Source organism: Phocaeicola massiliensis B84634 = Timone 84634 = DSM 17679 = JCM 13223 (assembly GCF_000382445.1).
GTDB lineage: Bacteria > Bacteroidota > Bacteroidia > Bacteroidales > Bacteroidaceae > Phocaeicola > Phocaeicola massiliensis.
The window spans coordinates 57,672-115,342 of sequence record NZ_KB905475.1; the positions used below are offsets into that span (position 1 = coordinate 57,672).

39 protein-coding genes and 1 pseudogene (2 of these 40 cut by a window edge) are annotated in these 57,671 nt (G+C 43.4%); 25 read left to right on the plus strand and 15 right to left on the minus strand.

Annotated features, from left to right (window positions below):
• From HMPREF1534_RS01410 to HMPREF1534_RS01395, 4 genes are all read right to left on the minus strand, one after another.
• Positions 1 to 727 carry the 5' portion of a GIN domain-containing protein gene (locus HMPREF1534_RS01410; protein WP_005944883.1) on the minus strand. It extends 215 nt beyond the left edge of the window, so 727 of the gene's 942 nt are visible here — the first part of the coding sequence; it begins with the start codon at positions 725 to 727; its stop codon lies off the left edge, out of view.
• A gap of 299 nt (positions 728 to 1,026) precedes the next feature.
• Positions 1,027 to 2,004: a phosphatase PAP2 family protein gene (locus HMPREF1534_RS01405; RefSeq protein ID WP_005944887.1), complete on the minus strand. Its 978-nt coding sequence runs from the start codon at positions 2,002 to 2,004 to the stop codon at positions 1,027 to 1,029.
• Positions 1,995 to 3,005, minus strand: a complete 1,011-nt coding sequence (locus HMPREF1534_RS01400) for an NAD-dependent epimerase/dehydratase family protein (RefSeq protein WP_005944890.1) — start codon at positions 3,003 to 3,005, stop codon at positions 1,995 to 1,997. Before HMPREF1534_RS01400 ends, HMPREF1534_RS01405 begins: the two co-directional genes overlap by 10 nt.
• A gap of 16 nt (positions 3,006 to 3,021) precedes the next feature.
• Positions 3,022 to 3,924, minus strand: a complete 903-nt coding sequence (locus tag HMPREF1534_RS01395; protein ID WP_018451826.1) for a cation diffusion facilitator family transporter — start codon at positions 3,922 to 3,924, stop codon at positions 3,022 to 3,024.
• A 130-nt stretch (positions 3,925 to 4,054) separates the two neighbouring features.
• Here HMPREF1534_RS01395 and rnr point away from each other — a divergent pair, with 130 nt between their 5' ends.
• Positions 4,055 to 6,202, plus strand: a complete 2,148-nt coding sequence (gene rnr / locus HMPREF1534_RS01390; RefSeq protein ID WP_005944895.1) for a ribonuclease R — start codon at positions 4,055 to 4,057, stop codon at positions 6,200 to 6,202.
• A gap of 209 nt (positions 6,203 to 6,411) precedes the next feature.
• Here rnr and HMPREF1534_RS21125 read toward each other — a convergent pair whose 3' ends face one another.
• Entirely contained in the window at positions 6,412 to 6,540 is a 129-nt protein-coding gene (locus HMPREF1534_RS21125) for a hypothetical protein (protein ID WP_005944900.1), read from the minus strand.
• A gap of 110 nt (positions 6,541 to 6,650) precedes the next feature.
• Here HMPREF1534_RS21125 and HMPREF1534_RS01385 point away from each other — a divergent pair, with 110 nt between their 5' ends.
• Positions 6,651 to 7,571 (plus strand): serine O-acetyltransferase, encoded by a 921-nt coding sequence (locus HMPREF1534_RS01385; protein WP_005944902.1) that lies wholly within the window; start codon positions 6,651 to 6,653, stop codon positions 7,569 to 7,571.
• Here HMPREF1534_RS01385 and HMPREF1534_RS01380 read toward each other — a convergent pair.
• Entirely contained in the window at positions 7,568 to 9,469 is a 1,902-nt protein-coding gene (locus HMPREF1534_RS01380; RefSeq protein WP_229031796.1) for an ATP-binding protein, read from the minus strand. The two genes, HMPREF1534_RS01385 and HMPREF1534_RS01380, sit on opposite strands and share 4 nt — an antisense overlap.
• A 565-nt stretch (positions 9,470 to 10,034) precedes the next feature.
• On the opposite strand from HMPREF1534_RS01380, the gene HMPREF1534_RS01375 reads away from it, so the two are divergent.
• From HMPREF1534_RS01375 to HMPREF1534_RS01295, 18 genes are all read left to right on the plus strand, one after another.
• A complete protein-coding gene (locus HMPREF1534_RS01375; RefSeq protein WP_005944911.1) occupies positions 10,035 to 13,955 on the plus strand; it encodes a hybrid sensor histidine kinase/response regulator transcription factor in 3,921 nt (1,306 codons plus the stop codon).
• A gap of 137 nt (positions 13,956 to 14,092) precedes the next feature.
• Complete coding sequence (locus HMPREF1534_RS01370; RefSeq protein WP_005944913.1) at positions 14,093 to 16,552, plus strand: glycoside hydrolase 5 family protein; 2,460 nt, start codon at positions 14,093 to 14,095, stop codon at positions 16,550 to 16,552.
• 32 nt (positions 16,553 to 16,584) lie between these two features.
• Positions 16,585 to 19,560: a SusC/RagA family TonB-linked outer membrane protein gene (locus HMPREF1534_RS01365; protein ID WP_005944915.1), complete on the plus strand. Its 2,976-nt coding sequence runs from the start codon at positions 16,585 to 16,587 to the stop codon at positions 19,558 to 19,560.
• A gap of 22 nt (positions 19,561 to 19,582) precedes the next feature.
• On the plus strand, positions 19,583 to 21,157 hold the full coding sequence (locus HMPREF1534_RS01360) for a RagB/SusD family nutrient uptake outer membrane protein (RefSeq protein ID WP_025066832.1): 1,575 nt from the start codon (positions 19,583 to 19,585) through the stop codon (positions 21,155 to 21,157).
• Between the two features lie 15 nt (positions 21,158 to 21,172).
• Positions 21,173 to 22,882, plus strand: a complete 1,710-nt coding sequence (locus HMPREF1534_RS01355) for a DUF5114 domain-containing protein (RefSeq protein ID WP_005944920.1) — start codon at positions 21,173 to 21,175, stop codon at positions 22,880 to 22,882.
• 7 nt (positions 22,883 to 22,889) lie between these two features.
• The gene (locus HMPREF1534_RS01350; RefSeq protein WP_005944923.1) at positions 22,890 to 23,933 is read left to right on the plus strand and encodes a glycoside hydrolase family 53 protein; all 1,044 of its coding nucleotides are present in this window, start codon (positions 22,890 to 22,892) and stop codon (positions 23,931 to 23,933) included.
• A 759-nt stretch (positions 23,934 to 24,692) separates the two neighbouring features.
• Positions 24,693 to 25,190 (plus strand): helix-turn-helix domain-containing protein, encoded by a 498-nt coding sequence (locus HMPREF1534_RS01345; protein ID WP_005944927.1) that lies wholly within the window; start codon positions 24,693 to 24,695, stop codon positions 25,188 to 25,190.
• A 44-nt stretch (positions 25,191 to 25,234) separates the two neighbouring features.
• Positions 25,235 to 27,859: a hypothetical protein gene (locus tag HMPREF1534_RS01340; RefSeq protein WP_005944929.1), complete on the plus strand. Its 2,625-nt coding sequence runs from the start codon at positions 25,235 to 25,237 to the stop codon at positions 27,857 to 27,859.
• 313 nt (positions 27,860 to 28,172) lie between these two features.
• Positions 28,173 to 28,328, plus strand: a complete 156-nt coding sequence (locus HMPREF1534_RS20775; protein ID WP_005944932.1) for a hypothetical protein — start codon at positions 28,173 to 28,175, stop codon at positions 28,326 to 28,328.
• A 105-nt stretch (positions 28,329 to 28,433) separates the two neighbouring features.
• Positions 28,434 to 28,817, plus strand: a complete 384-nt coding sequence (locus HMPREF1534_RS01335; protein ID WP_005944935.1) for a DUF6169 family protein — start codon at positions 28,434 to 28,436, stop codon at positions 28,815 to 28,817.
• 352 nt (positions 28,818 to 29,169) lie between these two features.
• A complete protein-coding gene (locus HMPREF1534_RS01330) occupies positions 29,170 to 30,528 on the plus strand; it encodes a THUMP domain-containing class I SAM-dependent RNA methyltransferase (RefSeq protein WP_018451832.1) in 1,359 nt (452 codons plus the stop codon).
• Positions 30,529 to 30,626: 98 nt separating this feature from the next.
• Complete coding sequence (locus tag HMPREF1534_RS01325) at positions 30,627 to 32,810, plus strand: S9 family peptidase (protein WP_005944941.1); 2,184 nt, start codon at positions 30,627 to 30,629, stop codon at positions 32,808 to 32,810.
• 18 nt (positions 32,811 to 32,828) lie between these two features.
• A complete protein-coding gene (purD, locus tag HMPREF1534_RS01320) occupies positions 32,829 to 34,097 on the plus strand; it encodes a phosphoribosylamine--glycine ligase (protein WP_005944944.1) in 1,269 nt (422 codons plus the stop codon).
• Positions 34,098 to 34,123: 26 nt separating this feature from the next.
• A complete protein-coding gene (locus HMPREF1534_RS01315) occupies positions 34,124 to 35,059 on the plus strand; it encodes a hypothetical protein (RefSeq protein ID WP_005944947.1) in 936 nt (311 codons plus the stop codon).
• Positions 35,035 to 35,502: a YqaA family protein gene (locus tag HMPREF1534_RS01310; RefSeq protein WP_005944950.1), complete on the plus strand. Its 468-nt coding sequence runs from the start codon at positions 35,035 to 35,037 to the stop codon at positions 35,500 to 35,502. The genes HMPREF1534_RS01315 and HMPREF1534_RS01310 overlap by 25 nt, the downstream gene beginning before the upstream one ends.
• 4 nt (positions 35,503 to 35,506) lie before the next feature.
• Positions 35,507 to 36,184 (plus strand): tRNA (5-methylaminomethyl-2-thiouridine)(34)-methyltransferase MnmD, encoded by a 678-nt coding sequence (gene mnmD, locus HMPREF1534_RS01305; RefSeq protein WP_005944952.1) that lies wholly within the window; start codon positions 35,507 to 35,509, stop codon positions 36,182 to 36,184.
• Positions 36,185 to 36,203: 19 nt separating this feature from the next.
• Complete coding sequence (locus tag HMPREF1534_RS01300; protein ID WP_005944955.1) at positions 36,204 to 37,061, plus strand: metal ABC transporter solute-binding protein, Zn/Mn family; 858 nt, start codon at positions 36,204 to 36,206, stop codon at positions 37,059 to 37,061.
• 8 nt (positions 37,062 to 37,069) lie between these two features.
• Positions 37,070 to 37,864 (plus strand): metal ABC transporter ATP-binding protein, encoded by a 795-nt coding sequence (locus HMPREF1534_RS01295; RefSeq protein WP_005944958.1) that lies wholly within the window; start codon positions 37,070 to 37,072, stop codon positions 37,862 to 37,864.
• Positions 37,865 to 37,968: 104 nt separating this feature from the next.
• Here HMPREF1534_RS01295 and HMPREF1534_RS01290 read toward each other — a convergent pair whose 3' ends face one another.
• Entirely contained in the window at positions 37,969 to 40,626 is a 2,658-nt protein-coding gene (locus HMPREF1534_RS01290) for a beta-glucosidase (RefSeq protein ID WP_005944961.1), read from the minus strand.
• 149 nt (positions 40,627 to 40,775) lie between these two features.
• On the opposite strand from HMPREF1534_RS01290, the gene HMPREF1534_RS01285 reads away from it, so the two are divergent.
• The 3 genes from HMPREF1534_RS01285 to HMPREF1534_RS01275 are packed head-to-tail and all read left to right on the plus strand — an operon-like array spanning position 40,776 to position 46,416.
• Positions 40,776 to 44,180, plus strand: coding sequence for a protein O-mannosyl-transferase family (locus HMPREF1534_RS01285; RefSeq protein ID WP_005944965.1), 3,405 nt, complete (start codon positions 40,776 to 40,778; stop codon positions 44,178 to 44,180).
• A 15-nt stretch (positions 44,181 to 44,195) separates the two neighbouring features.
• Positions 44,196 to 44,807, plus strand: coding sequence for a polysaccharide deacetylase family protein (locus tag HMPREF1534_RS01280; protein WP_005944968.1), 612 nt, complete (start codon positions 44,196 to 44,198; stop codon positions 44,805 to 44,807).
• A gap of 40 nt (positions 44,808 to 44,847) precedes the next feature.
• The gene (locus HMPREF1534_RS01275) at positions 44,848 to 46,416 is read left to right on the plus strand and encodes a sulfatase family protein (RefSeq protein WP_005944971.1); all 1,569 of its coding nucleotides are present in this window, start codon (positions 44,848 to 44,850) and stop codon (positions 46,414 to 46,416) included.
• A gap of 119 nt (positions 46,417 to 46,535) precedes the next feature.
• Here HMPREF1534_RS01275 and HMPREF1534_RS01270 read toward each other — a convergent pair whose 3' ends face one another.
• From HMPREF1534_RS01270 to HMPREF1534_RS0119395, 8 genes are all read right to left on the minus strand, one after another.
• Positions 46,536 to 47,714 carry a purple acid phosphatase family protein gene (locus HMPREF1534_RS01270; protein ID WP_005944974.1) on the minus strand — a complete coding sequence of 393 codons (1,179 nt, stop codon included), beginning with the start codon at positions 47,712 to 47,714 and terminating at the stop codon, positions 46,536 to 46,538.
• A gap of 87 nt (positions 47,715 to 47,801) precedes the next feature.
• Positions 47,802 to 48,974, minus strand: coding sequence for a DUF4861 domain-containing protein (locus HMPREF1534_RS01265; RefSeq protein WP_005944977.1), 1,173 nt, complete (start codon positions 48,972 to 48,974; stop codon positions 47,802 to 47,804).
• A 108-nt stretch (positions 48,975 to 49,082) separates the two neighbouring features.
• Entirely contained in the window at positions 49,083 to 49,877 is a 795-nt protein-coding gene (locus HMPREF1534_RS01260; RefSeq protein WP_025066860.1) for a gluconate 5-dehydrogenase, read from the minus strand.
• Between the two features lie 138 nt (positions 49,878 to 50,015).
• Complete coding sequence (gene kduI, locus HMPREF1534_RS01255; RefSeq protein WP_005944983.1) at positions 50,016 to 50,858, minus strand: 5-dehydro-4-deoxy-D-glucuronate isomerase; 843 nt, start codon at positions 50,856 to 50,858, stop codon at positions 50,016 to 50,018.
• Between the two features lie 177 nt (positions 50,859 to 51,035).
• Entirely contained in the window at positions 51,036 to 52,442 is a 1,407-nt protein-coding gene (gene dacB / locus HMPREF1534_RS01250) for a D-alanyl-D-alanine carboxypeptidase/D-alanyl-D-alanine endopeptidase (protein ID WP_005944987.1), read from the minus strand.
• 360 nt (positions 52,443 to 52,802) lie between these two features.
• Positions 52,803 to 53,258, minus strand: coding sequence for a T9SS type A sorting domain-containing protein (locus HMPREF1534_RS01245; protein WP_233513513.1), 456 nt, complete (start codon positions 53,256 to 53,258; stop codon positions 52,803 to 52,805).
• A gap of 59 nt (positions 53,259 to 53,317) precedes the next feature.
• Positions 53,318 to 54,559 (minus strand): M43 family zinc metalloprotease, encoded by a 1,242-nt coding sequence (locus HMPREF1534_RS01240; RefSeq protein ID WP_005944993.1) that lies wholly within the window; start codon positions 54,557 to 54,559, stop codon positions 53,318 to 53,320.
• Positions 54,560 to 54,595: 36 nt separating this feature from the next.
• A complete protein-coding gene (locus HMPREF1534_RS0119395) occupies positions 54,596 to 55,201 on the minus strand; it encodes a hypothetical protein (RefSeq protein WP_018451838.1) in 606 nt (201 codons plus the stop codon).
• Between the two features lie 1,082 nt (positions 55,202 to 56,283).
• Between HMPREF1534_RS0119395 and HMPREF1534_RS20175 the strand changes: the two are divergent.
• Together HMPREF1534_RS20175 and HMPREF1534_RS0119405 are read left to right on the plus strand one after the other, a co-directional pair.
• Positions 56,284 to 57,385 (plus strand): annotated as a pseudogene (locus tag HMPREF1534_RS20175) (VapE domain-containing protein).
• A gap of 198 nt (positions 57,386 to 57,583) precedes the next feature.
• A protein-coding gene (locus HMPREF1534_RS0119405; RefSeq protein ID WP_032937216.1) for a hypothetical protein crosses the window boundary here: on the plus strand, positions 57,584 to 57,671 show its 5' end (the start). The gene runs 101 nt beyond the window's last position; 88 of the gene's 189 nt are visible here — the first part of the coding sequence; it begins with the start codon at positions 57,584 to 57,586; its stop codon lies beyond the right edge, outside the window.

Here is a 57,671-nt window from a genome sequence, read left to right on the forward strand (position 1 = left end):
CGCTTAACGAATAGTTAGCTTTCGCACACTTGCCCGATAACGTAACATCGCCCGAACCATTGACAGTACCATTCACTTCATCAGCCGAAATACCTTTTATATTCACATCACCCGAACCGTTGACAGCACTATTCACTCTATCGGCCGAAATGCTCTTCACAGCAACATCACCCGAACCATTGACAGCCATATTCATTTCCACTCCCGAAACATCACCTAAGGCAATATCGCCCGAACCGTTGACAGCGACATTCATCTTACGGCATTTCACCTTGTCGGCGTCAATGTCACCACTGCCATTCACCGTCCAGTCAATGCCATGGTTCACGTCAACTCCATTTTCAAAGATAATATCACCCGAACCATTGATCACTGCACTTCTCACCATGGGTGCAGCTACACGTAGTTCCAGGCTGGCGCCATTCTCAAAAGAAACGGAATATCCTTTTTTCAACTCAATAATCAAGGTACGATTTTTTACATACACTTGCACAATATCCTGCAAGTTATCCGGTACAGAGAGCTCAAGTTCCTGTTTCCCTGAAGTTTGGGTATAAATAATCTTGCTGCTTCCATTCAGGCAGACCGCATCAAAACCGCCCACATTCACTTCCTTTGTCACATTGTTCTTACTTGCTCTGATTCTCTCACTCAAAGATTCTGCCCATACCGTTGTAGATACTAACGCCAAGGCAAATAACATAAAAATAGATACTGTTTTTTTCATAATATTATCGTTTTTATATATGTTAGACGTATCTGACCGGGCAAACGTTGCATCCTTTATGCACTTTTTTTAAATCAATTTGCTCCGACATCAGTCGGAACAAGCATTCCCGCCCTTCAGATTAAGCCTTTCCATAAGTCGGATTACTACAGACTGCCACAATGGACCGTACAGTCTGCTACGGTAGACCGTACGGTCTGCTACAGTGGACTGTACAGTCCATTGCCGTAGACTGTAATAATCTTCCGTTTAAAAAGCCTTAGCCGACAATAAGAAACCGCCTGCCTCTCTATCCGTTTCTATCTGGCCACCAATTGGAACACCACCGAAGCGAACCAGCGTTTATACATCCACGTAGCCGCAATATAAATACAAACAGCAGAAACCCAACCGGCAATCACATCTATCAGATAATGTGCCTGAATATAAACCGTGGCGCAGCAAAGAAGCACATAAAAGGGTGCCAGGAAACAGCATAACTTCTTATTTACCCGATAGGCCATAATCATGATGATAGTGGAAATACCGACATGCGAACTGGGGAAAGCCGCGGTAGGACGTTCGCCCACCTCCTGAGAAGCCTCTACAAGATTATAAAAGAAACCATGATCGAAACCGGGACCGGGCAACAGAATATCATTGTGATTAAAATAATCTCCAATCGCCGGAAAGTGTTGCGCCATCACGTTATCCATGCCGATGGCGGGAAAGTAAAACTGCGGACCGGCTACAGGGACCAATATATAAATAAGATAATAGATGAAAAATGAGGTAACCAATACAAAAGATACCTTTTCAAACCATTCAAAACGGAAAAGGAAATAATAGATTGTCACTATCGCAATCATCGGATAATAAGCAAAATAGCCTAGATTAAAGGGCTCGCTGAACCACATGGACGGGCAAAGTTCGCTGAACTCCACCGATGGCTGGCAACGGAACAGGAATTGTTCTGCAGAGGCAAAGAAATTATCCAGATTCGGGAACAAGCGGTTGAACTCGAAGGTATCGGGATACCAATAAGCCAAAAACGCCATTTGTACAGCCATACGAATGAATGCGGATAATTTACAAGGATATTTATGATACAAATATATCAATGCAAAAGTGATAACCACAATACCTGCACGTTCCAGCAACATTGTGCCGGGATGATCCATGCGTGGCCACAATATCAAAACCATAATCGTAGTGAGAGCATTATATATCAAGCTGATACTCTCGACGGCAAACAATCCTTTTACACTGTCTACACGTTTGAATAAATTTAAAGCCATCCTTCTTTCTTATACCAGGCAATAATCTCTTTTACTCCCCTTTCCAGCGGATATTCGGGACGATATCCCAATTCATCCGTCAAAGGAGTAATGTCGCATTGCCAGTTGCGTTGTTTCATTATTTTATATTTATCACGATTCAGCGTGCTTACCTTTCCCAAGCAACGCGCTGAAAATTCAGCGAGCAAAGATACAACTTTTAAAATAAATAGCGGACATTTAAAGTGTATAACCCACGGATTACCAAGCTCTTTTTGTATTAAATCGGAGAAAGCACGGCTGGAATATACATTTCCGTCACTTACAAAATAGGCACGATGCTTCACTTTATGCTCTATAGCCAGATAGACTGCCTGCACCAAGTCCTTCACATAGATAAAGGTAAGGTCCTGACGTTTGAAGCCGGCGGCAAAGTCTACGTGCTGTTTGATTGATTTGGCCATCAGGAAATAATCTCTCTCTCGAGGGCCATAGACTCCGGTCGGCCGGAAAATCACAACCGGGAAACCGGACAATGATTGCAGGTAATGTTCCGACTTCAGTTTACTGACTCCATAAGCGGTATTGGGCATCGCCGTATCATGTTCATTAATGGGCGCATAATTCTCTTCACGTATAGGTCCGAAGATACTAAGCGAACTGATATAGATAAATTGTTCGGGAACCATATCCAATGCTTGCAGCGCCTCTACGAAATTACGGGTATAAATATAATTTCCTTGTTCAAACTCTTCTTTATGACGACATTTAGTCACACCCGCACAATGAATGATATAATCCCATCCTCCATGCATTTGTTTGTGAACCGTCAATTGTTCCACCAGCCTTCCGGGATGAGCAAAATCCAGTTCGGCAAACCGGATACGGGAATCCTTCAAATACTTGCGGCTACTGCTTTTACGCACTCCTGCCCATACCTGCATGCCTCTTTCCAAGCCACCTTCCACCAGAAAACTGCCGATAAACCCGCTTGCTCCGGTTACCAATATTCTTTTTTCCATTCTTCCTTATCACATTTTACTTCACCGGTTCCACATGAATACCCACATGGGTATCTTCTCCATATTTTTCTTTCAATTTCCGTTCGATTGCCGTAGCTGTCTCATGAGCTTTATATAACGGTATATCCCCATTCATACGGACATGAATCTCTATGGCATAGTTATTCCCGATACGCCGTGTGCGCAAATGATGAGGCTCTGTTACCCCGTCGAAAGCCAGGACCGTCTGCTCAATCTCGTGTTCCACACTTTCGGGCAATGATTTTTCCAGCAGTTCATCAATACAAGGGACCAAGAGCTTGACAGACACTTTCATTATAAAGAAACTGACTATCACGGCGGCAATAGGGTCGAGCACCACCCAATGAGGACCGAGCAGAATAGCTCCGCCAATACCTGAAGCCGTTCCGATAGAAGACAATGCATCGCTCCGATGATGCCATGCATTGGCAATCACTGCTTGAGAGTTGTACTTTCTGCCCATACGGACAGTGTATTGATACAATATCTCCTTCAATAAGATAGAGACAAGAGCCGCAATCAATGCAAGCACTCCGGGCGCACGCAACTGTTCTCCGCGCATAAAGGCCAAGATTTCGCCGGCACCGTTCCATAAGATTCCGCAGCCTACTCCCAAAAGTGCCACTCCAATCAAGGCAGTAGCCAAAGTCTCATACTTGCCGTGGCCGTAATCATGTCCCTTGTCCTGAGGCTTATTGGAAATACGAACAAACAGTATGACCACCACATCCGTTACGAAATCGGAAAGAGAATGTACGGCATCTGCCATCATAGCAGCACTATGCCCTGCTATCCCGGCCAGAAATTTAAAAATAACCAGCAGGAAATTAGCAAAGCTGCCCCATAAAGTAACTTTATAGATTCCTTTTTCTCTAGCTCTTTTCTCAAGTTCAGCCATAATCGTCATTTTTGAACGGACAAAGATAGCACGTTTCATTCATATTCAACCAAATTTAATGCATCTATTGAACCGCTATTCCAATTATTTTGTTTACTTTGTAGCACATAATACATTAAAATACCCATTTATGGCTAAAAAGAAAGAAAAAAAAGCAGGAAAACGCATGAAGAAGAGTGAACTGGCAGAACGCCTCATCAACTATTTCCGTGCCAAGCCGAATGAAACATTCAGCCTCAAACAGCTCTCAAGCGGGTTAAACTTAACTACTCATCCTCTTAAAATGCTTTGCGCCGACATCATCCTCGAAATGATAGCGGATGATTTCTTACAAGAAGTTGAAAAAGGGCAATATAAGCTGAACGACCACGGACTGATTATGACGGGTATTTTTCAGCGTAAAAGCAATGGTAAGAACTCTTTCATCCCGGAGGACGGAGGAGAGACCATCTTTATAGCCGAAAGAAACTCGGCACACGCCATGAACAACGACAAAGTCAAAATTGCCTTGTTTGCAAAACGCAAGAACCGCAACCCCGAAGGAGAAGTAATTGAAATCATCGAACGGGCAAACGATACATTCGTCGGAACATTGAAAGTCGACAAATTCTATGCTTTCCTTGTTACCGAAAACCGTACGCTGGCAAATGACATTTTCATTCCCAAAGATAAATTGAAAGGAGGGAAAAATGGCGATAAAGCTGTCGTAAAAATAATAGAATGGCCGAAAGAAGCCAAAAACCCAATCGGGCAAGTTATGGACATCTTGGGCAAGGCAGGCGAAAACACCACTGAGATGCATGCCATTCTAGCAGAATACGGACTGCCGTATGTATATCCCAAAAACGTAGAGGCCGCCGCCGAAAAGATTCCGGCCGAGATAACGGAAGCCGACTATGCCGAACGGGAAGATTTCCGGGCCGTAACGACCTTTACCATCGACCCCAAAGATGCAAAAGACTTTGACGATGCTCTATCCATCCGGCTTATCAAACCGGGACTGTGGGAAGTCGGAGTACATATTGCCGATGTTACACACTATGTAAAAGAAGGAAGTACAATAGACAAAGAAGCAGAAAAACGTGCAACTTCCGTTTACTTGGTAGACCGCACCATTCCAATGTTGCCCGAACGCCTGTGTAACTTCATCTGCTCTCTCCGCCCCAATGAGGAAAAGCTGGCATTCTCTGTCATTTTCGATATGAACGAAAAAGGTGAAGTGAAGAATTCACGCATCAAACATACAGTGATTAAGAGTGACCGCCGTTTTACCTATGAGGAAGCACAGCAAGTCATCGAGACCGGTGAAGGTGATTACAAGGAAGAAATTCTGGAATTGAACAAGTTAGCTCAAATCCTGCGCAAACAACGATTGGCGGCAGGCGCCATCGACTTTGACCGCATTGAAGTAAAATTTGAGATTGACGAAACAGGGAAACCGTTAAGTGTTTATTTCAAAGAGTCCAAAGAAGCCAACAAGCTGATTGAAGAGTTTATGCTTCTTGCCAACCGTACCGTGGCTGAAACAATCGGCAAAGTGCCCAAAAATAAAAAAGCAAAAGTATTCCCCTATCGTATCCATGACCTTCCCGACCCCGACAAACTGGAAAACCTGAATTGGTTTATTAACCGCTTCGGTTATAAAATACGCACTTCGGGCTCAAAGTCAGAGGTTTCCAAATCCATCAACCGCCTGCTGGATGACATAAAGGACAAGAAAGAACAAAACCTGATAGAAACTGTTTCTTTGCGTGCCATGCAGAAAGCACGTTATTCAACAGTTAATATAGGCCATTATGGATTAGCTTTTGATTTCTATACCCACTTTACATCTCCCATCCGCCGTTTCCCGGACATGATGGTACATCGCTTGCTCACCCGCTATCTGGCAGGAGGACGAACGGCACAAAAGGATAAATACGAAGATTTGTGTGACCATAGTTCTGAAATGGAGCAAATTGCATCAAACGCAGAACGCGCTTCGGTGAAGTATAAACAAGTAGAGTTCATGAGTGAACGTGTGGGCTTGGAGTTTGAAGGAGTTATTTCGGGAGTAACGGAATGGGGACTCTATGTTGAAATCAATGAGAATAAGTGCGAAGGCATGGTTCCTATGCGCGACTTAGGCGATGATTATTATGACTTTGACGAAAAGAACTATTGCTTAATAGGGCGACGTCATCATAAGAAATTCAGCCTGGGTGACCCTGTCACCATTAAAGTGGCACGTGCCAACCTGGAGAAGAAACAGCTGGACTTTGCATTGGTGGAGAAATAAGGAGAGTCACTCCGTTCGTGAGGGTGCCAAAACAAAACCGGCCTATCCCATCGTCAGCTGTAGAGGCAGGGTTTGCCTGCCCGAAGACACAAAACAAACTGTTTTCGGGCGAGCAAACCTCGCCCCTACGAACTAAACGACAGCATTATCCACGTTTTGACACACCCCCATAAGAAACGAAAACGCTCTTCCACATCATAAATGAACGCTTATTTTACCCGTCTATTCAACTGATTATTCGCTTTATCCGGTTTTGACTTCCCAATCCGTTTGCCACTCGGCTTTTTTTTATTCCCTTGCTTTACCTTGCCTGCGAAAGGATTCTTCTTATTTGCCATAAAACATCTTCTTTTTTCTGCAAAAATAAACTATAAAACCCAATATTCCTTCCATTTATTGGCAATGATATAGAATTTCTTTACTTTTGTCCTCATTAACAATGATATATATGACTTCATTCGACTATACCGGCATATTGACCCAAGCAGTAGATGAACTTTCCGACAGCCAATCTTATAAAGGACTGTTTCATCAACACAAAGACGGAGACCCTCTGCCTTCCGCTAAATCACTATATAAAATTGTAGAGTTAGCCCGTTCCATCCTCTTCCCCGGATATTTTGGTAATTCTACTATCAACAGTCATACCATTACTTATCACATAGGAGTAAATGTAGAAAACCTATTCGACCTGTTGACGGACCAAATACAAGCCGGTTTGTGTTTCGGGCAAGAAAATAATAACAACGAAAACACGAACAACAATGAACCGTGCCGTGAAACAGCAGCATTGCTTGCCGCTCGTTTTATAAGTAAGTTGCCCGAAATGCGCCGCATTCTGGCTACCGATGTAGAAGCAGCCTATTACGGAGACCCTGCCGCTACCTGTTTTGGTGAAATAATCAGCTGCTATCCTGCCATCCGTGCCATCAGTAACTACCGAATAGCCCATGAATTGTTGATATTAGGTGTACCTCTGATTCCCAGATACATTACAGAAATGGCACACTCGGAAACCGGAATAGATATCCACCCGGGAGCAAAAATAGGACATCATTTCACAATAGACCACGGAACAGGCGTGGTGATTGGTGCAACCAGTATCATTGGCAATAACGTAAAACTCTATCAAGGTGTCACGCTGGGAGCCAAAAGCTTCCCGTTGGACAACAATGGCAATCCCATCAAAGGTATTCCCCGACACCCTATTCTGGAAGATGATGTAATCGTTTATTCCAATGCTACCATTTTGGGACGCGTGACCATAGGTAAGGGTGCAACCGTAGGAGGAAATATATGGGTGACCGAAAATGTTCCTGCCGGAGCACGCATCGTGCAACGCAAAACAAAAGAAGGAGAGAAAATTTAAACCTCAATCAGCGGGAGAGTCAGAATAAAACGGCAGCCCACTGTATATTCTTTATCAATAACCAGTGTTCCACCCAGCTTTTCAGCAATCAACCGGCAGATAGGAAGCCCCAACCCTGTTCCCTGAGTAAAGTCATCCAACTTGGTGAAACGTTCAAAAACATATTCCTGCTTATCTGCCGGAATACCTTTTCCTGTATCCGTAATGCGATAAATGATTTCCCGCTCATTTCTGTTTAGTTCATAATCTAACACAATAGAACCTTTATCGGTAAACTTAGCCGCATTTTGCAAAAGATGAATCAATATTTGTGAGACCCTACCCGGATTGGTCTTAATCAAACACCTCTCTACCGAAGGACGAAATTCCAATTCTACCCCCTCATGCACCAACGTCCGAACAGCTTCTATCCCCGACAGGCAACTTACATTGATATCTTCCACCTTATCATAAGACACTTCTTCAGACTGGTCAAGAAAAGAGATATCAAGCACATCATTAATCAGCCTCAACAAATTGGCACTATTGACTTCGATAATTGAAACAAACTCTTTTGTTTCCTGATTATCCTGATATATATCCACCAATAGCTGAGAAAAGCCCACTATGGAATTCAACGGTGTACGAATCTCATGAGACATATTCTGAATAAAGGTTGTTTTCATCATACTTGCATATTCAGCCCGTTCTTTGGCCTTCATCAACTCATCGGCAAAAATCTTTAAGTCCTTATTCTGTTTGTTAACAATGAGCTCCGACGCTTTCAAGCGTTTATTGAGTTTATAAATCCGAAAGAACAGAATTCCACTCATTATCCAAAACAAGACAACGAATATCAAAACCAAATAAACGGTATGCAATTGATCTTTCTGAACACTTAACTGAAGCTCATTCCTTTCATTCTTCAGCTGCTCCAACTCCAAAATAGAAGAAAACTCGGTGGCAGAATTCTGCAACTCTTTTGTACGGACAGAGTCGGTAGCCGCAATATAATCATAGTAAAACTCGGCAGCCTTCAGCTTGTCACCCATCTTCCAATAAATATTCCCCTGTTCCCTTACCAATTTATAATCCATATATTTAGAACGGATGGGAGTTGAGTCATTCATCATTGCATCCACCATTTTCAGCGCCTCACTATATTGTCCGGCAACACTATAATAGGTTTCCTTGAGATAATAAAGCCCCATAATATATGTGACCATATTCTTATTCTGTATAAATAACTTCTCAATATCCTGTATATATTTCCATGCCTCATTCAACTGCCCCTTCTTTATATAATATAATGCATACGCTTTACGGGTCGTAAAAGACTGGTAATCCGTTTGTGCCAAAAGTATTCCTTTTTCCAGAGCTTCTTTTGCTTCATCCCATCTTTTCAACTCCACAGCCGCTTGAGCAAGCGAAGCATAATAAGACGGGATATTGATATCTGCAATATTATTCTCCTCTACTATCTCTATCGTCTTCTTAAAATTATCATAAGCTAACCGGTAATTATCCTGCGTAAGATAAATGTTCGCCATACAACGGTAACACTCCGCAACTCCCCGCATATAATTATCCTTCCGGGCTTCCTGAAGCATTTTCTTTACTTCATACAAAGCGATATTTGCTTTATTTTGCTTAAGATAGTAGATTATCAGCCGACTCCCCCATGCAAAATAATAATATTTCAATTGATTATATTTCCGGCTGATCAGCTTTGCCTCCTTCACACTCTTCAGAATATTCTCCTCATCATTCTTGTAGTAATAATAATCCAGTTTCAAACATTTTGCAATAGCCATCAACCGTCTGTTACCCGCTTTCTCGCTCCGCACGAACAGAGTATCACACATATCCAAAGCAATGGGAGAGTCCAGATTCGCCTTACATTTTTTATAATATGCCATCAATATGCTGTCGTTTTCCACAGCAACCTCATTTTGCCCTTTGCCGCAACAGCAACATAAAACAAATAGAATTGTCAGACAAAGCTTAAGACACATCAAGGTGAGTAATTTTTCACAAAGATAACATAATATTTTAAGACGAAAACGAAATGTGATAAAAAACGAAATGAAATATAAAAAGAAGGAGCACCGGTACTCCTCCATCCCAAACTAAAGCCAACCTGTTTAAAACATAAGCTACCGACATCCAAACCATCTTTTTCTGTCCTTTCAATTAATCACATCAGAATACGTTCTGCCGGTCAGCCCGATACCTTGTTCTTATTCCCTAACCGGGAGAAAGTAATCGATGCTCTTTATGGTTCTGACGGACTGGAACTCACTTTCTGAGAGACAGATATTTCCTCATCATTCTAAAGAAGCCGATCAATACAACTTCGACATACAGGCAGATATAGGTAAACTACAACAGTAACAGAGAAACAAAGAGATTCCCCCATATTTTACACAATATTCAAAGAAATCATTTATCTTTGCCCATGAGAGAGTGATATAAATATCTGATATGAAAAAATATACCATCTATATAATTATATATATGCTTCTTTGCTTTACATCCGTTTTCGGGCAGCAAGCAAACTATCAGATTTTTGAGAATATCAATCTTAGCACAGAGGCATCCGTTACTAATTGCTTTTTACAAGACGAACAAGGCATGATATGGATTGGCTCAAATAAAGGATTATTCAGTTATAACGGGTATTCCGTACAATCGCATCCTGCCCCCGACGAACAAAGCAATGCATGGATTTACTGCGGACAAATCATCAATGATACCTTTTTATATTTGGGAACAGACAATGGAATGTTAGTCTATAACTATAAAACAGACCTATACGAAACACCACCAATCACCTTCCCCGCCGATATACGTTCATTAGCATTACAAGGAGAAACACTTTGGATAGGAACGCTGAATGGGCTTTATAATTACACACTGAGCAGCCGAACTCTTAAACGTTTCGACACTCAAACATATAAAGGACTTCCCCATACTATTGTTTACTCTGTTATCCGTTCACAGGACAATCATATTTATGTAGGAACTTACAACGGACTTTCCCAATATACATCTACAAACGATAGTTTTAAATACATTCCACTGCCCGTTTCCCAACATAAAAATAATCAGTTTATCAATTCCCTGCTGGAAGACACTATCCGAAAATGTATTTGGATTGGAACGGAAGGAAGTCTCTTTAAATATACTCCTGCCAATGGAGACATAGAACAGATAGAAACAGTTCATGCCAACTCTGTCAAGTCGTTGGCACTAGATGGAAAACAACGTCTATTAATAGGCACAGACAATGGCCTTTACATCTACAAAGAAAATGAGCCATTATTGCATACCCGACATGACTCGCGAAATTTGCAATCGCTTGCCGACAATATCATATGGAATATTTTCACAGACCGCGAACGAAATGTATGGTTAGGCACCAATTATGGCATTTCTCTGTCACACAACAATAATGCCTTCCAGTATATACCGATTTCTCAAATGACAGGAACAGGAGAAGGCAACCAATTTTTCTCCATTTTCAAAGATACTCGTAACAACTATTGGTTTGGCGGAAGCAACGGTATCATCCGTTCCAAGCGGTCAATAAAAGATACTTCTGATGCCATCTGGTATAAAATGGGAGATTCCAGGCATAACTTAGCCCACAACCGCATCCGTCATATCACCGAAGACCATAATCATGAATTATGGATTGCTACAGACGGAAGCGTAAACCGTTATAATTATACTACCCAACAATTCATACATTATAATATAGTAGACAGCACAGGAAAAAATAATGCAAACTGGGCTTACCATCTGATGGAAGACTCGGAAGGAAAATTATGGATAGCCACTTGTTTGGGAGGAATCTTTGTAGTGGACAAGCAGAAAATGATGAAAAGTAACTCGGAGTATTACACTGCCGACTATAACTTTTCTATAAAAGACGGACTATCGGGTATGTTTATCAACCAACTCATTCCCGATCACAAAGGTAATGTATGGGTGCTTGTCTATAACAACGGCATCGACAAAATAAATCCCCATACTCACCAAATCACTCATCTACAAACCGACTCCATAACAGGAAACCAAAAGCCAAATTTCATTTTATGCGATGATCAAGGTTATATCTGGGCAGGATTCCGAGGTGGAATACTTCGCATTAACCCTCAAAACAATGAGATCACCACCATTCGTTTCGGTAGTTTCAGCAGCAATGAAGTTTTTTCTATGCTGGAAGTCGAAGATCATATATGGATATCCACTTCAAATGGTTTTTGGGTAATCAATAAAAAAACATCGGACACCCGCAGACTCCCTCTTACCAACAAACGTTTTACAAGTATGTATTACGACAGAACCACACGTGAAATCTATTTGGGAGACGTGGACGGATACGCCATTACTTCACCGGATATATTAAATCTTTCTCCCAATAACCGTCCCCTGATAGTGACTGCCCTATATATTAATGGAAAATTAACAGAGAACAACGGAAAAAGTATCCGTTATACCAATCATATCGAATTAAATCATAACCAAAACAATTTTGCCATCGAATTCTCCGATCTGCCTTATTCATTAGAAGAAAAAAATAAATTTGTATACCGCATGGAAGGAGTAGACCGAGAATGGAATCTACTGAGCCCTAATACCAACCGAATTTCTTATAACAATCTGGACTATGAGAATTATACACTGAGAATCAGCAAACTGAATATAAACGGAAAGCCTTCGGAAGATGCCTATACATTGGAAATCCGTATCAGCCCACCCTGGTATTACACACTTTGGGCTAAAATTATTTATTCCCTTTTATTGGCAGGACTGACCGCATGGATTATCAACTTCTTCCGTATGAAAAATCGCCTGCATATAGAACGTATAGAGAAAAAGCAAATTATGGAACAATCACGTCAAAAAATAGATTTTTTCACCAATCTGTCCCATGATTTTAAGACTCCACTCAGCCTGATTCTTGCTCCGGTCAGTAAACTATTGCCGGAAATCAAAAATCCACAAGAAAAAAAATTGCTTGAAGGGGTACAGCGTAATGCTATTAAACTTAATTCACTGATTCATCAAGTGTTAAACTTCAATCGTTTAGACAGTGACTCCAATACCTTACTTATTCTCTCACATACGGAAATGGTAGAATTTGCCCGTTCGCAGTTTCAATCTTATGAAGAGGTGGCAAAGGAAAAGAATATTCTTACCCAATTCAAAACCAACCAAGAAAAAATTTATCTAGATATCGACCTCGTCAAATGGGAGTCAATCCTCAACAATATACTTTCCAATGCACTGAAATACACTCAAGATGGAGGAAGCATTACTCTTTCCCTATCATACAAAGAGAAAGAATTGTCCGTCAGCGTATCAGATACAGGACAAGGTATTCCGGCCCAAGACCTGCCCTATATTTTTCAACGTTTTTTTCAGTCTTCACGCACTAAAGGAAAGAAAGAGGGTACAGGTATCGGCCTTTATCTGGTAAAGACCTACACTGAGCTGCATGGAGGACAAGTCAACCTTGTTTCGGAAGAGAATAAAGGAACCACCGTAACAATTACTCTCCCAATATTTCAAGAAGCTGAAACATTTCCATCCAAAGTACAGCCTGAAAATCATAAAAAAGAAACATGCGAAAGCACCGATACCCTTCCGTCTGTTTTAATTGTAGACGATAATCCCGAAATTATCAACTTTATCCACGACATTCTTCATTCCCATTACCATTGCCTGACTGCCCCGGAAGGAAAAACAGGGCTGAAACGCTGTATGGAATCACTTCCCGACTTGATTATCACTGACCTGATGATGCCTGTGATGGATGGAATGGAGATGTGCCGGCATATTAAAAAACATGTCCCCACCTCTACCATTCCCATTATCTTATTAACGGGTAAAGACGATAAACATACTGAATTGGAGAGCATCCAATTAAATATTGATGCCTTTATCACCAAACCCTTCGAAGCCGAAATTCTGTTATCACGCGTAGAACAGTTAATCAGTAAAAGACGAACACTGGAAGCTGTGGCACGCATTGAGACCATCAGTACACCCAAAAAGATTGAGGCTGTATCTTATGATGAAAAATTCCTTGCAGATATTACACGTATTATCGAAGATCATATAGCAGACTCTGAACTGAATGTCAATGCACTCTGCGAGTTATCAGGAATCGGCAACAAACAAGTCTATCGAAAAGTAAAACAACTGACCGGACTTTCACCGGTAGAATATATTAAAAATATCCGCATGAAAAAAGCCGCCATGCTATTGGAACAGAAAAAGTTTTCAGTAGCTGAAGTAATGTACATGGTCGGCTTCTCCAGTTCTTCCTACTTCTCCAAATGTTTTCAAAATGAATTTGGGGTGACACCAAAACAATTTATAGAAAAAGAATAAAAAAAATCCTCCATTTCATCGATATTTTTTCCTCTTGTCCGACTTTTGTCCTTTTATGTCCAATCTCTGCTTTTTTCTAAAGCAGCCCTCCACTACTTTTGTTTCCATCAAAACGAAACCATAAATTTAATTATATGATGAAACACTTTCTTATCTTTGTTTTCTGTATATTTACTTTGGCAGGCTACGCAAAAAAAATCCCTACCGTTTATATTGATGGAAAAGGAGTAATGCGTTGGAGTGACACCCGGAAAGAAGCTTCTTTCTATGGAGTGAATTACACATTGCCTTTTGCTCATGCCTATCGTGCCATGAACTATCTAAGCATAGACCATAAAAATGCCATAGACCGTGATGTATACCATATAGCACGCCTGGGTTTAAACGCCTACCGTATTCACATCTGGGATGTCGAAATCAGCGATGCCAAAGGCAACTTGATAGACAACGAGCATCTGGAGTTACTCGATTACCTGCTGATGCGTCTAAGAGAACGGGACATTCGTATTGTTATTACTTCACAAACCAACTTTGGTAATGGATATCCTGAACATAACAAACCAACCGGAGGATATTCCTATAATTATGATAAGTGCGACATACACCGGAATCCTGAAGCCATTGCTGCCCAAGAGAAATATATTAGCGCCTTGATTAACCATATCAATCCCAATACCGGATTGGCTTATAAAGACGATCCATATATTATCGGTTTTGAAATAAACAATGAACCCTGTCATCCAGGGACAAAAGAAGAAACAAAAAATTATATAGACCGGATGCTGACAGCTTTAAAGAAAGCAGGTAATCAGAAACCGGTATTCTATAATGTAAGCCATAACCAACATGTAACAGAAGCCTACTATGACACAGCCATCCAGGGAACAACCTATCAATGGTATCCCATCGGACTTGTAGCAGGTTACACTCGCAAAGGTAATTTCCTGCCTCATGTAGATTCCTACAACATTCCATTCTCACATATAAAAGGATTCGACAAAAAAGCACGTCTTGTCTATGAGTTCGACCCGGCAGATATCATGTATTCTTATATGTATCCCGTCATAGCACGCAGCTTCCGCACTGCCGGTTTTCAATGGATTACCCAATTTTCCTATGACCCCATTGATATAGCATACGCCAATACCGAATATCAGACTCACTTTTTAAATCTGGCATATACTCCACATAAAGCAATCAGCATGAAAATAGCTGCAGAGGTTGCCCGCAACATAAAGAGAGGTGAATCTTTCGGCACTTACCCCAATGATACAGTCTTTACGAATGTACATGTCAGCTATAAGCAAGATTTAAGTGAATTAAATCGACCGGATGCGTTCTTCTATTCTAATACCACCCACAGCCATCCAGTTGCTATCGAACATTTACAGGCTATAGCCGGATGTGGTAGTTCTCCCATTATCAAATATGAAGGAACCGGAGCTTACTTTGTCGACCGATTGGAAAATGGTATATGGAGACTGGAAGTATTACCAGATGCCATACAAGTCAGTGACCCTTTTGCCAAACCCTCTTTGAAGAAGGAAACAGTGACAATAGTAAACAATGCTTGGGACATGACACTCCGCCTTCCCGACTTAGGGGAAGATTTTATTGCTACTGCACTAAATGACGGAAATTCTCTGGATATAGAAGCAATCAACAGTACACTTCCATGTTTAAGACCGGGTGTTTACCTACTGAAACGTAAGGACTATAATCCGGTTAATAAATGGAACAAAGATACCCGATGGCAGAATATCCGATTAGGTGAATATGTACAGCCAAACATCCGACAACGCAAAGACTTCACTGTTATCCATCAACCTACCAAGACCGTTGATGCTGGAAAAGATTTGGTTATAGAGGCACAGATAATCGGGCCTTCACACCCCGACTCCATCATTATCTATACAGACAAGGTTTCTTTCTGGAACGAAACAAATCCCTACATCAAAATGACACATACGCATGGCTATACTTATCGAGCCATCGTGCCAGGCACAGAGGTAAAAAAAGGATTTTTCAGGTATAATGTAATCGTATGCCGGGGCGGTAAACAACAAACTTTTCCCAGTGGAACAGAAGGTAGCCCATTAGATTGGGACTATATTGACAAGCAATACTGGGAAAGCAAAGTCACCGCCCCCGACAATGCGATTGAACTGGTATCCTCTTCAGTTTGTGAAGAATGGAACGGAATGGAACACTATACATTGCCCGAAGGCAGTAACCACCATTTTTTTAAGAAATATATCCGTCAGGAGATAGAAGGAAAAAAATTACGGTTGCCACAGATTAAATACCTCTGTTTGGAACTGGATGGCAAGGTAATGAAAACAAAGGCCGGTTTCATTACTTCAGACGGTTACACCTATAAAGCTCCCTGTTCCTGCGGTCAGGATGGTATAATTCGGATACCGCTCAGGGAATTGAAACAAAGTGCAACCGCACTGCTACCTCATGCCTATCCCACATTTTTAACAGAATACTTTGAGCCGGTAACAGACATTCCGTTTCAGATAGAAAAAATAGAAACTCTGGAAGTTTCCAATGACGGAGAAGAGATAAGAATAAAAAAGGCATGGCTGGAATAAATAAACAATAATACCATAAAAAACAAAACCTCATGAAAAACAAAATCTTAAATCTGCGCGGCACAGTAACACTGTTGTTACTATGCACGTTGTTAGGCATCTCTCCTGTCCTCGCACAACAGACAGGAGAAACAAGAACCCTCACCGGACAAGTGACAGATGAAGCCAACGAAACGCTCATCGGCGCCAGTATTGTGGTAAAAGGAACAACAATCGGCACAGTGACAGACTTTAATGGCAACTATTCCCTCACTGTTCCTTCAGATGCCAGCGAACTCCTTTTCTCTTATGTAGGTTACAACTCTAAGAGTGTCACTATTCCTAAAGGAACCAATATATTGAACGTACAGCTAAACAGTGACACACAAATATTGACCGATGTGGTGGTTATCGGTTACGGAACTACCCGCAAAAGCGACCTCACCGGTTCTGTATCCAATGTCAGCAGCAAAGACTTCAACTCAGGACTGATATCCTCTCCCGAACAATTAATCAATGGTAAAGTTTCGGGTGTGCAAATCATGTCTGCCAGTGGTTCACCCACTTCAGGCAGTACCATCCGTATCCGTGGAGGAGCCTCATTAAACGCTAGTAATGACCCACTCATCGTACTTGACGGTGTTCCCCTCGAAAGCGGTGGTATCAGCGGAAACAATGGTAACTTCCTAAGCCTCATCAACCCAAGCGATATCGAAAGCATGACGATATTAAAAGATGCCTCCTCTACTGCTATTTATGGTTCACGCGCCTCCAATGGTGTAATTATTATCACTACCAAAAAAGGAAACAGTGATAAGATAAAGGTTAGTTTCAATACCACCAACTCCATACAAACACGCACAAAAATGGCAGATATGTTGTCACACAATGAATTTGTAGACGTTATTAAGAGTCACGGTACTGTGGCCCAACAAGCCCTGCTCGGAAATGACAACACAGACTGGAACAACCAAATTTACCATACCGCTTTCGGTACAGACAACAACCTGAGCATCGCCGGACGCCTGGCAAAGAATCTGCCTATCCGCGTATCTTTGGGCTACTACAACCAAAACGGTATCCTAAAAACCGACAACGCAGAACGCTTTACAGGAAGCCTTTCACTGTCACCTTCTTTCTTTAATGACTATCTGAAGCTCAATATCAATGCTAAAGGCTCGGTCAACAATAACCGTTTTGCCGAAACCGGAGCTATTTGGGCAGCTTCTACCTTCAACCCTACTCTGCCTGTCTATTCGGGAAACTCAAACTTCGGCGGCTATAACGAAGCGCTCGACAATACCGGCGCACCGGTCAATGCAGCCGTTCTGAACCCATTGGGAAGAATTGAACAAAACAACTCTACCAGCAAAGTACAACGTTTTATCGGCAACTTCGATATAGACTATAAAATGCATTTCCTTCCCGAACTTAAATTCCATGCCACATTGGGTTATGATTATGCCGAAGGAAAAGGGAATGTATATGTACCGGCCGAAGCCATGCAATATTACACCACTGCCGGCCGGGATTACGAATATGGCCCGCAAAACAACGAAAACCATCTGCTCACTACTTACCTGAACTACAATAAATATATAGATTCATGGAAAAGCAGTATCGATGCTACTGTTGGATATGACTATCAGTACTGGAAAAGCACCAGTCCGGCTTATGCCGAACTGAATACAAAGGGAGAAATACAGACCAGCATTGCTGCCAGCGACCAGCGCCACACACTGATATCTTATTATGCCCGTTTGAACTATACCTTCGACTCACGCTATATGGTCACAGCTACCGTTCGCCGCGATGGTACTTCCCGTTTTGATTCGGATACTCGCTGGGGAACATTCCCATCCGTAGCTTTAGGCTGGAGAGTGACCGAAGAATCATTTCTGAAAGACAATCCGGTGCTAAGTAACCTGAAAATCCGAACCAGCTATGGTGTCACCGGTCAGCAAGACGGTATCGGCAACTATGGCTATATGCCCATTTATACCACCGGTCAGGACGGCGCACAATATCGGTTCGGTGATGAGTACTATTATACTTATCGCCCCGAGTCATACAACAAACTACTGAAATGGGAAACCACTACCTCATGGAACACCGGTTTCGATTTTGGCTTCTTGAAAGACCGCATTACCGGTAGTTTCGATTTCTATACCCGCCAAACCAAAGACTTAATTGCCACCGTCCCCGCACCTGCCGGAACTACTTTCGACAAAACCATTACCACCAATGTGGGAAATGTAGACAGTCACGGTATTGAGTTCACCTTAAACGCCAGCCCTATACAAGCCAAAGACTGGGGATGGGATTTGAGTTTTAACATGACCTGGCAAAATATGAAAGTAAAAAATCTATCTCTCACACCAAGTTCGACAACCACCAACACTGCCGTAGGTCCATCTATTGACGGATATCAGTTCCAAGTATTAAGCGAAGGATATGAGCCCTATATGTTCTATGTCTACCATCAATTATATGATGAACAAACAGGCAAACCCATCGAAGGAGCTTACGCCGACCTGAATGGTGACGATGAAATCAACTCTTCCGACCTTTACCGCTACCATTCACCCGCCCCCGAATTCATATTCGGTTTAAGTACCTCCCTCCGCTATAAAAAATGGAATTTAGGTATGAGTTTCCGTGCCAATGTAGGTAACTATGTATACAATGGCATGTCTATGAATACCGGTGCATGGAGCACAGTGAGTTACAACTCTTATCAGTTGAACAACCTGAACCGCAGTTTCCTGAAGACAGAATTTCAAAACCGCCAATATCTGTCGGATTACTATGTAGAGAATGCCTCTTTTCTGAAAATGGATAACCTGACGTTGGGTTACAATTTTGGCCGCATATGTAAATGGTTCAATCTGAATGCCAGTGCCATGGTTCAAAACGTGTTCTGCATCACCAAATACAGTGGCGTAGATCCGGAAGTACCCAATGGCATGGATGTATCTTTTTATCCGCGCCCACGCACTTTCTCATTGAGCTTGGGACTTGAATTTTAATCACCTTCAAATGAATATCACAATGAAAAAATTAATATATGCCGCACTGCTTGCCGGTGCATTGACTCTTTCTTCTTCGTGTACGGACGATCTGAATCAGACACCACACATCGAAACCACTTCAGGCAACGTTTATAACGAACCGAGCAATTACAAACAGGTATTGGCTAAATTATATGCTTCCTTTGTCATCAACGGACAAGAAAAAGGAGGCGGTAATGCCGACCTGAACAGCAACAATGGGCAAGACTATATGCGTTGTTATTTCAACCTTCAGGAATGTGGAACAGACGAAGTGGCTTCTACATGGCTGGAAGGAGACAAAGTGGGTGACCTGACATATCTGAGTTGGGATGCCAACGACACCTGGGTGTCGGATATGTATTACCATATCTACTATACCATTGCACTTTGCAATGAATTTCTGCGTAATGCCGGTGATGAACAGATTGCCGGATTTTCAGAAGATGACCAGACAAACATTCGTCATTACCGTGCTGAGGCACGTTTTATTCGTGCATTGACCTATTTTCATGCACTCGATTTATTCCGGAATATTCCTTTTGTCACCGAAAATGACCCCATAGGTTCCTTTATCCCGCCCCGCTACACAGGCAAGCAAGTCTTTGAGTATATAGAATCGGAGCTGAAAGAGATTGATAATGACCTCCTCTCACGCACTGAAGCCGAATACGGACGCGCCTCAAAAGCAGCTGCTTATACGCTTTTGGCAAAACTTTATCTGAATGCGAAAATTTACACAGGTACAGAACGATACACCGATTGTATCACTGCCTGCAATCAAGTTATAGCCGAAGGTTACTCATTAGAGCCGGAATATGCCAAATTATTTAATGCCGACAATCATAAGCGTACTAATGAAATCATCTTTCCACTGGCTGTAGATGCCGAACATACTGTATCATGGGGTTCTACTACCTATATTATATGTGGCGAAGTGAGTAATACCTCCGACTATCAGAAACCGGAAAAATACGGAGTGACACAAGGTTGGGGTATGTTTCGTGTCCGTGGCGAAGTGCCTGCACTTTTCGGAGAAGGAGACGGACGCGCTATGTTCTTCACCGAAGGACAAACACAATACCTAGATGCCATTGACAGTCAAAACAACGGTTACTTTGTAGAAAAATGGACAAACCTAACCGATGAAGGTAAAGCTGCATCAAACACGGTAGACGGTGGTGTAAATACGGACTATCCGATGTTCCGCTTGGCAGATGTATACTTGATGTTGGCAGAAGCAGTGGTTCGCGGCGGACAAGGAAGTAATACTGCCACTGCATTGGGATACATCAACCAGCTGCGTGAACGTGCTTTCGGCAGTGACGCCGGAAACATTACAAACGGTGAACTCACACCAGACTTCATTTTGGACGAACGCGCACGCGAGCTATATTGGGAATGCACCCGCCGCACTGATCTCATACGCTATGACAAGTTTACTACCTCAACTTATCTGTGGCAATGGAAAGGTGGTGTCAAAGATGGCATGGCGGTAGACAATAAGTACAATATTTACCCCATTCCACAAACAGACCTGACTGCCAACCCAAACTTATATAACGAAAACTATTAAAACAATATACATAATATGAAAACAATAAAGAATTTCTTTCTGACACTGGCGGCAATTACTTGTTTTACCGCTTGTGAAAAAGACGGAGAAAAAATATATCTGAACAGTCTTGAGCCGGGTGACTTGATAGCCTCTGAAAACACAGTAATGCTGACTCAAAAAAATAGTAAGCAAATTGTGCTATCACTGGCATGGACAAAAGATGCCCTGACTGTGAGCGACCCTGATATGCAAGCCCCTGACCTGACCGACATGACCATGCAAGTTTCTACCTCCGAAGATTTCTCGAACAGTATAACGGAATCAGTTGAAACATCTCTGTCAAAAGCATATACGGGTGCAGAACTAAACACGATAGCCAAAAACCTGGGAGCCACACCAAACGTAGCAAACTCTCTCTATTTTCGTGTGAAATCCTCCACCGGAAACAATATGAAACCGGTGTATACCAATACAACGGTCGTATCCGTAACTCCCTACAGCATCGACATGAGTGTCGGATATATACTCGACTCCAAACAGGAAGAAACAGGTAACAGCCTCTATTCTGCCACTTCCAACGGAGAATATATAGGATTTATGGGTGCAACCTCGTGGTATAACTATTACCTACGCGAAGGTGATGGTACTATTTGGGGCAACGATGGTGTATCCGGCACAGCCTTCCTTCTCTCATCCGAAAATACGAAATGGAACTTCTGGTTCCCTGCCCTCAGCGGTTGCTACTATGTAAATGTCAATACCAACAAAAAAGTATGGTCGGCACTTTATATCTCCAACCTGACCGTAAACGGAGATATCGAAGGCGAAATGACTTTCGACCGTCCGAATATGAGATGGACAATGACTTTCAACGCTGCACAAGCCGGTAACCTCACCATCCGCACTTCAGGAACCGGACAACTCTATGACTATTCTACCGGAACAGACAATTCGGATTCTGATACAAATCCGGGAATTGCTACCTCCATTGCCTTCGCCCAAAATGGAGAAACCCTTACCTTCGGGCAACAACCAGGAGATATCATCATCAATGCACCTGCTGCAGGAGAATGTACACTAATCCTCGATCTGAGTAACCCGAAAGCATGGAAAGTCGAAGTTGAAAGCGGAAATGAAAAACCGACCGAAATCAACCCATATGTCTACCTTCCTGGAGTCGATGACGCCATCAATGAAGGACAAAATTGGACCTTCGATAATAAACTGTCACTCTATGACGAAGATAATCTGAGTTATGCCGGAGCTGTAAACACCGGTTCACAATGGGGTTATCAGATAGCCATAGAAGACGGCAACTGGGAAGATGTCTATACTTTGGCAAGCGGAGATGCCTATCAAGGTACACTGGCATTCCAAAGCGGAACAAACTTGCCCGCACCGGCAGAAGGCCTTTACTTCTTCGACATTTCGCTGAAAGCACAGACTTACCAACTGACCGCCATTGGCAATGAAATCTACTACTCGGGAGCAAATGACGACTGGACACTGCACACACTCACAGCAACAGCAGACAAAGGTGTATTCAGCGGAAATGTTACCATTGAAAAAGCTTCGGAATATGGAATCCAAATTATTCTAGACACTGCCTGGACTTATAAATTTGGCGGTACTGACGGTGTACTTTATTACAAAGGAACAAATATAACTGAGGATGCCGTCCTCGCTCCCGGCACTTATACACTGACAGTAGATTTAATAAACAGAACATATACCCTAAAATAAAGAAGAAATGATGAAATTAAGAAATATACTATTTGCCGGACTGCTCCTTTTAGGAGCAGCTGCTTGCAGTGATAATGACAAACCGATTTTCCCCAAAACACCGACTTATGACATGAGTGGATTTGCCAAAGGAGCCGATGTAAGCTGGCTCACCGAAATGGAAAAAGCCGGAACCAAGTTCTATACCTCTGCCGGACGCGAAACGGAATGTATAACTTTGCTCCGCGAATTGGGAATGAATTCCATCCGACTGCGTGTATGGGTGAATCCCACCAACGGTTGGTGTAATAAAAGCGATGTACTGGTAAAAGCCTGGCGTGCTCATCAATTGGGTATGCGACTGATGATTGATTTTCATTACAGCGACAGTTGGGCAGATCCGGGACAACAAACTAAACCGGCTGCATGGAATACATATTCTTTGGACGAACTCCAAAATGCCGTAGCCGAACATACCAGCGATGTACTTACTGCACTGAAAGAAAAAGGCATCACCCCCGAATGGGTACAAGTAGGAAACGAGACCGGAAACGGTATGTTGTGGAACGAAGGAAAAGCCTCGGAACACATGGCACAATATGCTGCCCTCACCACTGCCGGATACAATGCCGTGAAATCAGTATTCAATGAAACCAAAGTCATTGTACATTTACAGGCAGGCGATGATAATTCACTCTACCGCTGGTTATTTGACGGACTGAAAGCGAATGGTGGCAAATGGGACGTTATCGGAATGTCTCTCTACCCAAAAGCCGACACTTGGCAAAGCATGACAGACAACTGTATAGCTAACATGAGAGACATGATTGACCGTTATGGCTCCGAAGTTATGCTTTGTGAAGTAGGTATGCCATGGGATGAAGCCGAAGAATGTTACCAATTTTTATCCAGTCTCATCACCAAATCAAAAGAGATTACCCAATGTCTGGGTGTCTTTTATTGGGAGCCACAAGCTTATGGTAATTGGAATGCATATACACTTGGTGCTTTTGACAACAATGGGCAACCAACCATCGCTCTTGAAGCTTTCAAATCCTCGTCGTCATTCTAAGAACCAATTTTCAGAATTGCCGGAATCGCAATATCAGAAATAAAATAAAGTATGCATACTTTTAGGAACATTCGAAAGTATGCGTACTTTCAATTTTAATATATCATCTTCAGGCAACTAATCAGTAAAGAGCAATCCATCATCCTGCTAAAATGAATGGCACCCATCATCCATTTGACATATAAAAACACGTTTTCTATATGAATGAATTGCAATACAAATCACATCAGAATAATACATCTGACCAAAAAATCTAAGTATTTTGAGAAAAGACTTTGAGCTTTTAAAAAAGACTTAAATGTTTTCAAAAAACACTTAAGTCTTTTTCAGAAACTCCTTGGTCTTTTTTGAAAACCTCAAAATCTCTCCATTATGATACGTTGACATCCGTTAAGATTTACGGAACAGAAGTAAAACAAACACTTAATGATGCTTAATCTGTTGGGAACGTGGTGAATAAGATTTCAGGAGAGAGAAGAAAAAAAGTGCATCTCTTAGTAAGAGATACACTTTTCGCTGCAAATTTACACAAAGTTTTGATAATTAAAACTTTTTGAGAAGAAAAATCACAAGGCAAGTGCAAAAATATCTTTAGTCTTAAGTTATAGGACACTTTTTTATCGGCTTAAACTATTAATAATAAAGCGGTTATGTGCGTTCGGTGTATCTCTTACTAAGAGATGCACCGAACGCAACCCTTTTTTAAGGGTTTGAAAGATGTGTATTTATTTGAAATAGAGACGATAAAAAGAGAGTACAATGGACTACCTGTTTCTACACCGCGACAAGCGCACTTTTACTTCCGAAAGGCAGAAGAATCTGCTTTTCAGGGCTGCCCGGCTTTATTGGGAGCAGAAGTATGCGGACAGCGAAGTGATTCCGAAAAGGAAAGTCGATTGTGAGCTATATAAATATGTATTGTATTATTTGGAAGTGCGCCAAGTGTTTCTTGACCCGAAGCTCTCACTGAAAAAACTGAGCGAGATGATTGAAACGAACCAGACTTATCTGTCGAACGTGGTCAACCGCTACTTCGGTTGCCATCTGAAAGAGTTGGTGAACACGTATCGGGTGGAATATGCCAAGGAACTGCTCCGTTCGGGCAAGTGTCTGCCGGAGGAGCTGCCCCAACGCTGCGGGTTTCTGTCGCGAAGTGCGTTTTATGCTGCTTTTAAAAAGGTGACGGGTGTTTCTCCCAAACGTTATATGAAATATGAAAAGAGAGAAAAGCTCTCGGAATCAATAGATTATGTATAACCAATTTTAGTTTTTTAAATTTATAAATTTAAAGTTTTTCTATTATGAACAAAAAGTTTTTAAGTGCAATCCTGTTCGGAGCCTTGATGGTTACCTCGACAGGAACATTTGTGTCTTGTAAGGATTACGACGATGATATCGACGAAATCAACAGCAAGATTGACAAGATTGAAACCACACTGTCTGAATTGGAGTCAAAGATTGGCGACAAGGGTGTGACCAGTGTGACTTTCGACGAAAAGACAGGTGTATTGACTGTAGTTGACGGTACGGGTACAAAAACGTATACCATTAAAACAACAGCTCCTGATGTAGACGAACTAACCATTACTATTGAAGGCAAAGACCTTAAAGTAGACGGAAAAGTGATAGGTCAGGTAGGTGACACAGTCGCAGTGAAAAACGGTGAGTTGACAATCAATGGTACAGCTACCGGCATCAAGGTTGGTCAATATGCTATTTTGGACAATCAAAGCGCAGGTACCGTAACCATCACTCTGCCCGATGCAGACGGCAAATTGCAAACTGTTGAGTTGATGAAAGCATCTGCTGCATTGACTTCTGTACAGTTCCAAAAAGAGAATCCTGAATTCGTTGATATTGAAGGAACTGCCACTGCATTTCAATGGGGTACTGCCCGTATCGCATTCCCTAACTGGGGAGGTAAAAAAGGTGCTATCACCAGAAATCAGTTGATGGTAGGTCAGACTAACGTCGTAAAGGTTCAGGTTACTCCTGCCGGCTATGACTTAGGAGCACAGACACTGACTTTGGTCGATTCAAGAGGCAATGTAGCTCCGGCAAATATAACTGCTGTTGCAAACAACAGATTAATGTCTCGTGCTGCATCGGCTAACGGCAGCTGGGATTTGTCTATCGAAATGACAGACGACGTTACTGCAACCAACATTGCAAAGATATTCGATTACGATCCTGTTACCGGTACCGGACATATGGCATACACATTATGTGTAAACGGTATTCCTTATACTACTTATGAATTGGCTGTTAAACCCAGCGATAATAAGTCTTCTGTTTCCGCAGCCATTGCAGGTCTAACCAATACTGATATAAAATATGTAGCTGCAGACGGACGAGTAGCAGATTTATCATCTGGTAAATTCCCCACCGGAAGCACAGAACTGTTTATCGAAGAGAATGATTTGTATGATTCATACATCACTTTTGAAGGTACAAACAAATCTTTGGCAGAACAATACGGAATCACTGTTGACGGTATGACTATCAATGTTCCTGCTTCTGCTACAGGTGTAACTATCAAGGGTATTGTACATACAATGGCTATCAACGGTTACGAATCTGCAATTACCGACAACGAAGTTACATTCAATATCATCGGTAGCACAGTAACCGCTCAGAGTATCGCTGCTACAACCCATCAGATTGCACCCGCCGCAACTGCTGCCGATGTTCTGAAAAAAGTACGCATCGATTTAGGTGATGTATTCAAGAATATTCCTGCCGCAACTCGTGAAGCAGCACGTGAAACAGCTCAGTTCTATGTAGTAGAAGAAAAGAGTCAGACCGGCTTCTTGATAGGAGATAATACTGCATTGAGTAACTCTACTTACAATAAGTTCAATACTGTTTCATATCTGAAAGCTGACGAAACACAATGGACAGATGATACAGACGATATTCTTGACTTGCGTTATATTGATTTGGAAGTAACAGGTAAAGTAGCTGCTGATGCTCAACCGGGTGACTATCAATTGTCATTTGTTGTAATGGATGAGAATTATGTAACAGGTAGCGGAAATATCAAAGGCAATGAAATCATTAAGATTAATATGCCGGTCAATGTGACTGTTCCTTCATTCGCTGATATGTTTGAAAAGACTGCTACCGAATGGAATGCTGCCAAGACTGAATTCAATGCTAGAATTTATGTTGAACCTACAAATGATGCTCAACTGAGATTTGGCGAAGCCTTTAATAAGACTGCCAACTATGCAGATGCAGAGTATTCACAAGTTGTATATGACGTGAAATATATTGATTCTAAATCTCCGATAGCTACCTCAAGTAATGTTGAACTTTCAACAGAGAACGGAATAGCAAGAATCAGCGGCAGAGGAGGATTAGCAATTCTGGATAAGACAGTGGTATACAATGCTACAGGAGATGCTCTGAAAGAAAATACGTTCGCAAACATGACAGCATATTATCCGTTGTTCTATCAGGCTCAAATTTCTGATCTAAACTCAACCTTGACTAGTGATGAGTTCGATGCTTTGCAGGAAGCATTTACAGTAGCATCTGATTCTTATACATCGAAACTTGTTACTCCTCTTGCAGGTGTAGCTATCAGTACCGGTGATATTATCTTAGATGCCTCAGGAAAAGCAACCGGCATCGAATTGGAATTGGATGAATCAACATTAGCTGTAAACAATACTAACATTACTACCGCTCCAACAGCAGGATTAACTAACTCTAATGAAGCAACTTACAAACTAGTAACAGGTACTGCAACAGGTAATGATGTCAAAGCTGAATTTACAATTGAATCCGGTGCAACCGTAACTTTGACAGCTACTGGTATTCAAGTTACCGGTTTAACAGGTATGTCAACATTAAAAGTTACTTTGACTGATGCTACAGGCATTGTCTATACATCTACCGTACAGATTCAGCCCGCCAAATAATGAAGTAGTATAAACCCTACTTATAAATAACTCAAAAGACCGCCTCAATCACTGTGTTGGGACGGTCTTTTTCAATATTCCACACCTTTAACAAACATTGCCAATCTTATTTTCTGTCCTCTTTTACGCCCTGACTTCGTCAATGTGTCCCCCCAAAAAATCCTCATCAAACAACAGAGCGACGCGCTTGTGTCGTTTTATAATCATTGTTCTGCTGATTTGAAGAGAGAAAGTTATAATATTATAAGGTTCTACAAAAGAATCTGATTCTCAACAAAAAGTATTATCTTTGCCAAAGGAAAGGATAGATATTATGGTAAAAACAAAAGCAACAAAAGAAGAAACTTTAGCCAAATTTAAAGCAGCAAGAGAAAAGAAACGTACTTGTCTGGCTAATTTGGAAAAGTCAATGAAGGAAGCCTATAAAAAACGTACAGGTAAGGAGGCTGAAACCTTTTTTGCATTATGAAACAGCTTCTTTCACGAAAATTCTTCATATCCGGTAGAAACGACCGGAGAAGATGGATTTTATCAGTTCTTTACAGACGGGGGAGTACATTATTCTGTAGGGTTTATGGAAGATGATATTTTACTGTCACAGAACTCATATCAATTGATTATAGCCAATATCAATAACCATAAATCTCCCCGTGACCATAAAGTACGTGATACGATTATTGCTATCGTTGATGAATTTTTCAGGAACAACAACTCAACATTGCTCTATATTTGTGAGACCGGTGACAGCAAGCAAAGTATGCGTAGCCGATTGTTTGAGTATTGGTTCTCCACTTATAATCGGAAGGCTCTTTTTACAATGATTTCATCTTCAATTGTTGATGAAGAAGGTGTCGTAAACTTTGCAACGATAATTCTTCGTAATGACAATCCAAATTTATCGGAGATTATAGCTGAATTTACCGAATCAATCCAATTACTTAGTCAAAAACCTGAATGATAGGATAAGTGCCGATTTCAGGAACTTTAAACCCTTTGCTTACCAATAGCCAATATAATCTATTTCACTCCGGAACACGGTTGCTAACAGTATTACTGTTACCGGTTTGACAGGCATGTCTACATTAAAGGTAACATTTACCGATAACTCAAAAGACCGCCTCAATCACTGTGTTGGGACGGTCTTTTTCAATATTCCACACCTTTAACAAACATTGCCAATCTTATTTTCTGCCCTCTTTTATGCCTTATTTAACTACTCAAAAACAGATAATCTTCTAAATAATTGAATAGCAAAGAGAAAATCACTAAATTTGTCGCATCAATTGAAATTACGTAATTATCATTTTAAAATGAAGGAAGAATTCGAGCTAATCGCCAAGACTTTCCAGGGACTGGAAGAGGTTCTGGCAAAAGAACTCACCGAGCTGGGAGCCAGCAATATAGAAATAGGAAGACGCATGGTATCTTTTACCGGCGACAAGGAGATGATGTATAAGGCTAACTTCTATCTGCGTACAGCCATCCGTATCCTGAAACCCATTAAACACTTTGAAGCCAAAAATGCTGATGAAGTGTACGAAGCTATTAAATCCATCGCATGGGAAGAGTATTTAGACACCAACAAGAGCTTTGCAGTAGATGCAGTAGTATTCTCGAATGAATTCCGCCATTCAAAGTTCGTAGCCTATAAGGTGAAAGACGCCATCGTAGACTACTTCCGCGAGAAGAACGGCGAACGCCCTTCCATACGCATCAATAACCCTGATGTAGCACTGAACATACACATTGCCGAAGACAAATGTACTTTGTCACTCGATAGTTCCGGCGAATCATTACATCGCCGCGGTTATCGCCAGGAGGCAGTAGAAGCTCCGTTGAACGAAGTACTGGCAGCCGGTATGATTTTAATGACCGGCTGGAGAGGCGAATGTGACCTGATAGACCCGATGTGCGGTTCGGGAACTATTCCTATCGAAGCAGCCTTGATTGCACGTAATATCGCTCCGGGCGTATTCCGCAAAGAATTTGCTTTCGAAAAATGGAATGACTTCGACCAAGAATTATTCGATACGATTTATAACGATGATTCACAAGAACGTGAATTCACACACAAAGTATACGGATATGACAATAACCCGAAAGCCAATGAAATTGCAACACATAATGTGAAAGCAGCAGGACTGAGCAAAGAGGTAATCTTAAAAATACAACCGTTCCAGCAATTCGAACAACCGAAAGAAAAGAGTATTATCATCACCAACCCTCCTTACGGTGAACGTATTTCGACAAACGATTTATTAGGTTTATACCAAATGATTGGCGAACGACTGAAACATGCATTTGCCGGAAATGATGCATGGATATTGAGTTATCGTGAAGAATGCTTCGATCAGATCGGATTGAAACCATCAGTCAAAGTACCGCTGTTTAATGGTGCTTTGGAATGTGAATTCCGCAAATATCAATTGTTTGACGGCAAATATAAAGAGTTCCGCACTGAAAATAAAGACAGAGATTTCAAACCACGACGCGAAGATACTCGTCCCCGTCGCAACAGTGAAAGAGTGGAATACGGAGAACGGCGCGAACGACGCAACTTTGACGACAAACGCGAAGGACGTGGAGATTTCAAGAACAGAGACAGAAAAGACAGAGGAAACGAAGAAAGAAAAGAATTCAAGCCACGCTTTAAAAGAGAGGAAAAATAGTAAAAAAATAACCAACCTGAGATTCTGATTCAGAAATTCAGGTTGGGAAAAAATAAGAAGCTATGAAGAATATTATACTAAAAAGTCTACTTATATTAATGACATCATGTATCTCTACTATGAATGTTATAGCGCAAGATAAGAAAAGTTTTACTCTCGAAGATTTGATGCCGGGAGGAAACAATTATTTCAATCTGCAACCCAAGAATCTGCATGGACTGAAATGGTGGGGAGACGTATGTGTCAACGCCGACATAGAAGAGGTAAAAGCGGTGAACCCGACCAACGGAAAAGAGACTGTTCTCTTCACCTTACAAGACACAAATGACTTACTGGCAGCCAAGGAACTGGGAAAGATGAATCATTTATACAATGTATCTTTTCCATATGCCGAAAAGTGGATGCTGGTAAACACATCTACCCACAAAGTGCTGATTGACTGTGACAAAAAAGAAATAATATGGAGCCAGCCCATCGCTGCCAAAGCAGCCAACCAAGACTGGAACAAAAACAGCCGTTCGCTGGCTTATACCATTGCCAATAATTTGTTTGTAACCACAGCAGACGGTAAAACCCACCAAGTAACCGATGAACCCAAAGGCATCGTATGCGGTCAAAGTGTACACCGTCAGGAATTCGGTATTTATAAAGGTACATTCTGGAGTCCGAAAGGAAACCTGCTCGCTTTTTACCGCATGGATGAAACAATGGTAACGGATTACCCGCAAGTGAATACCACTACCCGTATCGCCACCCTCGAACCGGACAAGTATCCGATGGCAGGAATGACCAGCCATAAAGTTACCGTGGGAGTTTACAATCCTGCAACCGAAAAAACTGTTTACCTGAAAGTCGGTGACCCGACCGACCGCTATTTCACTAACATCAGCTGGAGCCCGGACGAAAAAAGCGTTTATGTGATAGAATTGAACCGTGACCAAAATCATGCAGAACTAGTGCGGTACAATGCAGAAAACGGAGAAAAAGATGCCGTGCTCTATGTAGAAGAACATCCCAAATATGTAGAGCCGCAACATATACTCACGTTCCTACCCTGGGATGAAACAAAATTTCTCTACCAAAGCCAACGTGACGGATATAACCATCTGTATCTGATGGATACACAATTGAAAGCAGAACCGACCTCATTCCGTACCGAAACAGATGGAACTTGCTATGAATATACTCATGTGAAGCAACTCACCCAAGGCACATGGTTAGTGAAAAACATTTTAGGTTTTAACCCTAAAGCCAAAGAAATCATCATCATAAGCACCGAGGTTTCTCCGTTACAGAGCAACGCATACGCCGTGAATGTAAAAACCGGAAAGCGCCGTCTCATCGGAAATAAGGATGGGATGCACAATGTACAACTGTCGGCAAGCGGTAAATATGTGATAGACAACTATACTTCTTCCACAGTCCCTCGTAATATCGACATTGTTCCTACTTCGGGTAAAGGAAAAAATATCAATTTGCTGACTGCTGCCAATCCGATGGATGCTTACAATATGCCCGAAATCACCCTTGGCACCATTAAAGCGGCCGACGGCAAGACAGATCTTTATTATCGTTTGATAAAACCGGTAAACTATGACCCCAACAAGAAATATCCGGCAGTCATCTATGTTTATGGCGGTCCTCATGCACAGATGATACACAATGTACGCAACTATGGTGCAGGAGGATGGGATATTTACATGGCCCAGCTGGGTTATGTAATGCTGACTGTCGACAGCCGCGGCAGTGACAATCGCGGACTGGAGTTTGAGAACTGCACCTTCCGCCAATTGGGTACAGAAGAAATGAAAGATCAGGTAAAAGGAGTGGAATTTCTGAAATCACTCGGTTATGTAGACGAAAACCGCATCGGTGTACATGGTTGGAGCTTCGGCGGCTTCATGACCACCAATCTCATGCTGACCTATAATGATATCTTTAAGGTAGGTGTAGCCGGTGGTCCGGTTATCGATTGGGGGTATTATGAAGTAATGTATGGCGAACGCTATATGGACAGTCCGCTCAGCAACCCGGAAGGCTATAATAAAGCAAATCTGAAATTGAGAGCCGGCGACCTGAAGGGACGGCTGATGCTGATTCATGGTGGTGAAGACCCCACCTGTGTACCACAACACAGCTACACCTTCTTGCGTGCATGCATTGATGCAGGTACACATCCCGACTTCTTCATCTACCCGGAAGACGGACACAATATGTTCGGCCGTGACCGTGTTCACTTATACGAACACATTACCCGCTATTTTGAAGACCATCTAAAATAATAAATTCAATATCAGAATATGAAACTGTTACTATTAGGCTCAGGCGGACGCGAACACGCCCTGGCATGGAAGATTGCCCAAAGCCCCAAGATTGAGAAACTGTATATAGCTCCGGGAAATGCCGGAACAAGCGAGGTAGGCGAAAATGTAGCTATCAAAGCCGACGACTTTGCAGCCATCAAAGAGTTTGTAGTAAAAAACGATATAAACATGGTAGTGGTAGGTCCCGAAGACCCACTGGTTAAAGGAATATACGATTACTTCAAGAATGACGAAGCACTGAAAAACGTACCTGTTATCGGTCCGTCAAAGGCGGGTGCCGTACTGGAAGGAAGCAAAGAATTTGCAAAAGGATTCATGCAGCGTCATCACATTCCGACTGCCGGTTATAAGAGCATTACTGCCGCTAATCTGGAAGAAGGTTTGGCATTTCTCGAAACACTGGAAGCTCCGTATGTACTGAAAGCCGACGGACTGTGTGCAGGCAAGGGGGTATTGATTCTGCCTACACTGGAAGAAGCCAAGAAAGAATTAAAAGAAATGCTGAGCGGTATGTTCGGTGATGCTTCCGCCACTGTAGTCATTGAAGAGTTTCTGAGTGGCATCGAATGTTCCGTATTCGTTCTGACAGACGGAAAGAACTACAAGATTCTGCCCGAAGCAAAGGACTACAAACGCATAGGTGAAGGCGACAAAGGTTTGAATACCGGTGGCATGGGTAGCATTTCTCCTGTTCCGTTTGCCGATAAGGAATGGATGCAAAAGGTAGAAGACCGCATCATCCGTCCCACTGTGGAAGGACTGGCTGCCGAAGGCATCGAATACAAAGGTTTCATCTTCTTCGGTCTTATCAATGTAAAAGGTGAACCGATGGTGATTGAATATAATGTCCGCATGGGCGACCCTGAAACAGAAAGTGTGATGCTTCGCATCAAGAGTGATTTGGTAGAACTCTTTGAAGGAGTGGCTGCCGGCAACCTGAATGAGAAGACATTGGAAATAGACCCGCGTTCTGCCGTATGTGTCATGCTGGTATCGGGCGGATATCCCGAGCACTACGACAAAGGCTTTGTCATCAACGGGCTGGATGCTGTTGAAGACAGTATCGTATTTCATGCCGGAACCGCATTGAAAGACGGAAAGGTAGTAACTAGCGGCGGACGTGTCATTGCAGTCAGCTCATACGGTGCCGATAAATCAGAGGCATTGGCCCGGTCTTTTGCCAATGCCAAGAAGATTGATTTCGAAAAGAAGTATTTCCGCTCGGATATCGGATTCGACCTTTAATGGTGTCATAGTTGAAAAGATAATGCATGACAGGCTATAATAAACTCCAGACAGAGATAGCGACGGGAAGGTTAACCCTTCCCGTTGTTATCCTTATATGCCTGTTTTTATGGGGAGTCAGCATTCATTCATGGAATGAATTGATTAGTTTTATATCGTGTGCATTGACCGGATACATGATGATTGAAATAAATACAGCCTTCACCCTGATACGAACCCGGACGATGCTGCACGTCAGCCTGTTTGGGTTTATCATATCGGCATGTATGTTTCTTCATCCATTCCATATCTCCAATCTCGTTCCACCGGCATTTATCATTGCTCTGTTCCAATTATTTCGCAGCTACGAATCCGGACAGGCATCGGGGAACATCTTTCATTCCTTTTTCTTTATCGGACTCGGTAGTCTGGCTTTTCCACAACTATTGTATTTCGCTCCTTTGTTCTATATCAGTATGATCAGTTTTCGTTCTTTGTCGGCAAAAACATTCTTTGCCGGACTGGTTGGGCTGATAGTTCCCTATTGGTTTCTCTTCGGCTATGCCTTTTATAACGGTAAAATAGAACTGTTTTACAGCCCATTGCAGTCATTAATACAATTCCAGCCTATCCACTATACCGGTTTTACTCCCGATCAAATTATTTCGTGGGGAGGCATTACATTGATATCACTGACATGCAGCGTGCACTATTTTATAGTTTCCTATTTAGACAAGACGCGTACACGTTTATTCCTCTCATTCCTGATAGCCGTCGAAGCATGGATTTATGCACTAGGTTTGTTACAACCTCAGCACTTCAATGTGTTGTTGCAATTACAAATCATTATGATGTCCATTTTAACAGGACATTTATTTACTTTAACCCGTAATCGCTTTTCCGGCATCTTTTTCATCATTACATTTGTTACCTTAATAACATTAGCTATTTATAATTTATGGATGCAATTCTTCAATTCCTGATAGACTGGGGGTATTGGGGGCTATTTCTCGGCTCTTTTATTGCCGGCAGTGTTCTTCCTTTCAGTTCGGAAGCTGTACTGGCAGCTTGTGTCGGTCCGCTGGGACTGGACCCGGTAATAAGTATTGCCGCAGCCACAGCCGGAAACGTATCCGGAGGCATGACCTGCTACTGGATGGGACATTTGGGTAACATGGAATGGATAGAGAAATATTTCCATGTCAAAAAAGAAAAAATGGACCGTGCCGAGAAGTTCGTACACGGACGGGGAGCATGGATGGCATTCTTTGCTTTTATTCCCATTTTGGGAAGTGCCATTTCCATCGTACTGGGCATGATGCGTGCCAATATATGGATTGTCATTCTGGCCATGACAATCGGAAAGGTACTTCGATATGCATTGTTGGTTTGGGGAGTGCTGGAAGCCTCCGCTTTAATGAAGTAATTTTATGGAACTGGAACAGACAGCAGACGGCAGTTATACACTCTATGTACCTGAGCTGGATGAGCATTATCATTCGGTAAAAGGAGCATTGACGGAGTCACAGCATATATTCATCGAAATGGGACTGAAGCATTCTCCGGTTGCCGAACCGCGTATTCTCGAAATAGGACTGGGCACAGGCCTGAATGCTTTCCTCACCCTGCTTACCGCAGAAGAGATTCGGAAGAAAGTATATTATACAGGCATCGAACGGTATCCGCTAAGCGAAGATACCGTACATAAATTGAATTATCCCGGCCTTATAGGAAAAGGACACGAAGACGATTACTACGCCATTCACCGTGCCGGATGGGAAACGGACGAGGTACTCTCTCCGTGGTTCACACTCCATAAGATAGAAGGGGATTTTACCCGCCTTTTTCATTCGGAAGAAGCAAGACAGACCTCTCTATCCGGTTATGACATTATCTATTTTGATGCATTTGCACCCGAAAAGCAGCCGGAAATGTGGGAACAGTCTCTATTCAACTCTCTATATGAAATATTAAACAAAGGAGGTATCCTGACCACCTACTGCGCCAAAGGGATAGTAAGAAGAATGTTGCAGGCAGCCGGGTTTACAGTGGAACGTCTTCCGGGACCTCCGGGTGGAAAACGTGAAATATTACGTGCCACAAAATAAACGCTCAATAAATGAAAATATGAAACGAATCGCTCTCTTTCTCGTCACTCTGCTTTGCCTGAGTGCTTGCGGCTCCAAGCAGCAACAGTCCGGCAAAGAGACATTAACCGTTACACTCGAGCCGTTGCGATACTTCACGGAAGTCATTGCCGGAGATAAATATAATGTAGTCAGTATGGTTCCTAAGGGCAGCAGCCCGGAGACTTACGACCCTACTCCGCAACAGTTGGTCAATCTGGACAAAAGTACTGCCTACTTACGCATCGGTTACATTGGATTCGAACAAGCATGGATGGATAAATTGACTTCCAACGCCCCGCACCTCAAAGTATTCGATACTTCTAAAGGTATAGACCCTATCTATGAGGAAGAACACAACCATGGTGACCATCATCATGGAGGAGGCATCGAGCCACACATTTGGAACTCAACCCGGAATGCTGCTATAATAGCTGATAACATCTATGCTGCCCTGTGCCGGTTGGACAGTACCAATGCACCCTATTACAAACATCGTCTGGATAGTTTGCAAGGCATTATCACCCGGACAGACAATGAACTTCGCGGACTACTGCAACATGCAGATACCACTTTTCTTATTTATCACCCGGCATTAAGCTATTTCGCCCGCGATTACGGATTAAAACAAATCAGCATCGAAGAAGGAGGAAAAGAACCCTCGCCTGCTCATCTCAAAAATTTAATCGAGACCTGCCGCCGTGACAATGCTCACGTCATCTTTGTACAGCAGGAGTTTGATACGCGTAACGCCAAATTGATAGCCGATGAACTGGGAGTAGATGTTATCCCGATTAATCCGCTGAGCTATGATTGGCAGGAAGAAATGATAAATATAGCAAAGGCCCTTACCAAATAAAAGTGCTTATGACAAACCATCCTATTATACAACTAAACGATATCTCTGCCGCTTATGATGGAAAGACCGTACTCAGCCGTGTCAACCTGAACGTATATGAGCATGATTTTCTAGGTGTTATCGGCCCTAACGGAGGCGGAAAAACGACACTGATTAAATTAATCCTTGGACTGCTGAAACCGGTATCAGGCACCATCCGTTTTTATAAGAACGGCAAAGAAGTGCCGGAAATAACCATGGGATACCTGCCTCAGTACAACAGCATTGATAAGAAGTTTCCTATCTCGATATACGAAGTTGTATTGTCCGGACTCAGCAAACAGAAATCATTGTTGCACCGCTATTCCCCGGAACAGCATGAACAGGTCAGGAGAATCATTTCCCGCATGGGACTGGAAGGACTGGAAGGACGTGCTATCGGTGAGCTGAGTGGCGGACAACTGCAACGGGCACTTCTGGGACGGGCACTTGTATCCAACCCGGAAGTGGTGATACTGGACGAACCTAACACATACATAGACAAACGCTTTGAAGCAAAATTATACTCTTTGCTGGAAGAAATCAATAAAGAACGGGCGATTATCCTGGTAAGCCACGATATCGGCACTGTCTTGCAGAACGTGAAGACAATAGCCTGTGTCAACGAAACACTGGATTATCACCCCGATACAGAAGTTCCCACCGAATGGCTGGAAGAGCACTTCGGATGCCCCATTGAACTGTTGGGACACGGCAATTTCCCCCATCGCATACTGAAATGTCACTGCCACGAAGACGGGCAGACTGAAAACAAAGATAAATAATTATCTACCGTAAGAGGCTGACCCCAAAAGTATATTGCACTCAGAATGACAGAATGAGCTGCCAAACTTTTCAGCCGGCCTCCTACAGTGGATAATTATGTTTATCACATCTTTACTTTCGTTTTCAAACGGATATCCTTGGAAGAAGCACCTACCCATATCTCAAACTCCCCGGATTCAAACACCCAGTCGGATTTCTTCTCACTGAAATACTGAAAAGCATCTCTGTCCAATGTCACCGAAACATGCTTTGTCTCACCGGGACGAAGGAATACTTTTTGGAAACCTTTCAACTCCTTCAACGGACGTGCTTCCTTCGAAGCAATATCACGCACATATACCTGAGCCACTTCCGCTCCTTCATAGCCTCCCGTATTCGTTATATTGAAAGAGAGTGCAACCGACTTGTTCTTCTTGTCTATTTCCGTCAACTGCAAATCCGAATACTCGAACGAAGTATAAGACAAACCGTATCCAAACGGATAAAGCGGCTCAACCTGTTTCCGGTCATATCCACGATAACCCACGAATATTCCTTCATTATAATACACCTTCCGTTCTTTACGTGTCTCATCATAATTGCCACAAGCCGGAGAATCTTCCCATCTCTTTTCTATGGTAAAAGGCAACTTGGCTGAAGGAACCACCTTTCCCGACAGCATTTCGGCAAACGCTCGTCCTCCTGCCTGTCCCGGATACAGCAAATGCACCACTGCCTTTACCCGGTCAATCCACGGGCTCATTCTCACACCGCCTCCGGCATGCAGGCTGACAATAAGATTCGGATTTACCTCAGCCAGTTGATTTATCAATATATCCTGACCGTAAGGCAGTTCAAACGGACGGTCACGTCCTTCCAACTCAATGCTGCCGTCCAGACCGCCACAGAATATCACCACATCTGCCTGACGTGCCAACCGCAAAGCTTCCGAAAAATCAAGATTGCCTTTATAATCATATCCCAAACGAATCTCTGCCGGCAAACTTCGCTGGTTAAGGTATTCCAACTTCACATGCAGCCGTGCCCCCTTCTGACCGTCCACTGCCACTTGCCTGCAATCAAAAGACTGAGAAGCAGAGGCATCCAAGCACAACTTTCCGTCAATCCACAAACGGTATCCTCCTTGTGCGTCAACAAAGAACAGAAGACTGTCATTCCGTTCCACGGGAACATAGCCTTCCCATTCCACACGATAATCCTCGCCCAAACCTTCCTTCGGAGTTCCCCACCAAGAGAAATCCACATGCCGGTCGATTCTTTCCATCACCGGCTCCTTGTCCGAACTTTTTGCAGAGACAGAAGACGAAACAGCAGAAACACCATTATCACTATCTTCCGTTCTTCCCGCCGCCTTCGCCTGTTGCTGCATCAGCTTATCGGGCAAAGCACTGCCGTCACCTTGCCCCATTTTATAATATTTTGCTCTCAGTCCTTGTTTTCCATCCTCGGTATAAAACTTAGCAGAACGGAACAATCTCGGCTTATATGCATTGGATATTCCTTCCGCATACCACACTTCCGCATCGGGATATTCCGCCTCTATCCCTTGCAGAACAGAAGTAACATGCCAAGGATGTACCTTAGAACTGCCACCACCCCCATAAGTAGTGCCGTTTACATTATTCTGCCTGTCCGTCACCAGGTTATAACAAGCATTGGGTCCGATTACTGCAATCTTAGTCACCCGCTTCAACGGCAACAGGTTATCTTCATTCTTCAGAAGAATCATTCCCTCCTTGGCTGCCTCGTATGCCATTCGGTTGGCTTTCGGGTTATAAACAGGAATAGTCGTATCCAACTGCGGGCGGTCAAAAAATCCCATTTCGATGCAGGTTCCGTAAATCCTCCGTACCTTCTCGTTAATAGTCTCCTCCGTCACCACTCCCTGTTCAATGAGAGGTAACAATTTCTCTCTGACAAACCAGTCGTTACTGCCCATCTCAAGGTCAAGTCCATGGTTAGCAGCCTTGTCTGCCGAATAGGTACATGCCCAGTCGGACATCAGCATTCCTTTAAATCCCCATTCCTTCTTCAATATATCGATAAGATATTTATTTTCCGTACAATATACGCCGTTCAACAAGTTATAGCCGGTCATCACAGCTTTCACCCCCGCCTTTTGCACTGCTGCCTTAAATGCCGGCAAGTATATCTCTCGCAACGCACGCTCGGACACTTCCGAACTGACCCTATAACGGTCGTACTCCTGGTCATTGGCTGCAAAATGTTTCACGGTGGCTATCACACCCCTTTCCTGCACCCCCTTGATGAAAGGAACAACCATCTCCGAAGACAGATAAGGGTCTTCACCCATGTATTCAAAGTTCCGGGCCCCCTTTGAAGCTCTGTAAGTGTTCACTCCCGGCGCCAAAAGGAAGTGAATGCCCCGGGCACGCCATTCCTGTCCGTAGCAGTCGCCTACCCGGGCTGCCAAGTCCCTATTCCATGATGCCGCCAAAGACAATGCCGACGGAAAGGCTGTCGCCTTGCCGAACAATCCCCATGAAGCAAGCCCCAAAGGTCCGTCCGCCAATTTGAAAGCAGGTATACCCAATCGTTCGCAAGGATGAAGATAGAAATCCTGATAACCTGCCAACAAGTCTATCTTTTCTTCCAGTGTCATCCGACGGACTAAATCTTCCACTCTCTCCTCCACCGGCAAGTCTGCCCGGCGGAAAGGATAATCCTGAGCACTTATCTTCCATACAGAAGTACATAACAAAATGCAACAAGCGACAATTACTCTATTCATGAAATTCATATTCTTTAGATTTAATAAGTGAGGCGAAATTACAAAAAAAACTCTAAGACTAACAGTCGTAACACTAAATAACAGACATTCAGACGGTAAATAACTATTTCTTTACTATCTTTGTGCCCATCGAATGTTAACGAAACAAATATAATTTCATGAAACAGTACAAATTAGTAAACAATCTGGTTGGTTGGGTTACTTTTGTCATCGCAGCAATTACCTATTGCATGACTATTGAACCGACTGCCAGCTTCTGGGATTGCCCGGAATTTATCACTACCGGCTACAAACTTGAGGTAGGACACCCCCCCGGCGCACCTTTCTTTATGCTTACCGCCAACTTATTCAGCCAGTTCACAAGCGACCCCGGCCAAGTGGCCCGGATGGTAAACACCATGAGTGCCCTGATGAGTGCGGCGTGTATCTTATTCCTGTTTTGGAGTATCACACACCTCGTAAAAAAACTGGTATGCCCCGACGATAACGAAATGACATTGGGCAAACTCATTACTATAATGGGTTCGGGTCTTGTGGGAGCTTTGGCTTACACATGGAGCGACACCTTCTGGTTCAGTGCCGTAGAAGGTGAAGTATATGCCTATTCCAGCCTGTTCACAGCAGTGGTATTCTGGCTTATCCTGAAGTGGGAAAGCGTGGCAAACGAACCTCACAGTGACCGTTGGCTCATTCTGATAGCCTATCTGACAGGACTTTCCATTGGTGTGCACTTGCTTAACTTACTGTGTATCCCCGCCATTGTATTGGTTTACTATTACAAAAAGAACCCCGATGCCAACCTGAAAGGCAGCCTGCTTGCCTTAGCCGGCTCGATGGTGCTGGTGGCTGCTGTGCTTTATGGCATCGTACCGGGCGTAGTGAAAGTGGGCGGATGGTTTGAACTACTGTTTGTCAACGGATTAGGAATGCCTTTCAACAGCGGATTGATTGTTTACATCATCCTGTTGGCCGCCTCCATCATTTGGGGAGTATATGAAAGTTATGTGGAAAAGAGCCGCAAACGCATGAACATCTCCTTCCTTGTCACCATTGCCATGCTGGGCATCCCATTCTACGGACACGGATGGAGCAGCACGTTCATCGGCATCATTGTCTTGGCAGCATTAGGTATCTACCTGTTTGCCAAGCTGGACAAAAAATACCAAATCAGTGCACGCACGCTCAATACCTCTTTGCTTTGCATCATGATGATTATGGTAGGTTATTCATCCTACGCGCTCATCGTGATTCGTTCCACAGCCAATACACCGATGGATCAGAACTCACCGGAAGATATCTTCACGCTGGGTGAATATCTTGGCCGCGAACAATACGGAACCCGTCCTTTGTTCTACGGACAGGCTTACACCTCAAAACCGGCACTGAAGGAAGTGGACGGCGGATGCGTGTATGATGTGACAGAAGGAGCTCCGGTATATCAACGGAAAGAAAAAGCTACTCCCGACGAAAAAGACAGCTACGAAGTGGTTCGCCATAAAACAGAATATAAGTATGCACAGAATATGCTGTTCCCGCGTATGTACAGCGATGCACCCGGTCACCGGCAAGCCTACGAAGACTGGCTGGGCGGCGTGGAAGGTACACAAGTGCCTTACGACCAATGCGGACAGATGATGATGGTAAAGGTTCCTACCCAATGGGAGAACATCAAGTTCTTTTTCTCTTATCAAGTGAACTTCATGTATTGGAGATACTTTATGTGGAACTTTGCCGGACGTCAGAATGACATTCAGGGACAAGGAGAAATAGAACACGGAAACTGGATTACCGGCATTCCGGTCATTGACAAATTCCTGGTAGGTGACCAAAGCCTGCTCCCCTCCGACCTGAAGAACAATAAAGGGCATAATGTATTCTACTGTCTGCCTCTTTTACTCGGACTTATCGGTCTGTTCTGGCAGGCTTACAAAGTGAGACGCATCACCACACCGGACGGAAAAATAATCTATGAACCGATTGGTATCCAACAGTTCTGGATTGTATTCTTCCTGTTCTTTATGACCGGTCTTGCCATTGTGCTTTACCTGAACCAGACACCTCTTCAACCCCGTGAACGCGACTATGCTTATGCCGGTTCGTTCTATGCTTTCGCAATCTGGATTGGTATGGGTGTGGCAGGTATCTCAGAATGGTTACAGAAGAAAATCGGTGAAAAACCGGCATCCATTCTTGCAACAGTTGTTTGCCTGTTGGTTCCCATCCAAATGGTAAGCCAGACTTGGGATGACCACGACCGCAGCAACCGCTATGTGGCACGCGACTTCGGACAAAACTATTTGAGCACTGTTCAGGAAGAAGGCAATCCGATTATCTTCACCAATGGTGACAACGATACATTCCCCTTGTGGTATAATCAGGAGACAGAAGGCTTCCGCACCGACGTGCGTGTGTGCAACCTGAGTTACCTGCAGACAGACTGGTATATTGACCAGATGAAGCGTCAGGCATACGATTCACCTGCCGTACCTATCGACTGGAGTCGCCTGGAATATGTGCAGGGACATAACGAAGCCGTTGCCATCCGTCCCGAAGTAATGGAAAGCATCAAGAACTTCTATAAACAAAACCCCGAAGATGCTGTGAGAGAGTTCGGAGAGAATCCTTATGAACTGAAGAATATCCTGAAATACTGGGTACGCTCTCCGAAAGAAGGTCTGCAGATGATTCCTACAGACAGTATCGTCATCAAGCTGGACAAAGAAGCCATCAAACGCTCGGGCATGATGATTCCCGACTCATTGCACGGTGAGATACCCGAGTATATGAATATCTCACTGAAAGGCAAGCGTATGCTTTACAAGAGTGAACTGATGATGCTCGAAATGCTGGCAAACACCAACTGGGAACGTCCGTTGTACATGGCCATCACCGTGGGCAGCGACAATCACCTGAACTTAGGCAACAACTTCATTCAGGAAGGTCTTGCCTACCGCATCACTCCGTTCAATACCACAGCACTCAACGCACGCATCGATTCGGAAAAAATGTATGACAACCTGATGAACAAGTTTAAGTTCGGAGGCATTGACAATCCGAATATCTATATTGACGAGACAGTCATGCGCATGTGCCTGACACACCGCCGTATGTTTATCCAACTTGCCAGCCAACTGATAAAGGAAGGCAAGAAAGACAAAGCACTGGAAGTTCTCGACTATAGTCTGAAAGTAATTCCCAGCACAACCGTGCCCCATGATTATATCATGAGCAGCTCGAAAGAAATGGCAGACGATTATCTGGCTTTGGGCGAGACGGAAAAAGCAGAAGCCATCCTGAGCGACCTGGCAAACAAGGCAGTGGAATATATCAGCTGGTATCTGAGCCTTGACGACCAGCGCTTGGCCAATTCGTATGAAGAGTGTGTCCGCAATTTCTATATTCTGGACGAACTCAACAAGACTTTGGCACGTTGCAATACCGCAAGCGGTGTGGAAAGCGAAAGCGAACAGAAACCGAAATCGGATATGTCGGCACACTATGTCAAGAAGTTTGAAGAACTTTATGAAGTATTCAACAACCGCGTAGGCGGAAAAAGAAAATAAAAAGCACGCACGCTTATGTTAATAGAACAACCGCCACTGATACTCCGCATGCTCTATCCACGCGCCTTCTGGCGCATGGATAAGCATGTCAAAGCGGTCTATCTTACATTTGATGACGGACCTATTCCCGAAATCACGCCATGGGTGCTCGATTTGCTGGATAAATACAATATCAAAGCCACCTTCTTTTTGGTGGGCGACAATGTACGCAAGCATCCCGAAGAATTCAAGATGATAGTAGACCGCGGACATCGGCTGGGCAACCATACTTTTAACCATATTCGCGGATTCGAATACCGGAGCGATAATTATCTGGCCAACACCGATAAGGCAAACGAACTGATTCACACCAACCTCTTCCGACCGCCACACGGACACATGCGCTGGATGCAATATATGGTGCTCCGCCACAAATACCAGATAGTAATGTGGGACCTCGTCACCCGCGACTACAGCAAACGACTGAACGGGCGGCAAGTGCTACGCAAGGTCAAGCACTATGTGCGCAACGGCTCCATCATCACCTTCCACGACTCGCTTAAAGCAGAAAAAAACATGAAATATGCATTGCCGAGAGCCATTGAATGGTTACTGGAACAAGGATATGAATTCAAGGTGTTCGACTAATCACAGCCGGATAACCATTCAAATAAAAACACACAAAACCATGATGAAAAGAAAAACACTTCAATTACTGACCGGCGCATTGCTTTGCCAACCACTGTCGGCAGGAGAGCTCCAAGCGCAAGAACAAGACAAAGAACGCCCCAATATCCTATTCATTCTATCGGATGACCACACCTCACAGTCATGGGGCATTTACGGAGGTATACTGGCTCCGTATGTAAAGAACGACAATATCAAACGCCTTGCCGATGAAGGATGCGTGCTGGACAACTGCTTTTGCACCAATTCCATCTCTGCTCCCAGTCGCGCCACCATCCTGACAGGTGCCTACAGCCACCTCAACGGTGTAAGAACATTGGAAGACAGCTTCGACCGCGACCAGGACAATATTGCCAAACAAATGCAGGCAGGCGGCTATCAGACAGCCCTTTTCGGTAAATGGCACCTCAAGACACAACCCTCCGGCTTCGACACCTTCAGCGTGTTTCACGACCAGGGAGAATACATTAACCCGGTTTTCAAAACAGCCGAAAACTGGAAAGATGATACCGAAGGACGATACGGCACAGAAGAAAAAGGATTCTCCACCGACTTGGTGACAGACAAATGTATCCAATGGATGGAAGAACGCAACACCGATAAACCGTTCATGCTCTGCTGCCACTTTAAGGCAACCCATGAGCCGTGGGATTTCCCCGAACGCATGAAACATCTATATGATGACGTAACCTTTCCCGAACCCGACACCATGATGGAGTTCGATACCATTGCTTCGGGACGCACCTTCACCGGACGTCAGCTTGAGAACATGGGATGGCGATGGGAACAGGCATCCAAAGGCCCCTGGTGGTGCCAATATCCCGAACTCCCCTTCAGCACCGAAGGCATGGACAGTATCTCCGCCCGAAAGAAGATATATCAGAAAATGATAAAAGATTATCTGCGCTGCGGTGCCACCATCGACGATAATATCGGCCGACTGCTCCGCTATCTGGACGAAAAAGGATTGGCAAAGAATACCATCGTCATTTATGTATCAGACCAAGGATACTTCCTGGGAGAACATGGATTCTTTGATAAACGAATGATGTATGAGGAACCACTCCGCATGCCGTTTGTCATCCGCTATCCCAAAGAGATACCTGCCGGCACACGCAACAAGGATATTATTCTGAACACAGACTTTGCAGCCATGCTTGCCGACTATGCCCACGTAAAGACTCCAAACAAATCGCAAGGACAAAGTTTCCGGGACAACCTTGCCGGAAACACACCCGAAAATTGGCGCAAAGATATGTATTACCGTTACTGGACACACCACACCATTCGTCCGGCACACATCGGCATCCGCAATGAACGCTATAAGCTGATGTTCCTTTACGGCAATAAGCTGGATGCCACCGGTTCGGACGATACTCCGACTGCTCCGGCTTGGGAGTTCTATGACTTGCAGAAAGACCCGCACGAAAATCACAACGCATATAAAGATGCCGAGTATGCTCCGGTTATCAAAGAGATGAAGGCACGCTTGCTGGAACTGAGAAAAGAAGCGAATGACGAAGACAGGAACTCGGAAGTAATGCAGGAAATCATCAAAAAGAACTTTTAAGGCGCAACAAGGGAAAGAAAGGGAGTGTGGCAACTCCCCAATGGCCCATCAAATCGTCTGCTGTAGGAGGATGTGTCAAAAGAAGAAAACGCTTAGGGCAGCTGACAAACAGCTTTCATTTATTTGGCAGGGATTACAATCGTATCTACCGGCTTCCCCTGCAGATCTTTCACCTCAAGCACCAGCTGATTGCTCTCTGCCACTGCCTTAATAACTGTCTTATGTGCATTATCAATGACAGGGAACTTCACCTTATCGGTCGGTTTGTTGTTAAAATAACGATGTAAATGTCCCGAAAGCATAACATCCACACCGGCCTGATTCAATATAGGAACAAACTTTTCAAGCACTTCCATTTGCCCATGCCACAAGTTTTTATCGGGTAAAGGAGGCATGTGCGCAATGACAATCTTGTACTTTGCCTGCTTGAAATCATCCGACTGCACTGCCCGTGCCAACCATTGCGCCTGTTCCGTGCGATAACGGTCATAATCCGTAATACCACTATATTCAATGTCGGAATCCGGTTTATCTTCGCCTGTATCCAAAAAGATAAAACAAACAGGCCCCTGTCTCACCAGATAATACAAATGAGGTTCTTTAGGCGAAAAATAGCGCTGAAAAGAAGTGGCAAACAGTCCGCGGGTTTCATGGTTGCCACGTGCATAATACATCGGTTTTTCTTTTGCAAACAAATCTATGGCAACATCCATAAATCCGCTGAACAACCCTGACTCATCTTTTAGCTGAGTCAACATATCCCCATTAAAGATAATCATATCCATCTTTTTGTAGTCTGCAACCTCCAGCAATTTCGGAATATCGTCTGTACGACCATGAATATCATTAATCATTGCAAAAGAAGTCTCCGGCTTATGACGGTCGTTTGTAGTGAATACAAGCGGTTTGGCACCATATACATCCGTTGCCGCTACTTTTCCGTAAGTCACTTCCACACCTTGATGGTCCAAAACTTCCTGTGCGTATACCCGGTAACGATAACCGGTACCCGGTTTTAGTCCGCTAATCTTCACCACATGCAACAAGGAAGTGTTCTTCACACCGTTTGTTGTATCAAAAAACTTCTCCCGTTCTTTTTGATAATATGTACTACCGTCATCGGGAGCTAATTCCACCCAACCGACAGACGGCTTGCTGGCCATCCATACAATGGTTGTCTCCGTTTCTTTCAAATTCTGCAAATAAGGTCCATGTTCAATACGGATACGCTCCTGAGCAAAAGCCATACTTGCCAGACAAATACATAAGAAACCAATAATTATTCTTTGTTTCATCATCGTATTCCAGTTATTCAATAAAAAGAAAAAGTTACCTTGAAGCACACGGCTTTTTCAGGTAACTTTTTAATCATCCACTATATTCTTTTATTTCACAGTCACTGTCAATGGGTTACGTACCTGTTGGGCAAAATTCTCCAAATATTTCGTCCATTCGGTATCGGCGGCAAAACCATATTTGCTCCATCCGGAACCCCAATAGTAAACATATTCGGTTCCCGGTTCATAGTCGCTGATGCCCAACACATGTCCAAGGGCGCCACCATGTTCTTTTCGTTCTGCTTCGGGGAAGAGCTGGGCTTTTGCAGCATTCAGACTGGCAGGAAATACAGCACCCACATAAATAACGCCATTATTATTTCGCGGATTCTGAGTAGAATCGGCATAAGCAATATACCCGGCATTGGAATCGAAAGAATATCCTGTCGGATTTTCTTTATGGATAACGATACCGGCTACAATAGGAGTCACTTCTTTCAAATCAGTATAAGAAATCACTGTTTTGTTCAACTGTGAACCTTTATCCAGCGAAATAACACGAGTTTCCACTACATTGCTATCTCCTTTTATAACCAATGGATTATAAACCAATTTTGCCGTGAAACGAAGCGGACCATTATCCAACACTTCACATTCTTTCCAACAATACGGATAAGCAATGGTGCTGTCGGGGAACAAAGCTGCCGCACCGCCACCCAATGTAGGTCCTACTGCATATACATCCATACCGTTACCGTGATCTACGTGATAAGAGATATTCCTATTCAACTCGCCGTCATAGCGGTCTTCCACCACCGGTTCGGGAACACGTTTGGTAAATACGTCATAACCGTAAGCCTTTTCTCCGGTTGCCTGCAGTGCAGGACCATAAGCGCGATAAGCCGCACGGTCGTTTTCCCAAGCAATATCATCTACACGTTCGGGATAAACACGACCGCAGGAAATGACATCCACCGGTTTCGGATTACCCGGTTTAATAGTATAAGTGGCTGTGGAAGATGACTTTACCGAGGTGGGGAAAATAAGCATATCATTATAAGTGACCTGATAAGGAACTTCCAGGTCGTTTTCATCCAATACAATCACTTGCGCCGTATCCGGCAATTGCAACTTAGATGAAATTTCCGCCATGGATACTTCCACCATCTCGCCGCTGCGGTCTATAGCCAAAGGATTGGTAACAGTTACAGTAACCGGCTGCTGTTGCGAACAAGAACACAACGAACATGCCGCTGCCACTGCTAAAAAGATTTTCTTCATATTATCTATAATTAATGAAAGGAGAATGGGGTTGTGTCAAAACATGGATAATGCTGTTTTGACACATCCCCCATCCGTACCTGAAAATAACCCTTTCCGGGCTTTATATTATTTGGGTTGTTTACCGATATAAGCCAAAATACCGCCGTCAACGTAAAGCACATGACCGTTGACGAAATCAGAAGCATCTGATGCCAGGAACACAGCAGGACCCTGCAAATCTTCAGGAGTTCCCCAACGTGCAGCCGGAGTCTTGGCAATGATGAACTGGTCGAACGGATGGCGTGAACCATCAGCCTGAAGTTCACGCAACGGAGCTGTCTGAGGAGTAGCGATATAACCCGGACCGATACCGTTACACTGAATATTGTATTCACCATATTCAGAAGCAATATTACGGGTCAGCATCTTCAAACCACCCTTGGCAGCTGCATAAGCAGATACAGTTTCACGTCCCAGCTCACTCATCATAGAACAGATATTGATAATCTTTCCATGACCTTTCTTAATCATGCCGGGGATAACGGCTTTAGACACGATAAACGGAGCATTCAAGTCAACGTCGATAACCTGACGGAATTCTGCCGCACTCATGTCGCACATCGGAATACGTTTGATAATACCTGCATTGTTTACAAGGATATCGATAACACCTACCTCTTTTTCTACCTGTGCAACCAAAGCGTTCACTTGTTCTTCGCTGGTAACGTCACAAACATAACCGAAAGCCTTGATACCTTTTTCCTGATAAGCAGCCAAGCCTTTGTCTACCAATTCCTGCTTGATATCGTTGAAAACAATAGTGGCACCTGCTGCAGCAAAAGCCGATGCAATAGCAAAACCAATTCCGTAAGAAGCACCTGTTACAAGAGCTACCTTACCTTCCAATGAAAAATTCACCATAGTAATTAATTTAATGTTATTAGTATAATAATTTATTTCTTGTATTTTCTTATCCATTACGATGCCCAAAGGTAATAAAAATCTTCCGTTATCGTACACAAAACATTTAATAAAACTCTTTTTTACATCGCATTTTTATTATTTCAAGTCTGTTATCAGACAGAAATCTTGGTCTCCATAGTCAAGATTTTCACCACCCATTCCCCAGATAAAGGTATAATTATGCGTAGCAGCGGCACTGTGAACAGACCATTCGGGAGACAGGACAGCCTGCTCTCCTTTCATCCACACATGCCGTGTCTCGTCCACTTCTCCCATAAAATGGCAGACAGCATGTTCCTCGGGAACCTCAAAATAAAAATAGGCTTCCATGCGGCGGCTGTGCACATGTGCAGGCATGGTATTCCACACGCTTCCCGGCTTCAGCTCCGTCATTCCCATCTGCAACTGACAAGTAGGCAACACCTGACTTACCAACATCTTATTAATGCAACGATGGTTAGAGCCTTCCAACGAGCCCGTTTCGGCAACGATGGCATCTGCCTTGGTAATCTTTTTATCGGGATAATTACGATGTGCGGTAGTGGAATTGAAATAAAACTTGGCGGGCAGGCAGGCATCTTTGCTTTCAAAAGTCACTTCACGGTCTCCCGCTCCCAAATAAAGAGCTTCCTTATAATCCAATTCAAACACGGCATCACCGGCTCTTACCATACCGGGACCTCCCACATTGAATATACCCATTTCGCGACGGGTCAAAAAATAAGGAGCTTTCAAAGGCTCGATGGCTTCGAGCTTCAGTACTTCACCTACGGGCCGGGCTCCCCCTACCACCATACGGTCGTACATAGAATACACTATATTAACCTCATTGTCCGAAAAAACCTTTTCTATCAGAAAGTCGCGGCGTATCCTTGCAGTATCATAATGCTTGGCATCTTCGGGATGAGCGGCATAGCGAATTTCATAATTTGTTTTCATACGCTATTTATTGTGTTTGATGGTATTCATTTGATTTTCTGTTCGGGCAAAATTACAAAACATCCACCACTTCAAGATACAGTAATCGTTCAGAAAAGGTGTAAATTTTGTCCAGTTTACAGCAAAATCACTTTCACTTATTCCCAAATACGTCACACTCCGGGCGACTCATCGCCGCTATCGGGAAAGGATGTCGCAAACCTTATCTTGGAAAACACGCGCACGGCTTAATTTCAGCACGTTCTGATTAATGATGACAAAAGCCAGCTGATGCCCGTCGGCCCCTTTCACATATCCCGCCAACGAACTTACTCCTGTCACCGAACCGGTCTTGGCACGGACGTTCCCCCGCGCCTTGGTTTGCTTCATGCGATATTGCAACGTGCCGTCCACTCCGGCAATGGGAAGGGCATCATACAGCGGCAAAAAGATATCCCGGTGATAATAGGCATACTTCAAATACTCCAGCAACAATCGCGGAGAGATATAATTATATAAGGAAACGCCGCTGCCGTCTACAATTTTATAGTTATCGGGATTAAAACCGAGCACGGTCTTCATAAAATCGGCGATGGCATCCGTCCCGTCATCGGCAGTCACCCGATGGTGTGGGGCATGTTGCGCGGCAAGGTGATAAAACATGGATTCGGCACACAGGTTATCACTCTTCTTCAAGGCACGTTCCAATACCTGTCTGATGGGTCTTCTGATGGTGCAAAAGGTTGCAATGCTGTCATGGATGACGGGGCAATCTGCATAAGTATGCACACCGGAGGTAATTCCCTTCTCTTTCAACCGTTGGATAAACGTATGGAAGAAAAAGTCTTTGGAAGTATAAATATTCACCTGTCCTGTATAGGGTCGGGACACATTGCCCGAAACCGTTATTACATTGCCATTGGAAAGCCAATTGCGGGTGATTTCCAATTTCCCTGCCTGCGGGTTACGGCTCACTGCCCGATTACAAACCCGGTAATAATCTGAAACCGGAGTACAACGCACTGTCGGCAAAGAATCTTTCTGAGCAGGTGAAACGGACACATCCACACAACCGCGATTCAGCATCAGAGGAGAAAGATAAGGCTGGAATGAATAAGGAGTATCATCCCACGACCACCCCGGTCCCCAATATACGGAATCCGTCATCGATACATCGGCAGCAATGGTATCCGTCACATACCGGATACCCTGCGCTTCCACCGCCGCCACGAGGCTATCCAGGTCTTCATCCATCAGCTCCGGGTCAAAGCCCCCTATCAGATAAAGATTCCCTTTCAGTGTATCATTCTCTATTTTCCCGGTATAGCGAAGATGGGTATCCATTGTATAATCTGCCCCAAGACGGGCAAGCGCTGTGACAGAAGTAATCACCTTCTCAATGGAAGCAGGGCGATACAGTTTCTCATCCTGATACCGATAAAGAGATTCACCCGTGGTCAGGTCGAAGACCGTGATACCAACTTCGGAAGTTTTCAGGATTTCGTCGTTCAGCAAAGCATCCAGCCTTTGGGAAACAGGTTGGCTCTGGGCATAAATAGCACAAATAGTCAAGTTCAGTAATAAAAATAATACGGCTCGTTTCATTGATAGATGTATTTCCAAGAATAAAATTCATTCTAAGCCTGTTTAAAACAGGGTGGCAATATATAACAAAAGCATGGAACCTGCAAGAAAGAAAGCGAAAATCTGTTTCTCCCTTCCTCCTTTCATTAGTCGTTGAAACGCCCTGTTAATGGGGCTTCCGGTAGTGAATGGACATTCCGTATTGTCGTTTCAGCCTCCTTTCATCTGTAATACTTCTTCCGGCTTTTGAACTTTTTCGATAATACTTTACGGTAGGGGCGGACCCATGTGTCCGCCCAATGACCCCAATAACTTATTTGACACAACCCCTTTTGACTTATGAGAGTTTCGAGACACCTTCTTTATTGTGTTGGTATGTTTTTATGGAATCATTATTTTCTGATGCCGCACTTCCGTTCCGTTCGAAATGCTTAAGTGATAAACTCCCGAAGCCCATGAGACTGCATCTATCTTTATTTCAGAAACTCCCATGGCGTATTCTTTGGAATAAAGCACTTGCCGGTTTTCTGTGTAAACTACTACCGATTTGATTTTGACATCTGTTGCTGCATTAAAGACAACAGCTTGTTTTGCTTTTTGGGCAGTCAAAATGGCGTTTACTTCTGCATTGTCGGTTTTCACTACACCAATGGCAACTTCACCCAAAGCTACATTGACATCATAATAATAGTTCGTCACTTGGCAAGGAATGACGAAAAACGATTCTGCCGTGCCACAGGCATCTTTGGCCCGAATATACAAATCCCTTTCGCAGTCGGCGGGTGTCAACGAAAATGTTTTGCCACGCACAAGGCGATTACTTGCTGTGGTACACATAAAGTCAGCTCCCGGAAGAGCATCCGATGTGTTTCCTGCCTTGTCTCTATATTCCAGGCTCAGGTTGATGTTTCCGGATACATAGAGGGTTCGCCATAGTTTGTGGCATCGGTAATGCTGTATTGCCCTTGGTTGGTTTCCCAATACAAGCTTCCGATGTAGGGAGATGGTTCATTGCAAGTGGCATGGGTTGTGACAGACTTGGTTCCGGCAGGCGATGTGATGGAAGCCACGATACTGTAATAGGTTGGCTGGGTGGAAGACAAAGTCAATGTAGAAGTGGTATAGGTGGTTTTGGTAGAACCGTTTTCACTGTAGGCCGTTACTTCCCATCTCACGCTTTCATCGGCATTTAATACACTCAGCGAGTAGGTACCGCTGTTGGAGAAATGTTTGGGACCGATAATCTGTTTTTGATGAATAGTGGGGCTTACTTCTTCTCTTTGGCTAATGATGCTGCGCATTTTGGCTATTTGCTCTGCAGAGAATTTGTGTCTATAATAACCATTATAACTCATTAGATTTTTTGGATCCGGGTTATAAAAGTCACCATTGGCATCTGTTCCTGTGCCTATGTATTCTCCAAAAATATTCCATTCACAAGGATCGGCGGGAGTATCGGTCATATAATCGCCGGCTGTTGCCGAATTACTTCCATTTACAAGTTCTGCTTTTCCTCCCTCAGAATCTTTTGCAGTACCATGGTGCGTGTGGTATAATCCGAAGCAGTGGCCTAGTTCATGTGGTACAGTAGTTTCTGTATAGTAAGTTGATTGTATAACACAGGCAGAACTTACAATCCCATTTGCTATTCCTGTAGTATTGTTCCAATTTTTCCCACTTGATAACACATAAATATCAATAGCATTGTTATGTGAATTCTGTTTGCAAATTTCTTTATAGATAGATAATGTTGAATTATTATATCGGTCAGAATCAATATAGTCACTTCCTAATAAATAGAAATTGATTTTTGCAGAAGCGTAATAACCATTTAAATTAGTTATGACTGTTTGCGCTACTTCCTCTTTATTAAATCCCACTCCGCTAGAACTTCTAATGACATGGATATAAATATTTAAGGTATAAATGCTATTGTTATTAAAAACGCGAGGAGTATTGAAATACCATGCCGGTGGGTCTGTTTCTATCGTTCCACAAGAAAAACTTTCAGGGATTGAACGGCTGACAATGTTTGAAGGAGATTCTTCTGTAGAAGTCATTTCCTCTAGTTCTTCACTGCAACCATATAGACAAGTAGCCGTGCATAATGCAAGCAGATAAGTAAAAAGTTTGTTCATAGTATTATGCATTTAAAATTAATTGTTTCGTATCAATTAGTAGGGACTTTCTGCCGGTTCTCTTTTCTGAATGTCTTTTAGATGGAGAGAGTAAATGTAAGTACCACCATGGCAACCTGTTATAGGCAATCTCGCTTCATAATATAAATATAAAAGGGTGCCACTGAAGGTAACATCACCTTCATAAGCCTTGTATTCATCCTTCATGTTTTCAATTAAAAAAGATATACTATCTTCATCTCCTGTTCGGAATTCCGGTTCGTCAACAGGATAGATTATCCATCTTTTAAGGGAATTATCATACCTTAAATATCCTTTCAAATTCTCTCTTTCAAAAGGTTCTTGTTTTTCCTCCGGATAAATCCGTTTTACATCTCTGTCATCATCGCTGCAACCGTATGCTCCAACGAGCAGGCATAACACGAATAAATAATTTAAAATCTTCTTCATAAAGGTGGTGATTAAAAGGTTAATAATGGTTTTCTTGTATTTTATATAATGCAGCAGAATGTAAAATACTGCGTCTGGTTGTATGATTTTTTTAAATGCATTGATAATAAATGATTTATAAAGTAGCACCAAAATTAAAGAGCTTTCGAATGAAACTTGAACAGGCTCTAAAAGACTAAAGTGTTTTATCAAAAGATTAAGGAGTTTTTAGCAAATACCTTAGTCTTTTTTTTAAACTCCAAGGCCTTTTGGGAGGGGCGTTATAGTGCTGAAAAACGAACTTAATATGTTGATAAGCAATGCTTTGGATACTTGTTTCTGTCTAGTTGGAAAATGGTGCTGGGTTTGCAAAGTGGTGATGTAGTCAAAGTGTTGAATAACAGTGTGTTGACTGTCTTATTTAGGCTCACTAGGTCCAGGGACCACCTTTATGCTTTTGTGACCCCGAATTTGTGCTCTTGAAAGAGGTTATTTTGTTGTTTATCAGTGTTTTTTCTTTGTTAAAAGCGGACAAACCATAGTCTTTATGAGAAATAAGTATACATTTCAATCATATTGTCACGTTTCTTGCATTTTGCTTGTAGGGGCAGGCTGAAAAGAGGTGTAGAAAGTACACAAGGGATTGTGAAGGGACTCGGGAAGCGCGGCTGAAGGGAGGATGAGGGGATGTGCTGTCATTCTTAACCGACTGATTATGTGAGTATTTTAATTAAAATGTAAGGATGAACGGAAAAGAAGGATGACCGGCTTAATGAGGGGATGATGCAATCTGCCCCTACATGAAAAACATACCGAGCTTTATTAAAAAGATGCCGAGCTTTTCTGAAAACACAACGACCTTTTTTAAAAAGACTTTGAGGCTTTTTTTAAACATCAAGGTCTTTTTGGAAAACATCAAAGTCTTTTTTGCAGCATGGGAAGTGTGTCAAAACGAAACCGGGCTATCCCATCGTCAGTTGTAGGGGCAGGGTTCGCCTGCCCGAAGACACAAAACAAACCGTTTTCGGGCGAGCAAACCTCGCCCCTACGCACGAAACGACAGCATTATCCACATTTTGACCCCCGTAGGCATCGGTCTACACATACGGTGGCATAAGCCCACACGTACGTACGCATCGGCCTACACGTACGTACGCATGAGCCTGCACGTATATATGTCATTGTGTCAGGCTCCGTCATATTCTGTGCCGGGATTGGATTAGTTTGTCTTCCCTCTTGACAAACACTTTTTCATGTTTTATATTTGTAGTTCGTCAAATCTAAAAAAGTGTCTCATGAATGTATTTGCCACCCTCAAAACAGTCTTCTTCGGAAGCAAATTCCTGTCAGCTCCTGTTCCCTCCGACGGAACACCACGCCGTGACCTCGTATCCGCCCTCAACGGACTGATGCCGCTTTGTCGGACCATCCCCGGCACCCACCTGCGCTACACCAAAGTGGACGAACGATGGATGAACACACTCAGCATAGAAGCCATCGAAACAGGCATAGACTGCTGAGACAGGGATATCCAACGCTTTGTGCGCTCGCGCCGCATCAGCAAATACCATCCCTTTACAGCCTACTTTGAACAACTTCCCGAATGGGACGGCAAGGACCGCGTATCCGCACTTGCCCGCCGGGTGTCCGACGACCCGGTATGGGTGAACGGTTTCCACCGCCGGATGTTGGGACTCTCCGCCCAATGGATGCAGTTCCGGTCGGATACCAACAGTACCAACAGCGTGGCTCCCCTGCTGGTGAGCAGCCGCCAAGGATTAGGGAAAAGTACGTTCTGCCGCCTACGGCCTGATCAATCTGGATGAATTCGACAAGTTGGGTGCATCCAAAATGCCCCTGCTGAAGAACCTGATGCAGGCTTCCGCACTGAATATCCGCAAGGCCTACAAACGCAGTGCCTCGGCACTTCCCCGCATCGCCTCGTTTATCGGCACCAGCAACCGGGAGGACCTGTTGGTGGACCGCACCGGCTCACGCCGCTTTCTCTGTGTCAGCTTGGAGCACGCCATTGACTGCGTCACGCCTGTAGAGCATGAGCAACTGTACGCCCAGCTCAAGGCGGAACTTCTGTCCGGTGAACGCGGCTGGTTTAACAAGGAAGAGGAACAGGCCATACAGCAACACAACGCCCTGTTCTACAAACATATACCCGAAGAAGAGGTGTTCCGCCTTTGCTTCCGCTTTGCCACCCAAGAGGACCATCCGCAGGAAGTGCTGACCCTTTCCGCCACCCAATTATTCGAACGCATGAAAGCCACCCACCCTTCGGTCATGAGGGGCATGACCGTCTACAGCCTGAGCCGCATCCTGTCCCGGCTGGGCGAGCGGGTGCATACTGCCAAGGGGAATGTGTACCGGGTAGTGGAATCGTATTAGCAATAGTGGAAGCTTTATCAGCGGTTCGTTAGGCTTGTTCATGCCGGATAAATGCCTGATAAACAACGTAAAATCAATGGGTAACCAGGCTTTGCGGACTTGCCAGTCACCGTAGTAGTATAAAATAGTTTAACAATACATAATTGATGGTAAGATAAAAATACCCGGTCTTTAAAAGGCATATCTTTATTAAAGATTATGAGGAACACAGCAAACATAAATAATATCTCTGGAAGTAACCGATTTTTCATGTCTTTACTGTCCCTTGTCTTCTTTTTGTTTGCCA

Coding starts and splice junctions, on each gene's coding strand:
- HMPREF1534_RS01405 (WP_005944887.1), bottom strand. CDS start 2,004: ATGGCTTTAAATTTATTCAAACGTGTAGACAGTGTAAAAGGATTGTTT.
- HMPREF1534_RS01400 (WP_005944890.1), bottom strand. CDS start 3,005: ATGGAAAAAAGAATATTGGTAACCGGAGCAAGCGGGTTTATCGGCAGT.
- HMPREF1534_RS01395 (WP_018451826.1), bottom strand. CDS start 3,924: ATGGCTGAACTTGAGAAAAGAGCTAGAGAAAAAGGAATCTATAAAGTT.
- rnr (WP_005944895.1), top strand. CDS start 4,055: ATGGCTAAAAAGAAAGAAAAAAAAGCAGGAAAACGCATGAAGAAGAGT.
- HMPREF1534_RS21125 (WP_005944900.1), bottom strand. CDS start 6,540: ATGGCAAATAAGAAGAATCCTTTCGCAGGCAAGGTAAAGCAAGGGAAT.
- HMPREF1534_RS01385 (WP_005944902.1), top strand. CDS start 6,651: ATGACTTCATTCGACTATACCGGCATATTGACCCAAGCAGTAGATGAA.
- HMPREF1534_RS01380 (WP_229031796.1), bottom strand. CDS start 9,469: ATGGCATATTATAAAAAATGTAAGGCGAATCTGGACTCTCCCATTGCT.
- HMPREF1534_RS01375 (WP_005944911.1), top strand. CDS start 10,035: ATGAAAAAATATACCATCTATATAATTATATATATGCTTCTTTGCTTT.
- HMPREF1534_RS01370 (WP_005944913.1), top strand. CDS start 14,093: ATGAAACACTTTCTTATCTTTGTTTTCTGTATATTTACTTTGGCAGGC.
- HMPREF1534_RS01365 (WP_005944915.1), top strand. CDS start 16,585: ATGAAAAACAAAATCTTAAATCTGCGCGGCACAGTAACACTGTTGTTA.
- HMPREF1534_RS01360 (WP_025066832.1), top strand. CDS start 19,583: ATGAAAAAATTAATATATGCCGCACTGCTTGCCGGTGCATTGACTCTT.
- HMPREF1534_RS01355 (WP_005944920.1), top strand. CDS start 21,173: ATGAAAACAATAAAGAATTTCTTTCTGACACTGGCGGCAATTACTTGT.
- HMPREF1534_RS01350 (WP_005944923.1), top strand. CDS start 22,890: ATGATGAAATTAAGAAATATACTATTTGCCGGACTGCTCCTTTTAGGA.
- HMPREF1534_RS01345 (WP_005944927.1), top strand. CDS start 24,693: ATGGACTACCTGTTTCTACACCGCGACAAGCGCACTTTTACTTCCGAA.
- HMPREF1534_RS01340 (WP_005944929.1), top strand. CDS start 25,235: ATGAACAAAAAGTTTTTAAGTGCAATCCTGTTCGGAGCCTTGATGGTT.
- HMPREF1534_RS20775 (WP_005944932.1), top strand. CDS start 28,173: ATGGTAAAAACAAAAGCAACAAAAGAAGAAACTTTAGCCAAATTTAAA.
- HMPREF1534_RS01335 (WP_005944935.1), top strand. CDS start 28,434: ATGGAAGATGATATTTTACTGTCACAGAACTCATATCAATTGATTATA.
- HMPREF1534_RS01330 (WP_018451832.1), top strand. CDS start 29,170: ATGAAGGAAGAATTCGAGCTAATCGCCAAGACTTTCCAGGGACTGGAA.
- HMPREF1534_RS01325 (WP_005944941.1), top strand. CDS start 30,627: ATGACATCATGTATCTCTACTATGAATGTTATAGCGCAAGATAAGAAA.
- purD (WP_005944944.1), top strand. CDS start 32,829: ATGAAACTGTTACTATTAGGCTCAGGCGGACGCGAACACGCCCTGGCA.
- HMPREF1534_RS01315 (WP_005944947.1), top strand. CDS start 34,124: ATGACAGGCTATAATAAACTCCAGACAGAGATAGCGACGGGAAGGTTA.
- HMPREF1534_RS01310 (WP_005944950.1), top strand. CDS start 35,035: ATGGATGCAATTCTTCAATTCCTGATAGACTGGGGGTATTGGGGGCTA.
- mnmD (WP_005944952.1), top strand. CDS start 35,507: ATGGAACTGGAACAGACAGCAGACGGCAGTTATACACTCTATGTACCT.
- HMPREF1534_RS01300 (WP_005944955.1), top strand. CDS start 36,204: ATGAAACGAATCGCTCTCTTTCTCGTCACTCTGCTTTGCCTGAGTGCT.
- HMPREF1534_RS01295 (WP_005944958.1), top strand. CDS start 37,070: ATGACAAACCATCCTATTATACAACTAAACGATATCTCTGCCGCTTAT.
- HMPREF1534_RS01290 (WP_005944961.1), bottom strand. CDS start 40,626: ATGAATTTCATGAATAGAGTAATTGTCGCTTGTTGCATTTTGTTATGT.
- HMPREF1534_RS01285 (WP_005944965.1), top strand. CDS start 40,776: ATGAAACAGTACAAATTAGTAAACAATCTGGTTGGTTGGGTTACTTTT.
- HMPREF1534_RS01280 (WP_005944968.1), top strand. CDS start 44,196: ATGTTAATAGAACAACCGCCACTGATACTCCGCATGCTCTATCCACGC.
- HMPREF1534_RS01275 (WP_005944971.1), top strand. CDS start 44,848: ATGATGAAAAGAAAAACACTTCAATTACTGACCGGCGCATTGCTTTGC.
- HMPREF1534_RS01270 (WP_005944974.1), bottom strand. CDS start 47,714: ATGATGAAACAAAGAATAATTATTGGTTTCTTATGTATTTGTCTGGCA.
- HMPREF1534_RS01265 (WP_005944977.1), bottom strand. CDS start 48,974: ATGAAGAAAATCTTTTTAGCAGTGGCAGCGGCATGTTCGTTGTGTTCT.
- HMPREF1534_RS01260 (WP_025066860.1), bottom strand. CDS start 49,877: ATGGTGAATTTTTCATTGGAAGGTAAGGTAGCTCTTGTAACAGGTGCT.
- kduI (WP_005944983.1), bottom strand. CDS start 50,858: ATGAAAACAAATTATGAAATTCGCTATGCCGCTCATCCCGAAGATGCC.
- dacB (WP_005944987.1), bottom strand. CDS start 52,442: ATGAAACGAGCCGTATTATTTTTATTACTGAACTTGACTATTTGTGCT.
- HMPREF1534_RS01245 (WP_233513513.1), bottom strand. CDS start 53,258: ATGTGTACCACAGCAAGTAATCGCCTTGTGCGTGGCAAAACATTTTCG.
- HMPREF1534_RS01240 (WP_005944993.1), bottom strand. CDS start 54,559: ATGAACAAACTTTTTACTTATCTGCTTGCATTATGCACGGCTACTTGT.